Genomic DNA, 57,120 nt, shown 5'->3' on the forward strand with positions numbered 1-57,120 from the left:
CTCTGGGCCTAGCCTCATCATCACAGGCCGGTGGGACCTGAATGCGGATGAGGACGAGTTCACCCGCTTGTTTCTGATCTGCAATGACTGGAATCTAGCGAGCCACAGCGGCACGGCCTACTGCCGCTCCACTGACGACGGCCTTCATGTCCATGTCGATGTGCCGACCCTGACCGGGGCGGGCCTTAGCCAAAGCCAGCTGCTGCGGGTTTTAAGCCACAGCCTCGATGCGGTCCTGCACGCAATCGATGACATCGCGCGGGAATTCTGTGGCAGCTCGCCGGTTAAGTGGGCGTAATTACTTGCTGTTGCGCACTGCTGTTTTGAGCAGACTCTTTGCCAACAGCTTCCCAGTCCGCGTCGGAACTAATAAACGCGGTACACCAGTAGGAAAACATGGCCAAAAATGGGGCTACCGCCCAGGCAACGGCGGGAGAAAAATTCGGCGCAAATTCCACGACGTCCCCTGGGTTCTCCGGCGGGTGCGTTGTGGTGATGCCACCAAAGACGTAGAAGGAAGCAGCACCCGCGAGCGCGCACAGCCCTACCCACAGCAACATCGTGAGACCGCGCCCGCGGCGCTGGGAAAATGCGGCCAGTCCGAGGCACAGCCCCAAGAAACCCGTGACTAGCGCAAAGGTCATAAATGCGACAAATTGCGCGTTACTCACGGCTTCAATGGCATAGCCCCCACCGTCGACAGCATGGCCGGTCATCGTGGGGCGCATAAAACCCCAGAGCGCACCACAGATGCCAAAAACGAACAGGGAACACGCGAGGAGCCCCGCACCGAAACCGAGGGTGCGGGGCAAGCGAGCTTGGCGGGAAGACAATTTAGTTACAGAAGGTCCAGTTGTCGCCCTCGCGGCGGAAACGAACGGTGGAGGTATCGGTGCCTTCAGGGTTCGACACGCTCACGGTAGCGGAGGCATCATCGCCATTGACCACAACGTCATTGATCGATTCCAGCTTGGTGGAGGTAGGGATGGCCTCTAGCTGGTTGGCGAACTCGTTGACCTTGGCATTGCCCTGGCTTTGCTGGCGCATGGAGTTTGCGTATTCCGAAAAGGACTGGCTGGGAAGACTATCGACGTAGTTGAGGTACTGCTGGAAATCCCCGGACTCGCCTTCGCGCACGGCCTTGCAAGCATGGGCAGGCATGTAGCCAAAGTAGTCCTTGACATTGTCAATCTCATGCTGCCCGCGCACCAATTGCTCAATGGCCTGCTTATCGCCGTCGTTTGCTTCTTGACCGCCCTCAATGGGCTTGATGTCCTGTGCGTTGGCGAAGGGATCATCCTCATTCTGCATGGGGTTCGCGTCGGTGCCCTCATCGCCGCCTTCTTCGTCCTTCTCCTTAGTGTCCTCGGCGGCCTTTTTATTGTCCTTTTCTTCCTTTTCCTTCTTTTTGTCCTTATCTGCGTCTTTGTCCTCAGACTTTTTCGCCGATTCCTTCGCAGAGGTCTCAGAAGACGAGGAAGCAGACGAAGACGACGTGGTCTTCGTCGAATCGTCCTCATCATCCGAGCTACATGCAGCCAAAGCAAGCGGGGCAACCATAGCGACCGCGAAAAGGGACTTCTTTGCAGGGGTCAAAAAGGACAAGGGAGAGCTCCTGAATCAATCTTTCGAATGCGAAGCCGCCTCACGACGGGTTCTTTTGTCCCCGCAATCTTAACAATGCAAGTTTGCAAGGGACATTATTGCAGTCTTAAAAGTACCTGTGAGCTATTCCTTGCCGCGCTGAAGCACGTACAATTTCCACTGTGCAACTACATCGCGAGAGCATCATCGAGGCCGCCACGACCCTATTGAATACTTATGGGCTTGCCGATGTCACCATGCGCCGCGTCGCTTCTTCCCTCGGCGTTGCTCCAGGCGCACTGTACTGGCACATCGCCAATAAGCAGGCGCTCATTGCCGCTCTTGCCGAAGATATTATCGCCCCTGTTGCCGGTTCCACGCTGGAAGAAATTAGCCTGCACCTGCGCGAATTGCTCCTGGCCCGGCGCGATGGAGCGGAGGTTGCCATAGCTGGGCTCTCGCAGCCTGATTCCCCGGCTTGGGAGCACCTCGTCGGGCAGTTTAGCTCCGCCACCTGTCCCGATTTCGATGATACCGCCCGCAAGGCCGCCGCCCTTACTGCCGTTCACCTCGTCTTGGGCGCCACGCTGCTCGAACAGTCCCAGCGCCAACTGCTAGAAACCACCGGCGGGACCACCGCGGCCGACTACCGCGCCGATTTGGTGCATGGCGTGCAGATTATCAATGCCGGTTTGCAACACAGCGGGGCGGATTAAAACCCTTCACCCCCGCGGCGGATTTCCGCCGAGCACAAGCGAGTACGATCTCTGTGCAGCAGCCCTCCCTAGATTGTCACCTCAGAAGAAAGGCCATTTTCGTGTCGTATCCCGCGCATGGCGTATTCATCGATGTCACTGCGGAAAAAATAGTGCTTCACCGCAGCCTGCTCTCCCGCAGCTTGGGCGAGCCTGCCACCGCAGAAATTGCGCTTGATGCCATCGATGACCTGCGTGCCCACGAACCCACCGCCACCGGTTTTGGCTCGCTGTCCCTAGGCAGCGCCGGCAGCATTGCCTTCGCGCCGCACCAGGATCCCCACCGCGTGGCGCTCGCCATCGAGGCGGCACAAAAGGGCGACGCACCGACGGAAGCCGCACCCGAACCCGCGGCAGCCACGGCCGCAAGCACATCCGCTAAAGAAGAAAACCCAGGGCTTGATTTCGTCGCGGTAGATGTGGAAACCGCCAATGATAATTGGGGCTCCATCTGCCAGATCGGCGCCGTGCGTTACCGCGATGGTCAGGAAACCGCGTCCCAGTCGTGGCTGTGCACCCCTCCCCCAGGCTTGGAGCACTTTGCCGAGATCAATATCTCCATCCATGGGATTACCGCCGCCGATGTCGAAGGTGCCATACCCTTTGCCACAGCGGCTGCAGAGCTCTTTGACTTCATCGACAGCGATGTCATCGTCGCGCACAATGTTCAGTTCGACTCTTCCGCGCTGCGCTCCGGATTGCTGGCCGCCGGCGCCGATGTCCCCACCGTCCCACTCGCCTGCTCGCTCGCTTTGTCCCGCGATGCTTCCAAGCAAGGTGTTATTTCGGTGGCCAACCACAAGCTTCCTACCGTCGTGAAGCACCTTGGCGGGGCCTCTTTTACCCACCACGATGCCACCGAGGACGCCCGCGCAGCCGGCACCATCATCACGGGGCTGGCCCAGCGCTTCAGGCATACCGGAAGCATCACCGATCTCTTTACCAGCCGCGAGTTTCGCCTCGGGCGGCTCGAATCCTCAGCCATCCTGCCGGTCCTGCGCGCGCATACCGCGCCCACCTCCGGCGACGATTTGGGCGCCGGCACCGATTTCCGCGATTCCACTCGGTCTGCGGGAACCAGCAAGAAGTCGGCGTCCTCCAACCGGGCGCCGTGGCAAGCCGTTGCCACCCCGGATACCATCCCGGATCCCAATCCCGACGCCGATCCCCATGGCGCGCTCTACGGCCAGCACGTCACCCTAACCGGCGATTTCGAGCCGTACGATAAGGGGATGCTGTGGCAGGGCATCGCCAAGCGCGGCGGGCAAGTGGGCAAAAACGTCACCAAGAAGACTACCCTGCTCGTCGTCGGCGAATGGGCAAAGAAGACCTCCAAGGAAAAGCGCGCCGAAGAGCTGCAGGAAAAGGGCCAGGACATCACCATGTGGTCCGGCGCCCAGCTCTTTTCCGAGCTGGAGCTCGACGCCGAGCCGCCTTTTTAACCCCGCAGGGAACCACCTGGCCATTTCTCCAGTCCAATAGGGGCGGATACGCACTACCTTGGAGAAATCGCCATGACCCTTACGCTCGACGCACCCCGCCCCACCACCACTAATCTGCTGCCGGCGCTGTTCGCGCGGTCGTGGATTAAACACCAGCGGCTTTCCGATGACGGCTTTTGCGACTCCCTCGCCACCATCCAGCTCTCGCCCAATCTGTCGATGGCGCTGGTCTTTCCCGGGCAGCGCACTTTTCGCAGGCTTAGTCACCGCGGGCTCGCTGATCTGGATGTCTCTACCCGCCAGGCGTGGAATTGTGCCTCGCTGAATCTGCAGCGCGCCGCGCTCGATTCGCAGGGCCTGCGCTTTTGGACGCGCCCGGCTCGCTGCGCTCTGCCTGCCGCAGCACCCTATGGCGGCTTGCAAGTCCGCTCCCACGGCGCCCCGATTTCCTCCTGGTTGGCCCACCCGGAAACCTTCACTGTGCTGGATAAACACATGCGCCGACTCATGCGTTCGCATTCTTTGACCTACCTGGTGCCGGATTCCGCGACGGTTTTCGTCTTCGCCCACCTACCCGATGAGTATGCCCGCGACCTCGCGCGCGCCGCCGCCGAACAACTTCCCCGCCATCGCACCGTTTTACATTCGCGCCCGCTAGTATGGTCTAACGGATTTCCCCGCGAATTATGAGAGGAGCACCATGGCGGAAAGCAGGATGTCGCGGCTGAGCAATCAGTACCATGCCTGGACCCGCAGCCACCCCACGGCGGCGGAGGATTTTCGCACCGCCATCGAGGATCTGCTCAATGACGCTGGCATCATCTTTGACCGGGTATCGACCCGCGTCAAGACGTGGTCCTCACTCAAGCGCAAGGCCAAGAAGCGGGGCGAGGGCGGCGATTTTATCTACCCCACCCCGTGGGACGATATCCACGATGTCATGGGCGTGCGCGTTACTCTGTACCACTCCACCATTATCCCCAATGCCCTAGACGTGCTGGGCGAGTCCTTCAAGGTCGTGCGTTCCGTGGATAAGGCGGCCGAGACCCGCATTTCCGGCGGCTTTGGCTACGGTTCCCACCACCTGGTGCTCACCGTGACGGACGACAGCGCGGCGGCCATGGAGGAGCTCGCCGATTTCGTGGGCTGGACCTTTGAGGTGCAAATTCGCACCGTGCTGCAGCACGCATGGGCGGAATTCGAACACGATATCCGCTATAAGCAGGGCCCTACCCCGCCCTCGCCCGAGGTCGACCGCCTGTTTACGCTGGCCGCCGGCCTCATCGAATTGGCCGATCAGCAATTCGATGAGATCGCCGCGCTCAAGGCCCCTCGCACGGAGGCGGATACGGACGTGGAGCTTACCCCGGAAACCCTGCCTGGCGTCCTGGCCATCATTTTGGGCAATCGCTTTCCGCTTTCGCGCTCGGAGCACTACCGCTTCCTCGCGGAAATCTTGGAGGAAAACGATATCCGATCCTTGGACCAGCTCGAGCAGCTGCTTGACGATGACGCCATTGCCCACGTCCACGACACCATGCGCTACCGCTTTCGGCCAGGCCAAGTGCGCCTTATCGATGATCTGTTGCTCAATAAGTTTGGCAAGCAGCACATCGAGGCCACCGCTGAATCCGGCGACCGCACCGGCCGGCGGCGCCGCCTGAACGCGCGCCTTAAGGCGCTGCGAGCAAACTCTTAGCGGAATCCGCCGCGGAATTTTTCCATATCGCGGCGCTCCTTCTTCGTCGGCCGGCCCGCGCCGCGGGGGCGCACCGGTACGGCGGGCTGGAATTCCTTGGGCGGTGGCGGAGGCGCGTGATCGGTATAGCAGGTGCGCGCCACCGGCGCGCCCACGCGCTTGGCAACGGTAGCCAGCACCTCCAAGTCGTGCTCGTGGTGGTTGCGCCACACGCGCACCCTATCGCCTGGCACGACTTGTTGGGCGGGTTTTACCGCTTCACCGTTGATTTTCACGTGCCCGGCGCGCACCGCGGTGGCCGCAGCGGATCGGGTTTTGAACATGCGCACCGCCCATACCCAAGCATCAATGCGGACGGGGCGGCCGCTTGGCTGCGGGGTAGGCATTAATAATTATTGTGGTTCTCGTTGACGATCTTGCGGATCTTCAACCAGTTATATCCACCACCCACCACGGCGATGATAAGACCCAAAATCATCCAAGCGGCAAAATTAGCAGAAAGCACACCTAAAACGACTCCTGCACCAACACCACCGGCAACGGAAATAACGGCGTTGCGGGAGTGCTTGCGCACCTGCTGCTTGCGCTGCGCAATGGGGTTATTCGGTCGCTGCTGCATAGTCATGCTCCAGATCCTACCTCAACCCAGGCAGAACCTGCTTCGCGCGCGCTGATTTCGCCTTGGGAAAGCGCCGCGAGCATCGCCTGGAGCTCATCGAGCCCACCCGGGCGCACGGCCACGGTAAAAGTCACGGCGACGCCGTATTCGGTGTCGGTGATGTCGATGCCGCGCCCGCGCAAATCCGCCTCGAGGCGCCCGGCCGTGGCGTGCGGGCATTCCACCGTATAAAGCTCCCGGCGCGCCCGTGTGACCGCCTCGACCTTCTCCATGGCCTCGCTCACCGCCCCGCCGTAGGCATGCACGAGCCCGCCCGCGCCCAGCTTGATGCCGCCGAAATAACGCACGACCACCGCACAAATATCGAGCATTCCAGAGCCCTTCACCACATCCAGCATGGGCTTTCCAGCCGTCCCGGAAGGCTCGCCATCATCGGAGGAGCGCTCCACGGGGTTCGCGTCGTCGACGTGGTAGACATAGGCGGAGCAATAGTGGCGGGCATCGGGAAAGCGCTGGCGGGCGGCATCGATAAACGCCCGTGCTTCTTCCTCATTTGTCACCCGGCCGATCAAGGTAATGAACCGCGAGCGTTTGATCTCAATTTCGTGCTCCACCTGGCCGGTGGGGCGCCGATACGAATCGCGCATTAGGCCACCAAGAAATCGTACTCGGGGGTATTCGGCTGCAGGTGCTGCACCGAAATCTTGGACTCAGCCATTCGCTCCTTCAGCCCTGCCAGGTCTTCGGCACGGCTGAGCTGTATGCCCACCAGCGCGGCACCGGTCTCGCGGTTATTGCGCTTGAGATATTCAAAGAGCGTGATGTCATCGCTAGGCCCCAGGATTTCAGACAGGAAGTGGCGCAGCTGGCCCGGTTCCTGCGGGAAATTGACCAAGAAGTAGTGCTTCAGGCCGCGGTGCACCAGCGAGCGCTCCATGATTTCGGCGTAGCGCAGCACGTCATTATTGCCCCCAGAAATCACGCAGACCACCGTCGAACCCGGCTCCAGCGGCACCCTCTGCAGCCCAGCCACGGACAGCGCACCGGCGGGCTCGGCGATAATGCCCTCATTCTGGTACAGGTTGAGCAGGTCCGTGCACACCGCTCCCTCAGAGACGGTGTCCCAGTGCAGGCGCGATTGGTTGGCCTCCAAAATCTCATACGGCAGCGAACCCAGCCGCTTGACCGCCGCGCCATCGACAAATGGATCCACGCTATCGAGCGCCACCGGGCCACCGTTCCGGAAGGCTGCTCTTAGCGATGCCGCCCCTTCCGGCTCCACTCCTACCACCTTGGCGTGCGGTGCCATATCCGCCATATAGGAGGTGATGCCAGAAATCAGCCCGCCGCCGCCAACGGGAACGACGATGGTATCGACCGAGGCGCCCTTCGCCGAAAGCTGCGCCAAGACCTCCGCCGCGACAGTGCCCTGGCCGATGATCGTATCGCGGGCATCGAAAGGCTCGATGAAGGTGGCGTGGCGCTCGGCGGCATCGGCATGCGCGGCGGCCGCAGCCTCGTCAAAGTTGGCACCCACGACTACGAGTTCCACCTGGTCCCCGCCATGCACATGGATGCGATCGCGCTTTTGCATGGGCGTGGGTTCTGGAACGAAAATCTTGCCCTGAATCCCCATGGTGCGGCACGCATAGGCCACGCCCTGGGCATGGTTGCCTGCCGATGCCGTCACGATGCCCCGCTCCCGCTCCTCCTGCGACAGGCTGGAGATGCTGTTGAGCGCGCCGCGAATCTTATACGAGCGCACGTCCTGGAGATCTTCGCGCTTCAAATAGACCTCACAGCCCGTTTCCGCAGAAAGCCGGGGGCAATACTGCAGCGGCGTCGGCGCGATTTCGGAGCTGATGCGTGCCTGTGCCTGCTGGATATCGGATGCGTGGATGGTCGAATCAGTCATGACTTAACAGTCTACCGATTTACTGGAAATTCACTGTCCTTTAGTTGCACCGTTACCTACATCAGCAATAGTGGACATAACCACAAGAAAGGACAAACTATGCTTAAGCGCATCTTGCTCTGCGTTACCTCCTCGCACGCCCGCATTGTGGATAGCGTGCTGGAGCACTCCGCGCCCAGATCCACACTGCAGCTGCCCCTCATCGGTTCCCTTGAATGCAGAGTATTGGAACCGACGACGAATGCTCTCAAGCAGCTGGGCGTGCGCTTCTAAACCCTCAATAATTTAGCCGCTCCGGAGTTCCGGAGCGGCTTTGTACGTTTTAGAAGAGTTCGCGGGAAGCGATATCAGCGCCCTCCACTAGGGATTGCAGCTTCGCCCATGCAATCTGGGGGTGTAGGCGGCCGCCCAGGCCGCAGTCGGTCGACGCAATGACGTTTTCTGGGCCGACTACCTCCGCAAACTGGATGATGCGATCGGCCACAAGGCGCGGGTGTTCTACCGCGTTGGTCGAGTGCGAGACCACGCCCGGGTAAATCACGGTGCCTTCCGGCAACGCGTGGTCTTGCCAGACGCGCCACTCGTGCCCGTGGCGTGGCGAAGCGGCCTCGAAGGAGAAACCGCCGACCTTGGCGCGCAGGATTTCTTCGATGATATCTGCAAATGGCACGTCGGTGACGTGCGGGCCGTGCCAGGAGCCCCAGCAGATATGCAGGCGCGTTTGGTCCTTGGGCAGGCCGGCGATGGAATCATTCAGGACGTCGATACGCTCGCGGATAAAACCACGGAAGTCCTCAACCGACGGCTCCGGGTTGATTTGGTCCCAGGCCTCGGCCAGGTCGGGGGCGTCGAATTGCACAGTCAGCCCAGCATCGGTGATGGCCTGGTATTCGGTGCGCATGGCTCGGCCGACGTCGGCAAGCAGCTCATGCTCATCGTCATAGTAGCGGTTGGTCAGTCGTGCGGCCGAGCCAGGCGAAAGGGCGGCGATGAACCCGGGGGTGCCGGCTGGGAGGGCGTCGGCAAGCAGGCGAACATCGGCGGCGACCTCGTCCTGGCCGATGTAGGTTACCGGTCCGGTGAACTCTGGGTTCGCCACCTTGGCGCGGCCGGTGAAGATGCCAGAATCCGGATCATTATAGGCCTCCGAGAACAACGCGCGGTCGCGGCGATCAATAAACGACGTCAGCCGCGGCTCACCCGGCTTGGAGCGGACCACCTCGGCCGATTCCCAGCGGTCGGTATCCGTCATCGTCAGCCCGCCCAGGCGGCTAAACGAATAATTCCACCACGCGCCATAATCCACCGCACCGGAGGTAATGTGGCCGTACTCGCCCTCGCTAATGATGTCGAGGCCAAGGTCGAGCTGCCGCTTGACGACGTCCGCTACCGCAGCCTCCAAAATCCCCTGGAACTCCGCGGCTGGCAGCTCCTCGCGCTTCAGGTTGGCTTCCAACAGCTCCGGGGTGCGCGGCAACGAGCCGACATGAGTGGTGCGAATCTTGTTAACCATCAGGTTTCCTCCATCGATATAGACTGTACTGTCTAGATTAGTGGAGGGTGCCTGCCGCCGCTGAGTTTAAATTCAGCCTAATATGCCCGCACCCATGGTGGCCTTCAGGTCTCCCATGAGGTTGCCGGATCGTTCCACGCGGAGGTGCTCACCGAGGACCATGGTGGTGGATTGGTCGCCCTCGACAAGTTCAAGGTACACATCGGACTCACCGTGGTTTTTGACCAAGACCTGCTTGAGTCGGGCGATATTTTCCATCGTGCACTGGTCCGTGCGCATGGTCAGGCGCAGGGGCAGGCTCGCGCCACCGCCCGGGCCCAGCTCGGGAACGCGAATATCGGAACAAAACAGCGACCGGCGCTCATCGCGCACCTTCACGTTGACGCGCGCCAAGATGATGTTGTCTTCCACAATATGCGGCGCTGCCAGCGAGTAGACCTTATTGAATACCAAGATCTCTACCTGCGCGCCGTTGTGGTCTTCTACCGTGACAATCGCCCACGGGGAACCATCGCGCTTAGAAAAGCGGCGGTCCACACCGGAAATGATGCCGCCGATGATGAGTTCCTGCCCATTGTGCACCTCATCATTTAGGATCTTTGTCAACGGCGTATTGGTCTGTGCAGCCAGGGCCTCTTCGAACCCGTCGAGTGGGTGGCCAGAGACGTAGAGCCCCAGCATCTCTCGCTCTAGCGCCAACTCGTGCTTGCGATCCCATGAATCGTCCGGCACATCAATGGCAAAGGCGCCCTCCGAGGAGGCATCGTCGCCACCGCCAAAGCCGGCAAAGAGGTCGAATTGCCCCTTATCGGCCGCCTTCTTGGTGGTTTGCACTGCATCGACGGCGTCCTCGTGAATAAGCATGAGGCCCTTGCGCGGCTGCTGGAAATCATCAAAGGCACCGGCCTTAATCAGCGCCTCGGTCACGCGTTTGGAACACGCTGCCAAATCGATCTTGTCAAGGTAATCACTAAAGGACGTAAACGCCCCCTTTGCCTTGCGCGAAGCAATGATGGATTCGACGACTTCCGAGCCCACATTGCGGATAGCGCCCATGCCGAAGCGAATATCCTCGCCCACAGCCTGGAAGTCCTCTTCGGATTCATTGACCGAGGGCGGCAAAACGTTAATGCCCAAGTGGCGGCAATCCGACAGGTAGATGGCGGACTTATCCTTCTTATCGCCCACAGAGGTCAACAGCGCTGCCATGTATTCCGGTGCGTAGTAGGCCTTGAGGTAGGCCGTCCAGAACGAGACCAACCCGTAGCCCGCGGCGTGGGACTTGTTAAACGCGTACGACGCGAAGGGCTCGATGGTCCCCCACAGCGCATCCATGGCAGATTTAGAGTAGCCATTTTCTTGCATGCCGCCCCAAAATTTATCGTATTGCTGGGCTAGGACCTCGGGCTTTTTCTTACCCATCGCCTTACGGAAGCCGTCTGCCTCGCCGGCGGTGTAGTTCGCCACCTTCTGCGAGATACGCATGATCTGCTCCTGGTAGACGATGAGACCATACGTCTCATCCAGGATTTCCTTCAGCGGCTCTTCGAGCTCAGGGTGAATCGGGGTAATTTCCTTGCGCCCGTTCTTGCGGTCGGCGTAATCCCAGTGGGCATTCACACCCATCGGGCCGGGGCGGTACAGGGCCAAGGAGGCCACGATGTCTTTGAATCCGGTAGGCTTCATGCGCTTGAGCAGCTCCTGCATACCGCCGGAGTCCAGCTGGAACACGCCCAAGGTATCCCCGCGCGAGAGCAGGTCATAGACCTTGGAGACCTTGGGGTCATCGGCATGCAGCTGCTCGAGTTGCACTTCCTCGCCGCGGTTGCGCTTGATGTTTTCGATGGCATCACCAATAACGGTGAGGTTGCGCAGGCCCAAAAAGTCCATCTTCAGCAGGCCAATGGCCTCGCAGGCGGGGTAATCCCAGCCGGTGATATAGGCGCCATCGGCAGGCCGCTTCCACATCGGGATGTGGTCCATCAACCGCACGGAGGCCATAATCACCGCGCAGGCGTGCACGCCGGCCTGGCGAACGACGCCCTCCAAACCGCGCGCGGTGTCATAAATCTTTTTCACATCCGGGTCGGTTTCCACCATCTGGCGGACCTCGGCGGCCTCGGAATAGCGCTCGTGGTCGGGGTCGGTAATGCCCCGCAGCGGGATATCCTTCGCCATAATCGCCGGTGGCAGCGCACCATTGATGCGGTCAGCCATCTGGAAGCCGGGCTGGCCAAAGTGCACCTTGGCGGAGTCCTTAATGGCCTGCTTGGTTTTCACCGTGCCGAAGGTAATGACCTGGGCTACCTTATCCTCTCCCCAGCGCTCGGCGGCGTAGGTAATCATCTCGCCGCGGCGGCGATCGTCGAAGTCGATATCGATATCGGGGGCGGACGGGCGCTCGGGGTTCAAAAAGCGCTCGAAGAGCAGGTCGTGTTCCAGCGGGTCAATATTGGTAATGGTCAGCGCGTAGGCCACGAGCGCGCCCGCCGCAGAACCACGGCCGGGCCCTACACGGATGCCTACAGAACGCGCATACTTAATAAGCTCCGCCACGATGAGGAAGTAGGAGGGGTAGCCCTTCATCTCAATCACGGAGATCTCGTACTTGGCGCGCTCAATGTAGTCCTCCGGCACCTCGCGCCCGGGGAACCGCCGCTGCAGCCCCTCCATCACCTCGTGGGTCAGCCAGGAAGTGGGCGTGTGGCCCTCAGGGACATCGGCAATGGGCATGCGGTCGTGGGTGTGTTCCTCCCACACCTCGCTGTAGTCCTGCACGCGCTCGGCAATCCACAGGGTGTTGTCGCAGCCATCCGGAATCAGGTCGTCCCAGGTCTCGCGCATCTGCGCGGCGGACTTGATGTAGTAGCCGGTACCGCCGAACTTGAAGCGGTCCGGGTCCATGAACGTCTTACCGGTCTGCACGCACAGCATGGCCTCGTGCGCCGGCGCCTGGGACTCCAACACGTAGTGGCAGTCATTGGTCACCAGCGGCGGCAGGTCCAGCTTGCGGCCGATTTCGAGCAGCCCATCGCGCGTGCGCTTTTCGATGTCCAGCCCATGGTCCATCAACTCCAAGAAGAAGTTGTCCTTGCCATAGATGTCTTGCCACATCGCCGCGGCCTCGAGGGCCTCGTTGAATTGACCGAGGCGCAGGCGGGTCTGCACATCGCCAGATGGGCAGCCGGTGGTGGCGATGATGCCATCGGCATGCTCGGCGATGAGCTCTGCATCCATGCGCGGCCACTTACCCAGCTGGCCTTCGTAGGAGGCGAGCGAGGACAAGGTGAACAGGTTGCGCAGCCCGGTGGCGTTTTCTGCGATCATCGTCTGGTGCAAATATGCGCCCGAGGCGGAGACATCGTCGCGCTTTTGATCCGGGGTACCCCACAGCACGCGTTTTTTATTAAAGCGCGATTCCGGGGCCATGTAGGCCTCGATGCCGATGATGGGTTTCACCCCGGCGCTGGTCATGCGCTTGTAAAAGGCATCGGATCCATACATATTGCCGTGGTCTGTCATGCCCACGGCGGGCATGTTTTGCTTGACCACCTCATCAGCCAACATATCGACCTTGGCCATGCCGTCCAGCATGGAGAACTCGGTATGGTTATGTAGGTGGACGAAGGAGGAATTTTTGGCCATGCGGTCATCTTAGCGGGGCGGTCAAGATGACGATATTATGCGGTGATGATCTACACTCTCGCCGCATACATCATGTGGGGGTTCTTCCCCGCGTTCTTCCCGCTCCTGCTGCCGGCCACGCCGCTGGAAATCCTCGCCCATCGCGTGTTGTGGACCGCGGTTATCGTCACGGCGTTTTTAATCTGCAGCGGCGGCTGGCGGGAATTGGTGCGCTTGGACAAGCGCACGTGGGGCTGGCTTGCCGCCGGGGGCGTATTCATCACGGTCAATTGGGGGACCTATGTGCTGGCGATTAATACCGATCACGTAGCCGATGCCGCTTTAGGATATTTCATCAATCCCCTGGTATCGGTGGCACTCGGCATGATCTTCTTAAAGGAGCAGCTCCGCCCATGGCAGGCGACCGCAGTCGCCGTGGCGGCAATCGCGGTGCTGTATCTGACCTTCTTTACCGGACAGGCGCCGTATATCTCGCTGTTGTTGGCGGCATCGTTTGGCATTTACGGCCTCATCAAGAAACAGGTGCGGGTATCGGCGGCGGTCTCGGTCGCGGCAGAGTCTTTGGTGGTCTCCCCCGTTGCCATTGCCTATATCGTGTGGATTGAACAGGCAGGCCACGGCACCTTCGTCACGGAAGGCACGCCACACATGCTGCTCTTAATCAGTGCCGGCCTTATTACCGCACTGCCGCTATTGTGCTTTGCCCAGGGCGCGCAGACGCTGCGCTTGTCGACGATCGGCATGCTCCAATACCTCACCCCTATCATGCAGATGCTGTGGGCACTCTTTGTCACCCAAGAGCACTTCTCCACACACCGGTGGATTGGCTTCGGCATCATCGGCGTAGCAGTCAGCATCTACATTGCAGATCTCATCCGCGTTCGCCACAACGCGCCGCGCAAGAGTGCGCGGCGCAGGTAAACCTGCGCGCAGAAATTCGCAGCGCGAAAGACGGTGCGTGAGCCGCGCGCAGTAGTGCACGGCGCGAGAAAACGGCACGCAAAAGTTAGCGGTGTGGAAGAGGGGTGCGCAAAAAGCGCGCGGCAACGGGGCGTTGCGCACAGGAGTGCGCAGCGCGAAAAACGGCACGCAGAAATGCGCGGTGGATGAGCTCGGCGCTTAGGAATTCGCGGGCGGGAAAGTCGCCGCTGAGGGTTGGGCCCGGCTCAACGTTGTGAGCTAACTGGGCCCGGTATCGACGAGGTCCGGCGGTTGCGGCTGCCAGGGTTTAATCCACCGCACGCCGCCGTGCACGCGTTCGAAGCGGCCATTGCGGGGGCGGGCGGCGCGGTCGTCGTCATTGCGGCCGTTGTGATGCGGGCACGCTACGGTGAGGTTCTTGGCATTGGTCCAGCCGCCGCCGGCCCAGCTGAAGATGTGGTGGACTTGGCACTCATCGGCTGGGCGGTGGCACCCGCGCGCCGGGCAGACGGGGTTTTCGGCGGCGGCCATCATAAATTGCTTCCACGTTGCCCCGCGCCGCATGCGGTACAGGTTCACCGGCCCCTCCACGGGGTGGAGAAGAGTGATAAAACCTTCCTCCGCCATTGCGCGCTGGGCCAGCTCGGTACCACTTATCTGCGCGCCGTTGGTCATGGTGACCGTGACGTCTTTATCGCCCTGCGCGATGGCGCTCAACTTATCCAGCGGGATTACCACGTTGGTGCGCACGGTGGAGGTGGAGGCGCCGGAGTGGAAGAGGGCTGCGACATCGGCAAGCGTGCCTGCTTGGTTATGCAGCTCCGCGACGAGGCTGGAGCTACCTGTAATCGTTAGCGTCCATGGTTTGCCCGCGGCGCGGCGGCGCAGCCTCACCCCTGGTTTAGGCTCGCGCGGCGGGCGCAGCGCGCGCACCTTCTTGCGGGCGAGCTTGTCCATCGCCTGGGTATCGGCGGATACCTGGGCAAGTTCAGCGCGCAGGGCCCAGGCGCGGGCTTGGGTGGGCGCGCGGCGGGCGTGCTTTTCGATGACCTCCAACGTCGGCAGCGAATGCCCATTGCGCCGCGCTCCCTCGACCGCCCGGCGCTGGCGGCGCGTGAAACTGGTCGGCCCGAAATAGATCTGAGAGGGGTGGGCTATCGACTCGGCGGCGGCATCCGGCATGCCGGCGGCGGTCAGCTCGGAGGCGGGCATATCAGCGGCCTCGGCGAGGATATCCATCGCCGAGTTTAAAGCCGCAATATATGCCCGAATGTGTTCCATGCCCCCCGATGCTAAGCCTGCACCCCGCACCCCGCGCGGCGAAGCGTTCAGGATGGCAAATTTAGCTGGGTGGGCGCACGGCGAAACTACCCCAGGCGGCATCGGCAGGCGCGGGCTCGACGGCGGCGACGGCGGGGAGGGAGGCGACATCGGCAAGCTGGGTTGCCGTGCCCCACACCACGACGGCGCTCACCGCGCTGGGGCGCTGGCCGTAGGAGGCGCCGATGCGGTCAAACGTATGGTTAATCACCGCAGCGCGATCCTCGCCGGCAACCGGCTCCGGTACCGCAATGGGCGCGGTCGAGCCCATAAGGATGGCATCCATGCGCGGAACGTCAGTCAACGCGGCAGCGACGGCGACAGGCGGTAACTCGGTATCGAAGGTGACCAGCGCATACGTGGCGGCATCCGGATCGATGTCCATGGACTTGACGCGCTCAATATACTCCGCGCGCGATTCCCCGTCCGGGCCCAGCTGATCGCCTTGCACGCGCGTGGATGCCTGCGTGCCCAGCGTGCCAAAAAGCACCAGAGCCACCACGCCCGCCACCAGCACCAGCACCAGTGCCGCTAGGCGGCGCCGCCAATAAAACTTCCTCATCCCTGCAGTCGCTCCAGGGCATGCTGCAGGTCATCGGGATAGGGCGCGCGGGCCTCGAACCACTTCCCGGTGCCGGGGTGGGTAAAGCCTAGCTGCACCGCATGCAGCCACTGGCGCTCCAAGCCCAGGCGGGCAGAAAGCTGCGGATTCGAGCCGTACATGGGATCGCCGACGCAGGGATGCCCGGTGACGGACATGTGGACGCGGATCTGGTGGGTGCGGCCGGTTTCCAAGTGCACCTCGATGAGGCTGGCCTCGCGAAAGGCCTCGATGAGGCGGTAGTGGGTGACCGCGGCCTTGCCATCGTCAAGCACGGCGAATTTCCAGCCCGACTTCGGGTGCCTGCCGATGGGCGCATCGATGGTGCCCTCGATCGGATCGGGCAGGCCCTGGACCACCGCGTGATAGGTCTTTTTCACGGTCCGGTACTTAAATGCCTGCTTGAGCGCCGAATAGGCGCGCCCTGAGGAGGCCACGACCATGACCCCGGAGGTGCCCACGTCTAGGCGGTGGACAATGCCCTGCCGCTCGGTAGGTCCTAGCGAGGCCACGTTATATCCTGCCGCGCGCAGCCCGCCGATGACCGTCGGCCCATCCCAGCCCACGCTTGGGTGCGCGGCGACGCCCACGGGTTTGTGCACGCAGATGATATCGGCGTCGCTATATAAAACGTCCATGCCCTCTACTAGCTCCTCGCGCGGCAGCAGGGGCTTTTCGGGCTCTGGGAGCAGCACCGAGACCACCTGGCCGGACGCTAGGCGCTCGGATTTCCCCAGCTCCTGCGAATCCACGGTGACCCCGCCCTCTGCGCACAGCTGGGCAGTGGCCGAGCGGGAAAGGCCGAGGAGCTTGGCAAGCGCGGCATCGGCACGCATGCCCTCTAGGCCTTCTGGAATGGGAAAACTGCGCAATTGCCTATTCATTTTCCGCCCTCCGTTCCGCTAAAAGCATGGCGCCGATGAAGATGACTACGCCGCAGGTAATGGCCGCATCTGCGATATTAAAGACCGCGAACGAGCCGACCGAGATGTAGTCCACGACGTGCCCAAACCAGAAGCCGGGGTCGCGGAAGATGCGGTCTGCAAAGTTGCCCAATGCCCCACCGGCAATGAGTGCCAGCCCCAGCGCCTGGCCCGTATTGTGGATACGCGGGGCGGCGATGGCGACACCTAAGACGAACGCCAATTGGATGGTGGTAAACAGCCAAGTCGAGCCCTCGCCACCGATGGAAAACGCCGCGCCCGGATTAAATAGCAGGTTAAACCTGAACCAGTCCCCGATGACATAATGCGGCTCGCCCTCCGTCAGGACGGTCAGCATGAGTTGTTTTACGGCTTGATCCACAACCGCCACGGCGATGACCACCGCGGCGATAAGACCTGTCTGACTCCTTCGTTTTTGGCTCACCCACATCATTCTAATCAGGAGCGTCCGGTATTTTGGTAAGCGTGTTTCGAGTCAAAGTTTTTACAACCCTTTCCGCCGTCGCCGTAGCGCTAAGCGCCTGTTCTTATGAGACCCCCGGCCCCGCCGTGGAACAGCCCGTCGGCCTGACTATCGATGCCCCGCGCCTGACCGTCGAAGAGTCCGGAACCGGGGAGAAGAAATTGCTGGAATATCACGACATCGACTCCTCGCAGGAGGTAACCTACCGCGCCACGGAGGGATTTTCGCAGGACTTGCTGAATAAATCCGCCGCTGCCGATTTCCAGGCCGCCGATGTGGATAAGGAGACCACTACCCTGCCGCTTTCGGCTTCCGTGGATAAAGCCACCGAGGACGTCGAGGATCAATTGCCGGCCTCGCGCAACGCGTTTGTCACCGCAGGCGATCCGGAATACTCCGGCGATACCGATATCTCTTCTGCTTCCGGGTTCCAATTTGGCTGGCGCGGTCAAGATAATGGCCAGATGAATTCCCTGCGCTTGGCCGCCCCGCAGGACGCGAGCGATGAGGCGCGCGGCACCGTCGAACAAGCAATCATGAAGCTGACCGCGCTGCCCATCGTTTTCCCAGAGGAAGAGGTGGGCACCGGCGCGACGTGGACGGTGGATTCGCGCGTAACGGGAGAATCCACGCTCTTGCAAACGACCCGCTATACGGTTAAGTCCATCGATGGTGACCGCGTCACGCTATCCGTCGAGGTGGAACAACGCCCTACCCTGGGCGCTTTATCCTTCGAGGGCCAAGCCGAGGGCACGGAGTTGGAGGATAAGGAACTCGACGTGCTGGATTCTTCCACTAATTCCTCGGGCAACGTCACGGTGGATCTGACTAAGCCGCTCCCCGTGGGCGGTGACGTGTCCTTCGATACGAAGGTAACCTACGGCACCGCCGATTCAGACCTGCGCGTCGTGCAATCAAGCCTGACGGAGTTGGCTTTTTCGGAGTAGAGCTACTCGGCGGGGGCCTCTACGGGGGCCTCGGCGGGCGCCTGCTCTGCGCCGGCCGCGGGGGCATCGCCTTGGGCGGGGGCGCCGTCACCCTCATCATCCGAAAAGACACCCGCACCAGCATCCGCACACATCTCCGGTACCTGCTCAGGCGGCACCGTGTTTTGAATCAGCGTGCAGGCCCAAGTCTTCGATAGTTTCCAAGTGTCGTCCTGGTAAATAAATTCCACCTGGTCCGTCGTCTGCTCCTGGCCATCGGCCGTGGTGAAATTCACCGTGGTCAGCACGGATTGCGGGTCATAGCCGGGCAGGACGGGATCCACGACCGCAAACTCCGCGCCGGATTCTTCCTTGGAGCGCGCCATGGTGTCAAAGATCTCTGGGGCGGATTCGCCGCCTTCCACCGTGGCGGTCTTTTCTTCCTGCGATGCCGCCGGATCCGTAGCCTTTGCCAGGATGGCGTTCAGATCAGCGGCGGACGGCAGCGCGGGAGCCGCGGAGTCGCCGTCGGCGGACGCGGATTCGCTGGATTCACTGTTCTTGGTGGTGTCTTCTTGCTCGTCATCAGAAGAGCAGGCGGACAGGGCGGCCGCCGCGCTCAATGCGAGGCACGCGGCACCAAATTTGCGGAATTTCACTTCTCACTCCTCACGTCTGGGATATAAACTCCCATCAGTTTACATTTGCCCCAGCTTTTCTGGTCCGCGCCTGCCGCCTCGGCGCGTCTTCTTTTATTCTGGGATGCATGACTCATCTTGCCCTCATCGCCACCGGCGGCACAATTGCCTGCACCACGGTGCGGGATGGTTCCCTCGTTCCCACCGTTACCGGCGCGCAGCTCGCGGCCGGTATCGACGCCGAGGTGGTGGAATTTCGCCAGCTCGATTCCTCTTCTATTACGCTCGCTGACCTCGATGAGCTCATTGCTGTGGTCAACGAGCAGACGGCCCGCTCGGATATTGACGGCGTCATCATCACCCATGGCACCGATTCGATGGAAGAGACGGCGATGGCGCTGGAGATTTTTTGCGCCGGTGATACGCCCATCGTGCTCACCGGCGCGCAGCGCTCCTACGATCACCCGCGCCCAGATGGCCCGCGCAATCTCCGCGATGCGCGCGAGCTCGCCCTCAGCGGACAGCCCGGCGTCTTCATCTGTTTTGGCGGCATGACCATCCCGGCGCGCGGGGCCCGCAAGCAACACACCTTCGACCTGCGCGCTTTCGAGTCCCTGCGGATACCGGACGCCACCCCGCGGCTGCGGCCGCGCCCCTTGGCGCCTCACCCAGTAGAAATCATCCCTGCCTACCCCGGCGCGGGGCGCGCGCTTGTCGATGCCGCCCGCGCTTCCGCCGCCGGCCTCGTCGTCGAGGCCATGGGCGCGGGCAATATGAGTGGGGACATGGGCCGCGCGGTTGCCGATGCCCTCCGCGACGGCCTCCCCGTCGTCATTTCCACCCGCACCCCGTACGGGGTAACCGGGTTGTCCTATGGCGGCGACGGCGGCGGGGCGAACCTGCATAGCTTGGGCGCGATCAACGCGCGGGCCTTCCGCCCCAGCCAGGCGCGCATCTTGCTGGCCGCGGCGCTGGCCACCGGCACGGCCCCTGCCAAGGTATTCCGGCAGAACCCTGACCCCAAGCGCTACGTTGCGATCTAGTCTTGGGTTTCCAGCCAGTCCTGCCAGTCTAAGGAATCGAGCGGATCGGCCGGCACCAAATCTGGGTCACTGGCGGCAAAGGATTTCGTGCGGCCGGGTCCGGTGGCGCGGGTTTCAAAACGCACGCTGACCACCCCGTGCCCGGTGCCTTGGATCCAACCGTGGCCGAATTCCGGGTGGTAGACGTCTTGGGTGGCGTGCCATTGATCCTCCACATCGTCTTCGACCACCACGGTGGTCGGCGCCGGTGGCGGGGAGTCATCGCTCACGCCCGTTTCATAGTCACTATCCGGCAGCACGGGCCGCACGATTTCGCGGTCGAGCTCCGGAAATAGCACGTCTTGGCGCGCGGCTTCCAGCCCGGAATAGCTCACCCCCACCAAGCGGATGGGGCCCAATTCATCCGGGTAGCGCGCCAGCTTGAAGGCGGCTGCCGTCAATACCTCCAGGTCATCGGTGGCATAGGCCAGGGTGGTCGAGCGCGATTCGATATGGAAGTCTGCCATCCGCAGCTTTACCGTCACCGTGCGCGCCCCGCGGCCATCTTTAAGCAGGCGGCGGTGCGCGCCCTCGGCCGCGCGGGTAATTGCCGCATCGACATCGGCAACCGTGAGCAGGTCCTTGGGATAGGTGTGCTCCGTGGAAATCTGTTTGGAAATAGCGCGCGGGGCCACCTCCCTATCGTCGATGCCCTGCGCCAGCTGCCACAGCTGCACGCCGACGACGCTGCCGATGGAGATTTCCACCTCCTTTTGGGTCATGGCGGCCAGCGCGCCGATGGTCTCCACCCCGATGCCCTTGAGTTTGGCCTCCGTGACCGGACCCACGCCCCACAGCTTTCCCACCGCGAGCGGATGCAGCATCTCCAGCTGCTTTTCCGCCGGGATGACATAGGTGCCATCTGGCTTGGCTTCACCGGAGCCGATCTTGGCAAATTGCTTGCCGGAGCCCGCGCCAATGGAACACGGCAGGCCTGTTTCCTCACGGATGAGCGCGCGCAGGCCATCCGCCCACTGTTGCACCTCGTCCGCCGTCGCACCCACCAATGCCTCTGGCTCCATAAAGGCCTCATCGATGGATAGCTGCTCGATCACCTCCACGTGCTGGGAGATGATCTCAAATACCCGGCGCGAGGCCGCCGAATACACCGCCCGGCGCGGGCTGACCACCACCGCGCGCAGGCCCACCAACTGCTGGGCGCGATACATCGGCATCGCCGAGTGCGCGCCGTATTCGCGAGCCTCATAGGACGCGCCGGCGACGACCCCGCGGCCGCCGACCCCACCGACGAGCACCGGCCGGCCTTGCAAAGTCGGTCGGGTCAATTGCTCGACGGAGGCAAAAAACGCATCCATATCGATGTGTAAGACCCAACGCTGCATGCCTTCCAGTCTAAGACACTCTAACCCCAGAATTGGGAATAGGTTGACGTTTAAACTAACTTGTATGCAAGATGTATGCATGAGCGATACAAGCATGCAGCCTGCCGCGGAGCGGGTTTATGAATTAGTCAAAGAAAGGATCATCGACGGCACCATCGATTCCTCGCAGATGCTGTCAGAGGCCGCACTCGCGGCCGAGGTAGGAGTCAGCCGCACCCCGGCCCACGAGGCTTTCCTGCGCCTAGAGCTCGAGGGCTTTTTGCAGCTTTACCCCAAGCGCGGCGCGCTGGTAGTACCGATTAGTCCCCAAGAAATCCGCGAGGTCTATGAGGCACGCCTGCTTGTCGATGCCCACAGTGCCGAGAAGATCTGCCAGCTGGGCGAGGAAGAACGCGGGGGCATCGCCAAGCGCCTGCAAGAAAACATCGCGGCCCAAGACGCCGCGCTGGACGCCGAAGACCTTCGCGAATACACGCGCCTAGATGCTCAATTCCACCAAATCATCATGGATAGCGCCGGCAATAGCCTGCTGGCCAATGTTGGCCACCAGCTGCGCGAGCGCCAGCAGCGCTTTACCGCCACCGCCATCGGGCGCAATGTAGCGCGGGCCCGCGCTTTCGTCGACCAGCACCGCACGCTTGCCGATGCCCTCCTCACCGCTAACCTGCCCGACTATCTCTCCGCACTCCGCTCGCACCTGAAAAATTCGAAGGATCAACTATGAGTCAAGACACCGCCAATCGCGATTGGCTACCCGTCGCAGGCAGCATGGTGGCCGTTGCCTGGGGCGGCAATGAATTTACTCCCCTGCTCGTGATGTACCGCGAGCAATCCCACTTCTCACAAGTCACCGTCAATGGCCTCCTAGCGGCCTACGTCATCGGCATCGTGCCCGCACTGCTCATCTCCGGGCCGCTCTCGGACTATATCGGCCGCCGCCCCACGATGCTGCCCGCCGCACCGCTCTCCCTGGCCGGATCCTTCCTGCTGTCCATCGCTCCCGAAGAGCCCCTCATCATTGCCGCCGGCCGCGTACTGTGCGGCCTCGCCCTAGGCATCGTTATGGCGGTCGGATCCACCTGGATTTCCGAGCTCATCACCCGTTCCGGCGGTGACCCGGCCGCAGGCCCCCGAAAGGCATCGATGTGCCTTACCCTGGGCTTCCTCATCGGCGCCGCCCTGGCCTCGGTACTGGCGCAATGGGGCCCGTGGCCTACTCACCTGGCCTATGTCCTGCACATCCTGCTCACCGTCGTCACCGCGGTCTGGCTACTGAAAACCCCCGAAACCCGTCCACCCCGCGGCGAGACCGTCAAAGACACATTCTTGGACTTAAGCATCCGCGATATGCTGCACATGCTGCACATTCCATCCGCTGCACACCGCCGCTTTTCCCGCATCGTCCTTCCCGTCGCCCCCTGGGTATTCGGCTGCGCGGGTGCGGCCTATGCCCTCTTGCCGCAGCTGCTTTCCGATTCCGCCGGCGATGCCCCCATCGCCTTTTCCGGCCTCATGACCGTCATTACGCTGGGCTGCGGGGTTGGCATCCAAATGTTTGGCAAGGTCATTGACACCCACCGCTCCGCCCGGGCCTCCGCCGTTGCCATGGCCGTCATTACCGTCGGCACCATTTTCGGCGCCATCGCCGCGCGCACGCTCTCCCTCCCGCTCGGCATCACCAGCGCCACCGTCATGGGCGCCGGCTACGGCCTAGCACTTGTCGCCGGCCTTTCCGAGGTCCAGCGCATCGCCGGAAAAGATGACCTCGCTGGCCTTACCGCCGTGTTCTATTCCGTGTCCTATACCGGCTTCTTTATCCCCATGGCCTTTAGCGCTCTCGCACCCTACATTGGCTTCACTGCGCTATTCCTCATCGGCTCCCTGCTCGCCATGTGCTGCCTCATCAACGTGATTCACGGCTGGCGCGCCCACCTGCCCGGCCCGGTGCGCTAGGCCAAGTCCCGTAAAATTTCACCAGAAAACACAGAAACCGGAGCACCCCCTCATGGAGGGCTCCGGTTTAATCACTGCCGGTAGCCAAGTCCGAGCCTCAAGCCCGCACTAATCCGCTCATCCGCTAATTGGGGCGAGATTAGAACTTGAACAGCGAGAAGAAGTTACGCAGTGGTTGCAAGATTCGAGCGAGGCCTGAGTTCTTGTTGAAGAACTTAGCAACACCTTCAACCAAAGCAGCCAGACCAGGAATAGCTTCAAAGACCTTGCCGAATTTAGAGCTGCTCTCTCCAGCACCAGGGGTACCTTCAGCGCCCGGAACCGATGGCTGTGCCGGCTTTGTGGAACCGCTGCCGCCCTCCTTACCATTACCGTCACCAGGGGTCTGCTCGGGTTGCGACTCGCTGCTCTTATCAGCAGCCTTCACGATGAGCTTTACGCTGTTGCTTTCACCGGTTTTCGGATCCGTGACGTGAGGAATTGGAGAAACGGATACCTTGTCACCTGCCATTAGCTTGACGTCTGCAGGTACATCGATTTCGAACGGGACAAACTCACCTGCAGGAACTTGGCCCTCCTGTGCAGACTTTTTCTCTAGCTTCACGACAGTTGTCTGAATCCTTCCGCCGGGGAAATAAGCCTCAATTTCCACCTCTTGGCCCGGGTACAAACGAACCTTACCGGTAACCTTTTTGTCTCCTGCCTTGATGTAATTTACTTCCGCAGTAACAGCAAACGGGAATTCGCCTTCAGAATCCCCAGAATCTGAGCCCTCTTCCTCAGGCACATCCGCAGGTTTAACGACTACTGGTATAGATTTGCTCTTACTATCGTCCGTAGCCAAGGAATCATATAGCGAACTAAAAAATAGTGTTTCACCTGCCTTTAGGTCAATCCCTTCAGGAACGTCGAATTTAAAGGCGACAGCTTTACCTTTAGAGGATCCACCCTCCTCAACAGAGTTTTCCTTTAGTTGTACGTCCGTAGTTAAAGCCCTGAAGTTTGGGAAATTAACTTGAACTCTCTTCTTTTGACCTGGGAGCAAAAACACCGGGCCAGTAATTTCCCTGTCCCCTGCCTTGACATCATCCACCATCAGAGGAGCCTCAGACTGCTGTCCGTCTTCAGCAGAACCCTTTCCATCATCGTCAGACGAAACACCATTGATCCGCGCTTCCCTGACAACCTCAGAATGTGACATACGCTTCAACTCTTCTTCAGAATAAAGTGGAGTGTTGTCCTTCCCCAGGAGACCCCTAGCTGTCTGTGTCATATCGTCAACACTTAGCTCAGTAATCTGTTCCACACTCAACTTGCAGTTACGCTGCAGATGCTCCGCAACGTTGGCATTGATACCAGCATCAAAATCGACGCCGGCTCGGAAGTTCTGTGCGCAGTTAAGATGCTCACCAGCAGCCCAAGCAACTGGGGTAACAGCGGTAGCCACGAGAGATGCAGAGATAGCTGCAGAAGCGAGAACACGCTTTTTGAGTTTCATACGAACCTTCCAAGGGGAACTACAAGCTACGGGATCTATATACAAAGTCGCGCTTTCAAGAATTCGAAGGCACAAGCGAACCCCGCAGTCAGTCGGATTGCACGACTTTTATCGTGCCATTTACGTTTTTAAACGCAGGATTAGTAAATCATATTGATTTTTCATTCAATAGTACCTCTACTGAAAAGTGTGCGAGATCACTTAATAGCCGCGCCTGTAGTGCAGCGAAACGATTACCAGTATCGAGCCCCGCTCAATAGGGGCGGTCACCGGGTACATGATGTAGCACGAGACTGAAGCAAAACAACCAAAGTCCACTTCTCTACCCCTATTAGCCAAGAGGAGCCGGAGTACCTCCGAAAAAGAGGGCTCCGGTTTCCGTCTCTACACCGAAAAGCAATCGGAATTTCTGTCCCGCAATTCCGCACTACCGGGCGCGATTAGAACTTGATGTTGAACGATGCCAAAAAGTCACAGAGTGGCTGCAGCAAGTGAGCGACATCGTGGTTCTGGTTCATTCAGTGGGGTAGCACCTACAACCAGAGCAACCAAGCCACCGAGGCCATCAATTACACCAAAACCGTGCCAAATTTAGAGCCAACTTCTACGCCATCAGAGGCACCATCGTTGCTCGTAACCGACGGCTTTGTCAGTTTGTCGCCAGTGCCGTTGCCCGGAGTGTCTCCCGGCTTCGGTTCCAAGGTCGGCTTACCCGCAGACTCGGACTGCTCAACCTCAGACGACTCAACCGAAGGCTCATTGCCCCCAGTTTCGGTCGGCTGCTCTGGGCACTCAGGCTGCGGCAACACCTCAGGCACATTAGAGTCCTTGGCATTGTCAGGATCTTGCTCTTGGCCCCAGCCTCCTCGGTGGCCTTCACAACAACGATTTTGCCGTTTCCTTTCCCAGTCTTGAAGACTGAAAAGTTCGGCACTGCGGTGACCAATCCCTCATCACCGGTCTTTAGTTAACGCCTTCTGAAACGCCAATTTGAAACGGAATGTCCTGAGTCTCATCACCTTGCAACGGTCCAACAAGAGTCTTCACTGGGTCCTTGCCTAGAAAGTTACCGCGCATTCAACTTTCTGCCCTGAATTTAGGCCCACTTTACCGGTGATCATCTTGCCCCGAGCTGGATGCCGTTCACATCACCCGAAACCTCCGCAGGAGACCCTTGCAGCTCCAATAAGGTCCCCATTCTCCTGCGGCACAATACCTGCCCGGTTATCTGACGTGTCCAGATACGCCAAGATTGGGGAGGGAGGCGCGAGATTGGTTTTTGATACCTTAGAAATTCCAACTCAGTGAAAGTCGGATTACCCTCGTCATCATTTGGCCGTTGAACTACTTCCTTCAGCTCTTCGAAGGCTCAACTTTTAGATCTCACCTGGGGTCATGCCGCAGTGCTTTTGCAGGTATTCGACTACTGCAAATCCGCCCGCATTCCTGAGTTTGGATCGATCAACAGTGCCTGTTTCACAGTTTTAAAAGCAAGCTTCACCGTCAGCAGCTCCAGCGACTAGAGTGACGGCCGGAGCAACGAGAGATACAGGCAGAGCTGCAGAAGCGACAATACGTTTACTGAATTTCATACGAACCTTTCAAGGCGTTAGTGAGGACTTCAGGCCATAAGCGCAATAATGCGCCTTCACTGTCAGTGCCAATAGAGAGATAGAACAATCCACAGAAAACGCTAAGAGCACGATACTTCCCGTGCTCTTAGCGTTTTCAACCTGTACATCAGATCATGCGTAAACCATTTGAATGACAAACCCCTTTACGGTGTATGTTCCTCGCACTTTTGGCCATTACGCATGATGAGACTTCGCTCGCCTGGCTCACTACGAGGAAGTGAGGCTTAGCCAGTCATTTTATGATGTAGCTATCACTATCTTTAAAATTTTATTTGCCTTAAATCTTCAAGTCCAAGTGATACGCTTAACATCGTAGGTAACACATCTCGAGACTAAGTTCTTCCCACCCTACAACTGGATAATTCCAGGTACCGGCGTAGCCCAATCTGCGCCGGAGAGGAGCCATACCCCATGACCGATACCATGCGCGCCGTTGTTACCACTGGTCACGGCGATATTGAAATCCAAGACGTCCCTGTTCCCCACGCAAAAGCCAACGAGGTAATCATCGAACCGGTGGGCACCGGTATCTGTGGCACTGACCTGCACTTAGTAAGAGGTGACTATGTCATCGGCAACTACCCACTCATTCTGGGGCACGAAATGGCGGGCTACATCACGGAGGTCGGCGCAGAGGTCACCGATTTTTCCGTCGGTGACTACGTTGGCGCTAACCCCAACGTGACGTGCGGCGAGTGCACCTGGTGCAAGCAAAACGCAACGAATCTGTGCGAGCACATCTCACCCGCCGGCATTATGCAGGATGGTTCCTGTGCGGAATTCATCGCCATGCCGGCCAAATTCGTCTACAAGCTCTCCACAGAAATTCCTCACCATGTTGCACCGCTGACCGAACCGCTATCTTGCGTTTTACACGCATTGGACCTCGCGCCTGATTGGAAAGACCAGGATATGGTCATCTTCGGTGCCGGTTCCATCGGCTTGGTGGCGCTCGTCGTCGCATTGGATGAGGGCGCAGCAAGCGTCTCTGTTGTTGAACCCAACCCGGCCCGGCGCGCGCAAGCTGTGAAACTGGGCGCCGTCCAAGCAGTGGACTCAGCCGCAGATTTGGATCAGGATTCCTATGACCTCACCTTGGATGCATCCGGCAATGCAGGTGCTATTGCTGATGCCATCCGTATCCTCGGCAAGCGCGGCCGCTTAATCCAGATGGGTGTGCCTTCTCCAGATGCCACGATAGATTTCCGCCCGCTCGACCTATTCGAGAAGGAAATCTCGCTCATCGGGGCCCAGTCCCTGGCTAATATGTACCCCGCTGCGGCCAAGCGGATGGCTCACCTTTATGACAAGCTCGATGGCCTAGTCACCGGTACTTTCCCAGTTGACCGCTACGAAGAAGCGCTCGAGGCTATGAAGAGCCCAGAGCACATCAAGATATTCATTACGGATAAATGAATATCAGCCGGAAGCCTTATTGGCCGTATTCATTCTGATAGCGGTCATTGAGGTTATCGATAATGTCCTGTGGGATGGGCTTAGGGCCGCCGAGCTCCTTGGCTAAGTGCACGGTACGCGCAACTTCTTCAACCATCACGGCTGCTTTCACGGCATTTTCAGCATCGTCACCGATGGTGAAGGGACCATGATTTTGCATCAACACGGCAGGTGAACGGGACTCCCGCAAGGTCTCCACGATGCCCCGGCCGATGGAGTCATCGCCGATGATCGCAAGGGGTCCAACGGGCACTGGCCCGCCGAATTCATCGGCCATCATCGTAAGTACGCATGGAATCTCTTCCCCGCGGGCGGCCCACGCTGTGGCGTAGCTCGAGTGGGTGTGGACGATTCCGCCAACCTCCGGCATATGTTTATACACATAGGCATGTGCGGCGGTATCCGAGGAGGGAGCATAAGCGCCATCGACAAGCACGCCTTCTAAGTCGCAGAGCACCATCGATTCTGGGCTTAGCTCCTCGTAGCGCACGCCAGAGGGCTTGATGACGAAAAGATCCTGTGTGCTCGGAGTACCGGAGGCATCGACGACAATGCGTTCAGAGACATTGCCTGCAGTCCACGACACAAGGCCCCACCGCGGCAGTTCGGCGTGAAGGTCGCTGACGCGCTGGCGGGTCTTAGACACCGCTTGTTGGATTTCTGGGCGATACTCAGATAGATGCTGAACCATTGTGGCCTTTCCCTAGTGCCTTAGTCTTCTTCTTGAGATACGGAGGTAGGCAACGCTGAAACTGCGCCTTCTTGCATGGACAATCCCTCTATGAATCGCTCGAGGTAGGTAGCAAAGCCCGCGACATCGCGCGGATCGGGCTGACGGACGCGCCCAGTATTATTGCTGCTGGCAATCTCATCGTTGAGGTAATCCGCAAAGTCTTTATCCGAGCCCATGTAGTTCGCCAGCAACGCGATTCCCCAGGCACCACCTTCGCTAGCGGACTGCGCCACGGCCACTGGTGTTTTCAACGCGGCTGCCAGGAAGCGCTGCGCTACGCCAACCGTGCGGAAAATCCCACCGTGAGCTTGGACGACGTCCACGGAAATACCTTCCTGCTCTAGCAAGCGCATACCCAGCGCCAGCGATGCAAAGACGCTATACAGGTTGGCGCGCATGAGGTTAGCAAGGGAGAAATTCGCATCGGGTGTCCGCGCCACCATGGGACGCCCTTCAATCAAACCCGCAATCGGTTCACCGGCCCGGTAGGGATAGACCACTACCCCGCCGGCATCCGGTTCACCGCGTAATGCCTCGGTCAAAATGGCCGTATATACATCGTCGATGTGGTCAATGTTCTTGGTGCCGAACGCCACTGCTACATCGCTAAACAGCGAGATCCAATCCGAAATTTCCTGCGCGCCGTTATTACAGTGCACCATCGACACTGGCAGACCCGTCGGTGTGGTCACCGGGTCAATTTCGGGATAGGACTTACTCAAGGGCTTTTGGTGAACAAGCATTGCAAAAATCGAGGTACCCACGCTCACGTTGCCCGTATTGATGCTGACGGTATTCGTGGCCACCATGCCCGTTCCAGCATCGCCTTCAGGCGGGCATGCCACCGCGCCGGCCTGCAGCGCTCCGCTGGGATCCAGGAGTTCTGGGTGCTCAAGGGCACCCGCGTCCGCGCCCGCAGACAAGGACTCGGGCAATAACTCTGCGAAGTCTCGCCCAATTTCTCCGCGGATTTTCGCGAGCGCCGCCTCATCGTAGGACGCCGTTTGAGGGTCAATAGGAAACATGCCAGAGGCATCCCCCACGCCGAGAACTTTCTTACCCGTTAACTGCCAGTGGATATAGCCGGACAAGGTTGTCAGAAAATCGACGTCGCCAACGTGTGGCTCGCCGTCCAGCAAAGCCTGATAGAAATGGGCGACGGACCAGCGCATTGGAATATTAACGTCGAAGAGTTCCGATAGTTTCTTCGCGGCTTCGCCCGTATAGGTATCGCGCCAAGTGCGAAAGGGCACGAGCTGTTCAGCGGACTTATTGAAAGCCAAGTAGCCATGCATCATCCCAGATATGCCAATAGCTGCTAGCCGGGTGAGCCTTTCCCCCGTGAGCTCACGTATCTCTGCGTTCAAATCAGCGTAGGCGGCACGCAGACCATCCCACACATCATCTAGTGCGTAGCTCCAGTGGCCATCTACATAGTCGCTTTCCCAGCGATGAGAACCGGTTGCGATGACCCGTCCGGAGCTGTCGATGAGGCACGCTTTAATACGCGTCGAGCCGACTTCAATGCCGAGTACTCCTCGGCCGCTGCGGACAATTTCTGCGGGCATTAAAGAATCGCTCTCTGTCACGGCTACCTTCCTCACGTCGGGGAATTCGGCCGCCAGTCTACTCCCCTATTCCTTCTATCCTTCCGGAGCTTAGAGGAAAATGCAGCGCAACCCTGATAAAAGCAGCGGCCCGGCCGAACGCTGTAGATAGCATCCGGCCGGGCCGCTTCAGGTTGGCGCTATACGCTCTTAGTTCTTGGCTACGGTGGCGGTGACTCCGATGAGGATATCGTGGGCATCGGCAAGCGGCTCGGTGACCACGGAGAACTCCGTTGCCAGCACCTCGCCCGCGATGGTCTCAGCGTGGCGCTGCGCCCACTCCTTCTTATCTTCGGGCACGGAAAGGACCACGGAGATGCGGTCAGATACGTCGAAGCCGGAGTTCTTGCGGGCATCCTGCAGGCCGCGGATAACATCGGCGGCCCAGCCTTCGGCCTCGAGCTCTTCGGTGACCTCGGTATCCAGGACGACGAGGCCATCCAAGCCCTCGATGCGGGCGGTGGAGTCTGGGTTCGCAGCTTGCAAACGCTCGGTGTATTCCTCAGGACTCAAAACGATGTCACCGTCTACCACGACCTCATCGCCGCGGCGCTCGTAGTTGCCCGCCTTGAGGTTCTTGATGGCGCGCTGGACATCCTTGCCCAAGCGCGGGCCGGCAACCTTGGCGTTGCAGACCACCTGGAAGGTGCCGACGGAATCGACATCATCAGTAAGCTCAACCTCTTTGACGTTGACCTCGTCGCGGATAATATCGGCGAAGTCCGCCAGGCTCTGCGAGCCCGCGAAGGCCACGGTGAGCTTTGGCAGCGGCAGGCGGTTGCGCAGCTTATTGGCCTTGCGCACCGAGGACGCAGCCGATGCCACCGCGCGGGTGGCGTCCATGGCAGACACCAGGTCCGCATCCGCGGGGTAGTCCTCGGCCTTCGGGAAGTCCGCCAAGTGCACAGAGCGCTCACCGGTCAGGCCGCGGTAGATGACCTCGGCGACGTGCGGCAACAGCGGGGCAACCACGCGCGTAGTGGTCTCCAAAACGGTGTAGAGGGTGTTGAAGGCCTCTGGGTTGGAGTCCTCGCCACCCCAGAAGCGATCGCGGGAGCGACGGACGTACCAGTTGGTCAGCACATCGGCGAAAAGGCGAACCTCTTCGGTAGCGGTGGCGATATCGGTCCCCGCCAGAGCGGCATCGACATTCGCCACAAGGTCGTGGGTCTTAGCCAGGATGTAGCGGTCGAGCACGTGCGTGGAACTCGTATCGAACTTGGCGTCCTGCTCGGCGTAGAGCTGCAGGAAGGTGTACGCATTCCAGATGGGGAGCAGCGCCTGGCGCACGCCTTCGCGGATGCCCTGCTCGGTGACGATGAGGTTGCCGCCGCGCAGAATGGGCGAGGACATCAGGAACCAGCGCATGGCATCGGAACCGTCGCGGTCAAAGACCTCGTTGACGTCCGGGTAGTTACCCTTGGACTTGGACATCTTAAGCCCGTCGTTGCCCAAGACGATACCGTGGGCCACGACCTTCTTGAACGCTGGGCGGTCAAAGAGCGCGGTGGACAGCACGTGCAGCAGGTAGAACCAGCCGCGGGTTTGCCCGGAGTACTCCACGATGAAGTCCGCCGGCGAGTGAGTTTCAAACCACTCCTTGTTTTCAAACGGGTAGTGCTTTTGCGCAAACGGCATGGAACCGGATTCGAACCAGCAGTCCAGCACGTCCGGCACGCGGCGCATGGTGGACTTACCGGTGGGATCGTCCGGGTTGGGGCGGGTCAGCTCATCGATGTGCGGGCGGTGCAGCGACTCCGGGCGCTTGCCGAAGTCCCTCTCCAGCTCATCCAAAGAGCCGTAGACGTCCATGCGCGGGTACTCGTCATTATCGGACATCCACACCGGGATGGGCGCGCCCCAGTAGCGGGTGCGCGAGATATTCCAGTCGCGGGCACCTTCCAGCCACTTGCCAAATTGGCCATCGCGGATGTGCCCTGGCAACCACTCGATCTCGTTGTGGTTGAGCTCCACCATGCGATCACGGAATTCGGTGACCTTCACAAACCAAGCGGGCAGCGCCATGTAGATAAGCGGCTCGCCCGAGCGCCAAGAGTGTGGGTAGGAGTGCTCGATGGTCACGTGGCGCACCACTCGCCCAGCGGCCTTGAGATCCTTGATGATGGATTTATTCGCATCGAAGACCAGCTGGCCCTCGTACGGCGGGACCTGGGAGGTGAACTTACCGTCCTCATCCACCGGGACCACCAACTCGATGTCATACTCGTTGGTGGTATTCATATCGTCTTCACCAAAGGCAGGTGACTGGTGGACAACACCCGTACCGTCTTCGGTGGTGACGTAGTCTGCCAATAGCACCTGGTAGGCATTACGCAAGTCTGGGAAGAAGCCGAAGATCGGCTCATACTTAAAGCCCTCGAGCTGCGCGCCAGTGAAGGTGTCTAGCACCTCGGCCTCACCTAGTTCCTTTTCCAGGGTGCCCAGCAGGTTTTCGGCCATGATGAACGTGCGGCCGGCGAACTCGCCGTCGGTGGCCTTAAACAGTGCGTAAGAGACCTCCGGGTGAACCGCCAGCGCCTCGTTGGACGGCAAGGTCCAGGGGGTGGTGGTCCAGGCGAGGAAGGAGGCATCGGCAAGCGCGGGGTAATCCGCCAACGTCTTTTCCGCCGCGGTGCCCTCGCGAGCGCCTGCGACCGGGAAGGTCACCGTCAAAGTGGGATCCTGGCGCATCTTATAGGAATCATCCAAGCGCGTTTCCTGGTTGGACAGGGAGGTATGCTCCGCCCAGGAGTAAGGCAGCACGCGGAAACCCTTGTAGATCAGGCCCTTGTCATAGAGCTCCTTGAACGCCCACATGACCGATTCCATGAAGTTGATATCCATGGTCTTGTAGCCATTGTCAAAGTCCACCCAGCGGGCCTGGCGGTTGACGTAATCTTCCCACTCATCGGTGTATTCCAGCACCGACTTTGCGCAGTACTCGTTGAACTTGTCCAGGCCCATGTCCTCGATCTGGGCTTTATCGGTGATCCCGAGCTGCTTTTCCGCCTCCAGCTCCGCTGGCAGGCCGTGGGTATCCCAGCCAAAGACGCGGGGGACGTAATTTCCGGCCATCGTGCGGTAGCGCGGCACGATGTCCTTAACGTAACCGGTCAGCAGGTGGCCATAGTGAGGCAGGCCATTGGCAAAGGGAGGGCCATCATAAAAGATGTATTCGGGGCAGTCCTTGGTCTTTTCCAAAGAAGCCTGGAACGTATCGTCCTGCTTCCAATACTTCTGGACTTCTTCTTCCATGTCCGGGAACCGGCTCGAGCCGCCGGTCATATCGACCTTGGGGTAAATCTTTTTCACCACTATCTTCCTTCAAGCTATAACTTGGTGCAGGGACGGGCCAATGGCTCGCGGTACCACCCTGCTTGAGCTAAAAAGCTCCGCTTCGTTTCGGTGAAGGAGATAACGGTCCCACCCGTTCAGTTCTACTGAGCCTTCTGGCCGTTCTTCTGAATTGCTCCCCCGGTGATGGCCGGATCATCGCATGTGCCCGCCAGTATAGCGCCACAAGAACGCTGTGCACAAAAGTTATCCACAGGTAGAAAATTTACTGTTGTACGCGGTTGCGTGCAGCCATAGATTATGAAGCATGAACGCGCTCGAGAATTACTTAGCAGCTATGGCCCCGGGGATGGATATCGTCGCCGGGTGCGCTGGCATGTCTGAGGACGATCTTCGGGCGCACGGCGCAACAGAACACACGGCACGGGAACTTATCCTGCTCAAAGAGGCTTATTGCGGGAATACAAAATTCACCGGTCGGCGCCGGCGCGCCATGGAAGGTGCCCGCCGCAACGGTCATTCCATTGTGGCGTTGTCCATCATAGAAAAGTACGCCCGCAAGATGCCCACGCTTTTCGATGCCTGGCTTCTCCGCGAGCAGCTCTGCACCACCAATGCCAGCACTGGGGACTTAGAAAAGCTGGCAAAATCCAAGCTACCTGCGAAAAAGAAAAGAGTTAAGCCTGGGGTGCGCATCATTCGCCGCAAGAATGCGCCGTGGACGCTGGCCATCGATGCGCGGTCCTCGCTCATTGCAGACCTTCATGCCGCGCTAAAGGAGAGCGGAAAAGAGCCGCTGGAGGCGGTGGAACAGACATTCTTCGGCGGCGGCACCGCCGTTAGAACCACGGTCATGACCAATGTCCTGGTCAACCTGGATGACTACGTACGCATCATCAATGGCGATGGCGAAGAAATCCAGCTGCAGATGACCAACGGCGCAACTCTTACTGGCACCGAGTACCTAGAGCGCGCCCTCAAGGAAAGAGGGCTCATTAACCTCATTAGCCCCTTTGAGGGAGCGGTCAATCTGTACCGCACGGAGCGCTTTGCCAATGCGAAACAACGCCTTATGGCCGCAGCAGAGAATCCCATTTGCCCGTGGCCGCGGTGCAGTAAGCCCGCAGACGAATGCCAAATCCATCATTTGGAACCGTGGTTGCACGGTGGATTGACCAACATAGGTAACTTATCCACAGCCTGCGCCTACCACAACGGGGTCAACGACGATGACCCCAATGCCCCACCACTGCGCGGACACCTGGTCCGCAGGAATGGGACCATCCGGTGGGAACCTCCGGATTAGGCAGGAGCATCTGAGAGCTCGTCACGAACTCCCGGCTGGGGTCCGCCTGGGAGTCCGCCTGAGGATCCGTTTGGGGGTCCATTTGGGGATTCGACGACCGATCCGAGAAAACCGCAATCCCATAAACCGCAGAGGTTGCTGGTGACGCAATTGCTACTGAGGCTCGGACCCCAGTCAGTTGAGGCGCAGGCGTGCGCCTACTTTGGCATGCCGTAATTGCGTGGAGATTCTTTCTGGCCGCTCACTTTGACCGCATCAACCAAACCACACCGAAACTGAGCGGGCAGAGACGGATGTGAGCGACGAAGGGGCCCTAGTTCTGCTTCCATCCATGGGACAGGTCTTCGTCAAGGGCGCTATTATCCGCGCGGTGCTTGCGCGCCCAGTCGATGATAAACAAAACGATGCCGGAACCCGCTGCGATAAAGACGAGGTACAACGCCCAGTCGGCGGTATTTAAGACATACGTCACCAAAGCCACGAAGGCCACAAGGGCAAGGACGAGGGCGGCAACGAGCATGGCAGTTCCTCTCAGGGATTAAAAAGAAGCGATGGGAACAATCATAGCGGGGATAAAACCATAATAGCGCCCACTCCCCTAGAGGCGTGGGCGCTACGGGTAACTAATTTGGCTTAGTTACTGCCAACCAGCTTTCTTAGTTCTTGCCGGCATCGCCATTTGGTGCGGCGGTTCCGCGGGTCTCGAGCTCTTCCAGCTGGGACTCGAGGAGGGTCTTCAAGCGGGTGCGGTACTCGCGCTCGAAGGTGCGCAGCTCGGAAATGCGTGCCTCCAAAGCGGTCTGCTGCTGCTTGACCGTGTTCATCACTTCAGTGTGCTTCTTCTCGGCATCGGCCTGCAGCGATGCGGCCTTCTCCTCTGCCTGGCGAATCTGGGCCTCGGCACGGGAGGAAGCATCGGACTCGGTCTGCTGAGCCTTGGACTCTGCCTCCGAAACCAGCTTCTTGGAGCGGGTTTCTGCGTCCTGCACCTGAGTGTCGTACTTCTTCTGCGCCTCGGCAAGCTGTGCCTTGGAACGAGAGTCAGCATCGGAAAGCTGCTTTTCTGCAGCCGTGCGGGCCTCAGACAGCATGGACTCAGACTCGGCGCGAGCCTCAGAGGTCAGGCGGTCCGCCATCTCCTGGGCCAAGCCCAGCACGCGGGCTGCCTGCATGTGCGTATCAGGGGTAGCCAGGCCGTCTGCGCCCTGTGCTACACCAGCACCTGCAGCGGCCGCTGCGGCGTTGGAGGCAGCCGAGTTCGAGGAGCCAGCGGCGGAAGCGGACTTCTTCAGGCTCTCGTTCTCGCGCTGGGAAGACTCCAGCTCCTTCTTGGCCTGCTTGGCCTCGGTGCGAGCCTCCTCGGCTTCCTTCTTAGCCTTCGCAGCCTCATCGCGAGCCGCCTTGAGCTCGGCGGTATTAGCGGCGGCGGTGGCGCCAGCTGCCGGGGCATCGGCACCGCTCTCCTTGGCCTTTGCGGCCTCGGCCTGGGCGGCCTTGACCTGCTCCTGGGCTTTCTTGGTTTCTTCCTTGGCGCGAGAGACCTCGGACTTGGAATCTGCCAACTTGGTTTCATACTCAGCGCGCAGCTTGGCCTCAATCTCCTTACGCAGAGCTTCTTCATCTGCGCCAGAGGTTGCGGCGGCTGCGGCACCAGCCCCTGCTCCGCCGGCCTTGGCCCCGGAGCTAAGATCGCTCACCTGCGCCTGCAGGTCTTCATTTTCATCCTGCAATTGGGCAAGGGCATCCTCAACGAGGTCGAGGAACTGATCTACCTCATCCTCGTTGTAGCCACGCTTGCCAATCGGCGGCTTGCTGAACGCGACGTTGTGTACATCAGCTGGTGACAGTGGCATGACTTGTCTTCCCCTTCGAGTTGATACAACCCCGGAGGTTCCAGGGCCTTAGGAGCTGCGGTTCCAGTTTATCTAAACCTTCCCCACAAAGTTATATGTGGTTCATAATACGGGTTATCGCATTTTATTGTAACCGAAAGTCCACAATAATGGACGTAACGCTGACTCTCAATGTCTACCACAGGTTACGGGGTGATGCGGGGTTGTCCTACAAGAAAATGGCCTGCAGGAAAATTGTCAGGAACGAGAGGATAAAAAATAGCACCAAGACGGAAACGTCCAGCGCGATTCCACCCATCTGCAGCGGAGGAATAACCCGGCGCAGCGCTTTGACCGGTGGGTCCGTGATGGCGAAAAGGGGTTCAGCGATGATCATGAACCAGCGCGGGGGATTGAATTGCCGCGAGAAGGATTGGATCATCTCGATAATAATCCGGGCGATCAGTACCCATGTATAAACCCTCACCAGAAAGATGAGGATAATTCCAATGTCAGTCACGATTACTCAGCCTATCGAATAGTCCCCCGCACATGCGCATTGCGCGCCGTACGGGGGTTAATGGGATGTGCGTCGTCGTGCCTAGCCCGCGCTCCTAGCGCAGACCGGCGGCGCGCTCCAGTTCAGGTTTAGCGATATCGGCGGATTTCGGCACGACGGCGAATACCTTGCGCTGGGTGTCCATGCCCTTCGACAGGTTGAGCATGCGGCCTTCCAAGCCGAAGCAGAGGCCGGCTGCGAAGTCGATGAAGCGCTTAGCGGTGCCGCGCTCGGCATCGGTAAGTTCAAAGACCACTGCATCGCCATCGCGGAAGGGCTCGCCCACCTTGGCGGCATCGTTGAACGAGGTCAGGGAAATTGCCACGATAGTCGGGACGAACTTTTCCTCGACGGGCGCCGGCGCCGGATTCGACTCATAGGCCTGCGGGGCGCGGCGCGGGGCGTAGGCCGCAGAAGTGGCCGCTCCGTTGCCCGCGTAACGCGGCTCGTCGTTGTAGTAGGCGTCGTCTTCTTCGAAATCCATCGGACCAAGCCCGAAGAAATTCTTCGTCCTATCAATGAATGACATTTTTGGGTCTCCCTCTGACCTAAATTTGTTCAAGTTCAAGCGCGTAAATGTGAATGATGTGACTCATGTGATTTACGCTGTGAAATGCGCTTTTGCGATATTTTTAACCTACTGGGCGCTTTCCCATGATGCTGGTTCCGACACGCACAATATCGGTGCCCGCAGCAATCGCCGCATCCATATCCGCGCTCATCCCGGCCGAGAGTTTGAGCTGCCGGCCAAGGCGTTCGGAGAGGCGATCCACGTCTGCGCGCACTGTAGTAAATACCTCCAGCGCATCGGCATCAAGGGGAGGAACCACCATGAGCCCGGCGAATTCTAGGTGATCCGCCCCCTCGACCGCCTCGATCACCTCATCCAGTTCCTCGCGGATTACTCCCCCGCGCGAGGTATCGCCATCGGCGGAGACCTGAATAAATACCGGAAGGTTAGTGTCTCGCTCACCGCGCTCGTGCGCGAGGCCCACGCCGCGGTCCAGTGCCTTGGCCAGCTTCACCGAATCCACAGAATGCACGCTGGCGGCCCACCGCGCGACGTGGTTGGCCTTCTTGGTTTGAATCTGGCCAATCATGTGAAAACGCAGCTGGTCTAGCTCCTGCGCCTTTGCCCGGGCTTCTTGCTCGCGGTTTTCCGCCACGTCCTCTACCCCGAGCTCCGCTAGAAGGGCAATATCCTCTGCGGGATGGAACTTGGTCACGACCAATAGCTGCGGTGCCGGTCGGTCATGCTCAGCTGCAATGGCGCTGATGTGTTCCCTCGTTGCGGCGAGATTATCTGCCAGTTCTTGTTTCCGGTTACTCATGATTAGCCTCCAACCAAATCACACCGGCCTGGCGGCCAGTGGTTCCTTCGCGGCGATAAGAAAAGAAATCCGTGTCCTCAATGGTGCAGCGCGGATCCGAATCGATATTAGTAATACCCAGGCCCATCAATTGACGGATAAGCCCCGCGCGCACGTCGATGCCCCACGTCCCCTTTTTGGTCCTACATTTCGAACCGGGAAGGCGCCGTTCGACATCGTTGGCCATATCTTCTGGCACCTCGTAGTTTTTCCCGGATGCGGCAGGGCCCATGACCACTTGGATTCGCTCCGGTTGGGCACCAAGTTTCTGCATCTCGCGCACGGTATTGACCACGATGCCGTTGCGGGCGCCGAGCCGGCCGGCGTGGACGGCGGCGATGACGCCGGCGGGGACATCGACAAGCAGCACGGGCGTGCAATCCGCAACAAGGACGCCAAGGCCGAGCCGGCGCTGCGTGGTGACAATCGCATCCGTTGCTGGCACCGGGGACTCTTGCGGGCCATCGATGACGGTGACCGTATTGGTGTGCAGCTGTTCCATCCACACGATGTTCTCGAGCCCGGTAACGCGCAAGAGGCGCTCGCGGTTGGCCGCCACGTTGGCGGGATCGTCGCCGACGTGGCCGCCAAGATTAAAAGACTCATAGGGATATGCAGACGCCCCGCCTGCACGGCTGGTAAAAACCATGCGGACGGGGCGGCTGGTGCGATGTTCCTCGTTTACTGGCATGCACACCAGCGTAGCGGTTTGCGCTTAGCGCATGAAGGACGGCACATCGAGATCGTCGTCGCCATCATCATCGCGGCGCTGGCTTGGCCGGGACAGGCGGTAGTCTTCGCGACGCTCCTCGCGGAAGCGATCGGAGTTGGTGAACAGGCCGCCAGACTCACTGCGGCGCTCCTCGGGGCGGCGTTCTTCCACGCGACGGTCGTCGTAGCGGCGATCGTCCACGCGGCGCTCATCAGCGCGGCGTTCTTCTACGCCACGGTCCTGGCCGGCGCGCGGCTCATAGGAGTGGCGCGGTGCGTAGTCATCGGCGGCGGGTTGGGCAGGCGCCGGGGTGGCGGAGTTGCCGGACTCGCGGTCGCGGTTATCAAAGAGCGAGCCGGGCTTGCGCTGCTCGGAGGCGCGCTTACCCGATGCTGCCTGGGCGGCATTGGCCTCGGCATCGAAACCGGTGGCGATTATGGTGATGCGGATTTCATCGCCCAAGGTGTCATCGATGATGGTGCCGAAGATGAGGTTGACGTCTTCATCGGCACGCTCTTCGACCATGGAGGCCGCGGAGTTAACCTCGTGCAGGCCCAGGTCAGAGCCGCCGGCGATGGACAGCAGTACGCCCTTGGCGCCTTCCATCGTGGATTCCAATAGCGGCGAATTGATGGCCTGCTCGGCGGCGGTCATGGCGCGGTTATCGCCCCGTGCGGAGCCGATGCCCATCAGGGCGGAGCCGGCATCAGACATGACGGAGCGAACGTCAGCAAAGTCGACGTTGATCATGCCCGGGATGGTGATCAGGTTGGTAATACCCTGGACACCATTGTGCAGAACCTCATCGGCCGCGCGGAAGGCTTCCACGATGGAAAGCTCTTCCCCACCGAGCTGCATCAGGCGGTCATTTGGAATAACGATGAGGGTATCGCAAACCTCGCGCAGCTCCTCGATGCCGGCCATGGCCTGGCGGGTACGGCGCGCGCCCTCGAACTTGAAGGGGCGGGTGACAACGCCCACTGTCAGCGCGCCCATCTTCTTCGCGATGGAAGCGACTACGGGTGCGGCACCTGTACCGGTGCCGCCGCCCTCGCCGGCAGTAACGAAGACCATATCGGAGCCCTGCAGGGCGTCCTCGATTTCGGACTTGTGGTCTTCCGCGGAGGTCTTGCCCACCTCAGGGTTAGCACCTGCGCCCAATCCGCGGGTGGCCTCGCGGCCGATGTCGAGCTTGGTATCGGCATCGGAGAAAATCAGCGCCTGGGAGTCGGTGTTTATGGCGACGAATTGGACGCCCTTCAGGCCTTCTTCGATCATGCGGTTCACGGCGTTGACGCCGCCACCGCCGACGCCGACGACCTTGATATCCGCGAGATTGTTGTTGGAAGAGATCATGTGAGCAGGTCTCACCTTTCGCTACTTTAAGTCTGCACGTGCATTAAACGAGGATTGTATGCGCTTCACGAGCGTGAATCGCGTTCCCCTCCATCTTTAACGACACACCTGTAATTTTCATGCTCATTTTACGCGTGTCGGGACTCTCAAGTACCACTTTAGGGTTGCTGGCCTGCGGTTTTGTCCGCCACTTCCGCACCATTGACACCACCTAAAAGAGAAAATAAACGACCCTGCAGCGCATACGCTTGGGGCGCGGCGCGCAGGGAATTTTTCGGGTCTATCGAGGCCTCCACCGAGGTATCTACCCTATCCGCGGGTAGTGACCAGTTCGGGGTTAGAAATATTCCATTCTTGCCCCTCCATCTTCAGCACGGTGGCGAAGGCGCGGGCCTTATCATCGTTATTTTTATCGCTGGCTCCCCAGAAGATGCGGCGATCATCCTTGGTGGTGAACTGCAAGGAATAAGAATCGGTGACTTCGAGGGTGGCAACTTGGTGGCGCACGTCATCGGAAAGCGCGGCAATGGCAGATACCGCGTCTTGGGCCTCGGTAGAGCCACTGTCGATGTCCCCGGTAAGCTCCACCGCGCCTTCGGGCGGCTCGGCGGAGGTAAATTCCTCGCCCTTGTCATCGATGAGGTAGGTGGTGTCATCTCGCTTCACGAAGGCGACGGGCTTGTGCTCCGTGACGGAAATGGTCAAGGTCGATGGCAGGTCGCGCGAAACCGTCACCGAATCCGCCCAGTCCAGGCTCGCAACGCCGCTAGCGGCCTCGTGCGCGTCCACCCGCAAGAGGTTTTCGCCCTCGGGCACGCCTGCGGCCTCCTGTACCTGGGCGGCATCAAGCTGGTGCACGCCTTCCACCTCAAAGTTTTTTACCTTAAAAATGGGCACCGCCCACACAACAATGCCCACCAGCAGCACGAGGGCGAGCAGGCCGCCAATGATGCTGAAAATGAGCTTCTTCGACACCCGCACTAGTGGGCCCGCAATTCATCGAGGATTTCCGCGGCCACTAGGGTGATGGAACCGGCGCCAATGGTCAAGATGATATCGCCCGGCTGTGCGATGGAGACCACGTCCTTGGCCGCTGCGGAAAAGTCTGGCTCAAAGATAACCTCCATCTCTTCCGGCATCTTATTGGTGATGATGCGGGAGGTAATACCTTCCACGGGTTGCTCGCGGGCGCCGTAGATGTCGAGTACAACGGCGGCATCGGCAAGCGCAAGCGCCCGCGCGAACTCGGCGTCGAATTCCATGGTGCGCGAGTACAGGTGCGGCTGGAAGCAGGCGATGACGCGCCCGCCATTGCCTTCGGCAGCGACCTTGGCGCGCGCGGCCCGCAGCACCGCGGCAACCTCGGTGGGATGGTGGGCATAATCGTCGAAGACGCGGACGCTACCGCCCTGCCAGTCCACGCTGCCCCGGTACTCAAAGCGACGGCGCACGCCACTGAAATCCGCGAGCCCCTCCGCAATGGTGCTGGGGTCGCCGCCCGATAACACGCCGGCGATAAGCGCAGCCATGGAGTTGAGGACCATGTGGTGGCCGGGGATCTGCAGCTGGTAGCTCACGGATTCCTCCACGCCGGGCAGGGAAAGCTGCACGGTACACGCCATGCCGGCGGCAGTGGTCTCTTCTGCGGTCAGCGTTGCGGCAAGCGGCACGGAGGTGGTACGCGCTTTCTCCGCGCCGCCATAGCCGATGACGTTGATGCCGCGGCTAAGTGCCTGCTCACCGATCTCGGCGGCATGCTCGTCCTCCGCGCACACGACGAGGTAACCGGTATCCGGGGTGACCAAGTCCGCGAAGTCCGCAAAGACCTTGAAATAGGCGTCCGCGGAATGGAAATAGTCAAGGTGGTCCGGCTCCGCGTTTGTGATAACGGCGATATCGGGGCTATAGCGCAAGAGCGAGGCATCGGATTCATCGGCCTCGGCAACAAAGGCCTCGCCGGTGCCACCGTGTGCATTGGTACCAGCGCGGTTGAGCTGGCCACCGATGGCAAAGGAGGGATCCAGCCCCGCGTGCTGCATGGCGCTCACGGCCATTGAGGTCGTCGAGGTCTTGCCGTGCGTGCCCGCCAGCAGCACCTGAGTATGTCCCTCCATCAGCGCGGCGAGCAGATCCGAGCGCCGTATGAGCGGAATATTATTCTCCCGCGCGGCGACGAGCTCCGGGTTATCCTGCGGAATCGCCGCAAAGGAGGTCACGACGGTGGTGGGCAGCTCGCCGGAAAGCTTGAGGTTTTCCGCAGCGTGGCCGATGGCTACCTTGGCGCCCATGGAGCGCAATACCTCCACCGGGGTGGAGTCCTTCACGTCGGAGCCAGTAACGACGGCGCCGCGAGCGGCCAAGATGCGGGCAAGCCCCGACATTCCGGAGCCGCCGATGCCGATGAGGTGGACGCGGCTAAGATCGTACTGTGCGGGATCGGTCATTTACTTGTCCTTCTTTCCTACCTGCAGTTCTGCGTCCTGCACGCGGGTGGCGATGCGGTCAGCGATGATATGCGCCGCATCCCCCGCCGTGGACTGGTCTGCGGCCCGCGACATGGATTCCAGGCGCTCTGGGGTATCGAGGATGGCGCGGACCTCTTCGATAAGGCGCTCGGACCCCAACTCGGCATCGGGAATCTGCACCGCAGCGCCGGCCTCTACCATTTCGCGCGAATTCAAGGCTTGCTCTCCATTGCCGTGCGGCAGCGGGATGTAGATGGCGGGAAGGCCCGCGGCGGTAACCTCAGCCACCGTCATCGCACCCGAACGGCACACCACAAGGTCCGCTGCGGCCAGCGCGCCGGCCATGTCATCGATATACGGCAGCGCAGCATAGTTCGGGTACGGTTTAGGCGGATCGTTTTTCTTTCCATAGGCGTGCAGGAGCTGGAAGTCCTTGGTGAGGTCCTCCGCTGCGCCCGCCACAGCGCCGTTGATGCTGGCTGCGCCCTGAGAGCCGCCGGTAATGAGGATGGTGGGCAGCTGCGCCAAATCCCACTTCGTGCGGGCATCCGCGGCGGTATTGCCGTCCTTATCCGCGGCAGCCGCGGCCAGGCTTGGGCGCACTGGGATGCCGATGACCTCGCCCTCCATGCCGGAATTGGCGTGGGCGTTGAGCCCAATGCCGCCGAGCTTGACGCCCAGCTTATTGGCCATGCCCGCCAGGGCATTGGTCTCAAGGACGTAAAAGGGAATGCCTAAGGTCTTCGCCGCGATATAGGCGGGCCCAGAGACGTAACCGCCAGTACCGAATACGACATCGGCCTCCGCATCCTTTAAGACCTTCCGCGCCTGGCGGACAGAGCGTGCGAGCTTGACGGGCAGCTTGGCCAGGTTGGTGCTCACCTTGCGGGGAATCGGCACGGGGGTAATCAGGCGCAGGTCCACGCCGCGGGCGGGAATAATATCGCTTTCCAGCCCCTTTTCGGTCCCTAATGCGGTAATCCGAGCGCCGTAGCGCTCGCGTAAAGCTTCACCGACGGCAAGTGCGGGCTCAATATGTCCTGCAGTGCCGCCACCTGCAAGGACGACGGAAAATGGCGTGGAATTCATAGCCTAAAGGCTACCAGCGCCTACCGCCTCGGGCGGTGCTCGGCGCGCGGATACCTCCGCCCACTTCCGGTCACCGGCCGGCCGTAGCGCTCGTCGCGCACCCGCGGACGGGTCTCCTGCGGTTGGGCGTGCCGGCCCCGCTTTTTCTGCTTCCTCGCCGTCGGCGGCTGCGGCTCACCGATGAAAAAGAGGCGATCAAACAGCGGGCGCCCAAAGTTTTGCATGGCAGAAATCTGCATCGGCTCGTGGCGCGCGACGTTGCACAAAATGCCCATCGAGCCAATCGTAATAATCGCGGCCGTACCACCCGCGGAAATCATCGGCAGCTGGATACCGGTCACCGGCAGCAGGCCCACGACATAGGCGATATTGATAAACGCCTGGGTCACCACGCCGATAGTCAGCGTCGCAGCCAGCAGGGATTGATACTGATTCTGCGCGCGGGTCGCCGTGCGCAGCCCCACATAACCCAAGGCAGCGAAGAGGAAGATCACCAGCGCGCCGCCCCACAGGCCGAGCTCCTCGCCCACGATGGCGAAGATGAAGTCGTTCTTGGCTTCTGGCAGGTAGAACCACTTGGCGCGCGATTGGCCGAGGCCGACGCCCCAGAAGCCGCCATCGGCAAGCGAAAGAAAGCCCTGGTAAGACTGAAAGCCCGTACCCTGGGTATCGGAAATATTGCCAAAGAGGGCATCGAAATAGGTGTGGAAACGGTGGGAGCGGAAGCCGCCGATGAGGAAGACGGCGACCAAGCCCAGCGCACACAGGATGCCGATGATGATGGGCACGCGCCGGTTCACGCCGGCGAAAAAGAGCGTGAAGACCACAACCAGGGCAAAGGACAAGGCCATGCCCAAGTCGCCCTGCCCCACGATGAGCAGGAACATTAAACCAGCGATGAGCGAGTACATCATGAACGGGTCCGAGAGCTTGAGGGAATGATGTTCCTTATCCGCCAAGACCGAGGCACCGAACATGCCCACCGTGATGCGCGCGAGCTCGGACGGCTGCAGGGAAATCGGACCGACGTAGATCCACGACTGGGAACCCACCTCCTCGCGGCCGGTACCAACGCCCGGGATGAGCACCGCGATCAGCAACAAGATGGAAAGGGCCAAAAGCCACGGGATGAATTTGCGCAGCGTCTGCGGGGACACCTTCAGGCCGAGCCAGAACGCGCCCAAGCCGATGATGACCATGGCAGTTTGCCGCAGCGCTTGGTTCCACACGCCGCCATCTTCTGTCAGCGACGTGGCCATGGACGAGGAAAAGACCATGACCACGCCAATGCCGATGAGCGAGAAGATAATCAGGCGCAGCAGCTGATAATCCAGCCCGGCCTGCTGGCGGGCTTGTTCGCGCACGTCATTAATGCGTTCGCGCATGCTCTTTGCGCGGGGGCGCTGCGGGGAGGTGGCCGTCATGAAGTCTCCTAATTTTTAAAAAGGTCTAATCAGCGCGGGCGATATTCCGCGCCGCTGCGGCAAAAACGTCGCCGCGTTGGGCCATTCCGGTGTACATATCCAACGATGCCGCAGCCGGCGCCAAGAGGACGGTATCGCCGGCCTCGGCGTGTTGCGCGGCGGTCCGCACGGCCGCGTTCATCGCCGCCTGTGGGTCGGTGTCCTCGATGAGCTCAACCGGGGTTTGCGGGGCGCGGCGCGCCAGTGCTTCCGCGATGATGCTCTTATCGATGCCCACCAGTACCGCCGCCTTCAACCGTGCGGCGTGGGTGGCGATGAGCTCATCCACGTCCGCGCCCTTGAGCTGCCCGCCGGCGACCCAGACAACGGAGTCGAATCCCTCTAGGGCGGCATCGGCCGCGTGTGGGTTGGTGGCCTTGGAATTATCGATATAAGAAATCCCGTCGTGCTCGTGCACCACGGCGCCGCGGTGGCCGGCCACCGCATAGGCGGCCAGGCCTTCCTGTATGGCGGCGGAGCTGGCGCCCGCCAACCGCGCCACGCTCGCGGCCGCCGCCGCGTCGAGGACTCCCGCAAGGCCGGCCGGCTCGATTCCCTCGGCGGAGGCGAGATCAATGGCGTCCTCGCCGTCCAGCCTGGAGACCAAGCGCCCGGCGCTCACCCCTACCTCGCCTGCGGCCGGTTCGCCGGCGGTAAAGCCGTATACGCCGTCGATTCCTTTGGCGTAGCGGCCCGCCGCGGCATCGTCCTTGCCCACCACGGCGCGGGTGCCGTGCAGGGCCTTGGCCTTGGCACAGGCATAAGCCTCGAAGGAACCGTGCCAATCCAGGTGGTCTTCGGCCACGTTGAGTAAGACACCAACATCGGGGCGTAGCTCGCTGGACCAGTGCAATTGGAAGGACGAAAGCTCGGCGCACAGCACGTCAACCCGCGGGGTGGCGGTCAGGGCATCAAAAAGGGAGACCCCAATATTGCCCACGGCTTGGGCGCGCAGCCCGCTGCGGGCGGTATCGGCCTGCATAATCTTGGTCAGCATCCCCGTGGTGGTGGTCTTTCCATTCGTGCCAGTGACGACAAGCCAGGTGCGCTTCGGGCCGAAAACCTCGGCGCGGTCGAGGCGGTAGGCCAACTCGACATCGCCAATGACCTCCACGCCGGCGGCCTGGAAGGAGTCTAAGAGGGCGGAATCGGGCCGCCACCCCGGCGAGGTCACCACCAGGTCATACTCACCCGGTGCTGGAGCGTCGGTTGATACCGTCGCTACGCCGAACTCTTCCTCCAAGGTCGATAGGGCCGCTGCGTTGGAATCGGCGACGGTGGTGTCTACGCCGAGGCGCGCGAGCATCGCCACGCACCCGCGGCCAGAAACGCCGGCTCCTGCTACAAGGACGCGCCCGCGCAGAAAAGGTGGTAGCTCAGCCATGATGAGTGCCTCAATCCTTAAATATCTAGTGGCAAAGATTTATTGCAGGTTTCCAAAGCTCACTGCAGAGAGCCAATCGCCGTAGAAGATGCAGATGCCCGCCATTGCGGCCATCGCGCTAAGCAGCCAGAAACGGGTGACAACCGCGGTTTCGGCCCAGCCGCCGTTTTCAAAGTGGTGGTGAATGGGAGCCATGCGGAAAAAGCGCTTGCCCGTCGTGCGGAAGACCACGATCTGGATGACTACGGAGACCGTCTCGATAACAAAGATGGCGCCGATGACGATCATCAGCAGCTCGGTGCGGGTGGTCACAGACAGGCCGGCGACGAGGCCACCGAGCGCGAGCGAACCGGTATCGCCCATGAAGATCTTCGCCGGTGCGGCATTCCACCACAGGAAGCCGAGGCAGCCGCCCAGGCCCGCGGCGGCGAGAACCGCAAGATCCAAGGGATCGCGGACCTCGTAGCAGCCGGCGGCCGGGGCAATCGAGCACGAGTTGCGGAACTGCCAGAAGCTAATAAGCGTATAGGCGCCCATCACCATGGCCGTGGTACCTGCCGCCAGACCGTCGAGGCCATCGGTCAGGTTGACCGCATTCGACCACGCGGCGATGAGCAGGTACAAAAAGACCAAGAAGATGATCGTGCCAATAACGGCGCCGCCGACGGCGATATCGAAGGTGTCGAAATCGCGGACGAAGGACAGGTTAGTCGAGGCGGGGGTCAGCCCATTGGCATCCGGGAATTGTAGGGCGAGGATGCCGAAGATGAGCGCGATGGCCAGTTGGCCTACCAGCTTGGCTGTTTTATTAAGACCGAGGTTGCGCTTTTTAAACAGCTTGATGAAGTCATCGGCAAAACCTAGTCCGCCGAGTCCCATGGTCAAGAAGTAGACCAATAGCCCAGAGGGGCTAAATCCACCGTTGCCTGTCGCGCGGGCATAGATTCCCACGATGAGGTAGGCCACGGTGATGGCCAGCAGGATCGCCAGTCCGCCCATCGTCGGGGTGCCCCGCTTGCGCAGGTGGAGCTGCGGGCCGTCTTCGCGGATTTCTTGGCCTTTTCCGACGCCAGAAAAATACCGAACCAAAACTGGGGTGGTAAAAATCGCGACGAGGAAACTAACGACGCCCGCGATAATGATCTGAGTCATTGCTAGAGATCTTTCTCCTTGAGATAGGGACTAACGGCGATTGAGCTGTTCTGCCACGCGCCACAGGCGCTGGGCATTCGAGGATTTCACGAGGACGACGTCCTTGGCCGCGCGCGCGGACCAGTCCTCCACCCCAGCAGGGGCTACCCGCAAGATATTTTCCACGGCCGCGGTCGCGGCCTCGATATCGGGGCAAAGTTCAGTCTGGATGCCGTGCGCGTGCGCGGCATCCACCATGGCGACGGTATGGGCACCTTCTCCTACCGCGACGAGATGATCCACGTGGTACTTCGAGAGCACTGATCCTAGGATGCGGTGGGCTTCGACGGCCTCGCCGCCAAGCTCGCCCATCTCACCGAGCACCGCGATGGAGCGGGCATCGGGCCGGGCCGCGGAGGTATAGGCCAAGGCGGCAATCGCCGCGTGCATCGAATCCGGGTTGGCATTATAGGAGTCATCGATGACGGTGACGCCATCGCGGCGGGTGCGCACGTCCATACGGTGCGCCGAACTCGTCTGGTGTCCGCTGAGCGCACGCGCGACAACCGTGGGTTCCACGCCCGATTCGATGGCCGCTGCGGCCGCAGCCAGGGCGTTGGAGACCTGGTGCTTTCCAAAGACCTGCAGCTTAATCTCCATCGGCGCGACGCCAGGGGCATGGAAGGTAAAGGACGGACGGGCGACATCGTCAAGCTCAATGTCTGTGGCATAATACTGCGCATCCGCGGCTTGCGGTCGATTGGCGGAATAAAGTACCACCTTGGCCTGCGTGCGCGGTGCCATAGAAGCCACGAAGGGATCGTCCGCATTCAGCACCGCTACCCCGCCATCTGCTGCGGCGGGCAGGGCCTCAATGAGCTCGCCCTTGGCCTGAGCGATATTTTCGCGCGAACCAAACTCCCCCAGGTGGGCAGTGCCCACGTTGAGCACCACGCCCACCGTCGGGGCCGTGATCTCGGTCAAGTGGCGAATATGGCCGATCCCGCGCGCAGACATTTCCGCCACGAGGAAACGCGTATGCTCATCGCAGCGCAGGGCGGTATAGGGAAGGCCCACCTCGTTATTGAAAGAGCCGGGCGGGGCGACGGTTTCGCCCTCGGCGCGGAAGATGGTGGCCAGCAAATCCTTGGTAGAGGTCTTGCCCGCGGAGCCGGTAACGCCGACGATATCCAAGCCCTGCTCCGCGGCGAGGCGGGAGGTCACCTCGCGCGCGAGATCGGATAATGCCCCAATCACAGCGGCGGCGGAGCCATCCTCATCGTTGGCATAAATATCGGCATTGGCGGCGTTACCGGTCACGCGGCCTTGGGGCTTGACGATGATCGCCGGTACCCCCACCGGCCGAGCGGCCAGCACGGCCACGGCGCCTTGCTCTATGGCTTTTTCTGCAAAATCATGGCCATCGACGCGGGCACCGGGCAGGGCTACAAACAAGCTGCCGGTGGTGACCTTGCGCGAATCAAACTCCACGAAGCCGGTCACGCGTTCATCGGGATCATCAACGCCATCCAGGCTACCGCCGGTTATCGCGGCGATATCTCCAATAGAAAGTGGAATCATTACTACTCCTTCGTATCCCTAAGAGTATCGCGATGCGCCGTTCCCGCCAGCTTTTCCTCAATGGCGCGCACCATTTCCTCTCGGTCATCAAAGTGCAGCGTGCGCTCGCCGACGAGCTGGCCTACCTCATGGCCCTTGCCGACGACGATGATGGCATCGCCCGGCTCCGCCCAATCCACCACTTCATCGATGGCGCGTGCGCGCGAGCCCTGCTCCCGAATATCGGCGTCCGGTGCGGCCTGGCGAGCGCCTTCAATGACCGCCGCGCGGATTGCGGCTGGGTCCTCGGTGCGCGGGTTATCATCGGTCACCACCGTAAGATCCGCCCGGGTGGCCGCAGCCTCTCCCATAATCGGGCGCTTGGTGCTATCGCGGTCACCGCCGGCGCCCACGACGACGCCGACGCGACCGGTAGTGCCCTCCAATTGCAGGCGCAGGGTATCGAGCACCGCCGCGATGGCTGCGGGCTTGTGGGCATAATCCACCACGGCCACGAAGTCCTGACCGCGGTCGATCCTTTCCATGCGCCCCGGAACGGCGACGTTTTCCACGCCGGTCAAAAAGACCTGTGGGTCTTCGCCCACCGCAGTAGCCATCCCTAGGGCGAGCGCAGCATTGGCGATATTGAATTCGCCGGGCAGCGGCAGCCGGAAGGAATAGTCGGTGCCGTCTAGGTTGAGGTCAACCTCCTGTGCACCGGTCGCCTCGGTAGCCGTCTGCCGGGCGGAGATCGTGGCATCGCCTGTACGCGTTGCCACCGTCGTAACCGGAGAACCGACGTCTTCTATCTTTCCCCGCAGGCGCTCGCCCCACTCATCATCAACACAGATGACCGCGCGCTGGGCGGCCTGCTCCCCTAGGAATAGCCGGGACTTGGCCGAAAAGTACTCCTCCATCGTGGGATGGAAATCCAAGTGGTCTTGGCTGAGGTTGCTAAACCCAGCCACAGCAAAGTTGGTTCCACGCACGCGGCCGAGCTCCAAAGCATGGGAGGAGACCTCCATGACCACGTGGGTCACGCCCTCGTCCTTCATGCGGGCGAAAAGCTCTTGCAGCCGTGGGGCTTCCGGCGTGGTCAAAGAGGTGGGCACCGGCGTGCGATTGATGCGGGTGCCGGTGGTTCCGATAAGGCCGACGGAGTGCCCGGCCTGCAAGAGGCCGGCCTCCAGCAAGTAACTAGTCGTGGTCTTGCCGGAGGTGCCGGTAATACCCAAGACCGTGAGATCGCGGGTGGGGTGTCCGTAGATTTCTGCCGCGATGGGACCTAGGACGGCGCGGATATCGTCCACGACGATAATCGGGCGGGCCTCGTTAGCCTGACGGAGGTGGTCGAGCCCGGCGGCATCGGTAAGCACCGCGCCTGCCTTGGTATCCCCGACGAACTGCGCACCGTGCACGCGCGTGCCGGGAAGGGCCGCAAATAACGCGCCCTCGGGAAGGCTAGCGGAATCCAAGCCGCACGCGCTGACCTCAACGGTGCCATCACCGATGACGCGTCCGTGCGAAAGCTGCGCAAGTTTTTCTAAGGAAACAGACATTTCAAGCTCCTATTGTTCCCGCAGGGTCATCCGCGGCGCTGGTGTCGAGGTGGGAATATTGTCGCGATTGAGCAGCCAGGAAGAAATATCCCGGAAGATGGGGGCTGCGGACTGGCCGCCGCCATTGTCTTCCACGCCGGACTTGGGCTCATCGAGCATGACTGCGACGACGAAACGTGGGTCATCGGCAGGCGCAATGCCCGCGAAGGTAATCCAGTACGCGGAATTAGAATACGCCCCTGAATTCGGGTCCACCTTCTGCGCGGTACCGGTCTTGCCGGAGAGCTGGTAGCCATCCAATTGCGCATTCGCGGCCGTGCCGTTTTGCACGCCGGCATCGTCGTCTTGGAAGACGGCGCGGAACATATCCACCGCGGTCTTAGCGGTTTCCTTGTCCACTACCTGGGTCTTCTTCGGCTCGGGCAGCTTTTCCGTCTCGCCATCGGGATCTTTGATCTCGTCGATGATGCGCGGTTCGATGCGCTCGCCGCCGTTGGCCAATGCTTGGTACACGCTCGCCATCTGCAACGTCGTCCACGCCTGGCCCTGGCCAATAGGCAGATTGGCAAAGGTGCCGCCCGACCACTGCTCTTGATCTGGCACTGTGCCGGCGGATTCATTCGGCAGCTCAATGCCCGTGTTAGCGCCCAAGCCAAACTTCTTCAGGTACTCCGCATATTTCTCCGGTCCGAGTTTATCCGCGATCATCAAGGTACCCACGTTGGAGGACTTACCAAAGATGCCGGTGGTGGTATACGGCTCGGTGCCGTGATTCCAGGCATCATTGACGGTCACGCCAGCCATATCGATGGAGCCCGGCACTTGGTGCACTTCATCCGGAGTGGTGATGCCCTCCTGCAACGCCGCTGCCGCCGTCACTATCTTGGCAACGGAACCGGGCTCATAGGGGTGGGAAATGCTGCGGTTCTCGAAGTCCTTGCCCTCTTTGAGCTGGTCTTCGATATTCTTATTCGGATCCACCGTATCGGTATTGGCCATGGCGAGCACCTGGCCCGTCGCGGCATCAAGCACTACTGCCTCGGCACCTTCCGCCTGCGAATTGGCCTTGGCCTTTTCCAGCTTTTGCTGGACGTAAGTCTGCAGATCCAAATCCAGGGTGAGGGTGACATCGCGGCCATCAACGGCATCCACGACGTCGCGCAGCGTGCCGGGGATGACCTGCCCATCGGCGGAGACATCCTCCGTTGACTGCCCATCGATACCGGTCAGCTCGGTATCGCGGGCGGCCTCAAAGCCAAATTGGCCGTGGCCATCCATCGAGACCTTGCCCACGACATTTTCTGCAATCGCCCCATTCGGGTACTGGCGGATATCTTGCCGGTCAGCCGCGACGCCGTGGTACTTATTGGAAATCTCTACGGCGACATCCGGGTCCACATTGCGGACTAGGACCTCGTACTGCGTATCGGCCTTGAGCTTGTTTTTAATATCGCCCGCATCCACCTTGGAGGCAGAGGCACCCGAATCCTCAATCATCTTCGGGATGCCCTCAGCCATCTCCTTGAGCTTGTCCTCCATTTGGTTGGTGAGGTACTCATCTTTTTTGCTGTCATCCATGTCCTCGAGTTTTCCCTCGGACGTGGCTTCCATTTTCGCCTGCTCTTTGAGCTCATCGCGCAGGCGCGTGGGAGAGACAGTCAAGGAACGAGACTTCATTGTATAGGCCAATCGCTGGCCATCCCGGTCTAGGACCTCTCCCCTGCGGGCCGGATCGATGTAGACGCGTTCGCGCTGGGTAACAGCCTTCGCCGCAAGGTCTGGGCCCCAGACCAATTGCACCCACGCAAGGCGGCCGCCCAAAGCGACGGTGGCGACGACAACGCAGGTCAAAATGATGCGCAGGCGCTGGCGCATGATCGCTTTTTGGGGCACAACAGAGCTAGCAGCGCGGCGCGGCCGCGGACGGTATACACGGTTGCCACCATTATTCGGTGCAGTCACGGTGCTCAGTCACCTTCCCTTCGCCGCCACAGGTTGTTGCGTGTATCGATTGTGCCCTACAAGATGGGCAGTGCCCGCGCTACCACGCGCGAGCACAGAGAATTTCACCACTTATTCTGTCCGTTTAATCGTCCTGGCTGGTGTACGGCGCGCGGGCGGGAAGGTTGGGGCGAGTATCGCTAGCGTTATCGTTGTTATCGTCGTCATCGCTGCCGCGGTGCTCATCCCGCTCCTCGTCCGTGTCGTTGCCGCGGGCATTTTGCTGCTGCCCGCGCGGCACGGCGTTGAGGGAATCAGACATTCCCTCCGTATCCTTCGGGTCACTTGAGGCTTGGCCCGGGCGGATGGGTTCACCGTTGACATCGATAAGCTTTTCCGTATCCGGAGTGCCTTCGCGCTTGGCGACGATCTCGCCATCCCCGCCTACCTCAGTCACGCCGGGTTGCTTGGGCACGGCCATGCCCAATTCATCCGCGCGGCGGGCAATATCCGCAGAGGAGCTCAAGTTTTCTGCATCACGGTTCAGCGATTCAATCTGGTTATCCAACTGCGATTCCTGCACCGTCAGCTGCTGGATTTTAAACGTCTGTGAGGTGGACAAACCAGAAAGCCACATGGCCAGCACGACCCCGCCAATGAGCAAGGTAACGGCCAAGACGGCAACGCGGGCAAAAGCATTATTCTGCTTCGTCTGCTGTTGCAGCCGCCGTCCGCGGAAACTGACGACCTGCTTCGAACCAAGCCGGTTTGCTCCACGGTGTGGAACCCGGGTACGGCTAGGGGCCGTGCGGCGCGCCGTTTTGCCGGCGGCCCTAGTGGAGGTGCGCTCGCGCACTGCGGTCGGCGCTCCCGTGTCGATTCCGGTGGTGAAGTCTCGGCTGGCGCCCATGCTGCGAGTGGCCTCTCTGTCGCGGCTATCCGTTAAGTGCTGGTTTCGGCGTGGGATGGTGCTCATTTCTTGCCTCCCGGGGGTAAAAATTCTGGCGTGCCTTCGAGCCGTTCTAGGGCGCGCACGCGCACCGACGCGGCGCGGGAATTTTCTTCTACTTCCGCCTGCGATGCCTTTTCGGCCCCGCGGGTGACCGTGGCGAATTCCGGTGCGGTGCCCGGCAAATCCATCGGTAGACCGGCAGGCGTGGTGGACGTAGATAGCTCCTTGAATGCTGCCTTTACGAGGCGGTCTTCTAAAGACTGGTAGCTCATAAAAACCGCGCGCGCCCCAATGGAAAGCGCACTGGTGATTACGGGAAGCACATTTTCAATGGCCTCCAACTCGCGGTTGACCTCTACCCGCAGCGCCTGGAACGTGCGCTTTGCCGGGTGTCCACCCGTGCGGCGCGTTGCCGCCGGAATGGTCGCGTAAAGCAGCTCGACCAGCCGGCCCGAGGTGCTAAACGGTTCCTTCTCGCGCTCCTTGAGCACGGCGGAGGCAATCTTTCCCGCGAAACGCTCGTCACCATAGGTCTTGAGAATCCGCGCCAAGTCCCCGTGCGAATACGTATTGAGCACATCAGCGGCGGTAAGTCCGTGGCTCGGATCCATACGCATATCCAGCGGTGCATCCGTCTTATAGGCAAAGCCGCGCTCTGCCTGATCCAGCTGCATGGAAGAAACGCCCAAATCGAAGAGGGCCCCCGCGATTCCGTGGGCGCGGGCAGCATCAAAGATTTCGCCCTCGCCCTGGGCGATGGCGGTGCCGAGCTCATCGAAGCGAGCATTGACCGCACAAAAACGCGGGCCGTAAGGCTCTAGCCTGGCCGAAGCATTGCGCAACGCCTGCTCATCGCGGTCCACACCGATAACGCGCGCCTGCGGAAAGGTCTGGAGGAAGTACTCGCTGTGGCCGCCGGCACCCAAGGTGGCATCGACAAGCACAGCCTGCGAACCCGCAGCCTCTACCCCGGGGCGCAGGAGCTCTGCCATGCGCTCGCGCATGACCGGCACATGGCCGTGGTTATCCGCCACATCGTAATTAAGGTCAGTTATAGCCATGTCTCCCCGCGTCCCCCTTTCTTATTTCCGCTGTGCAGGACTTCCTATCGTGGAAAGCACGACGAGTGCATATAGGGCCCTGTCCGAGGCAGGTTTCTGATATCGGGGAAGTACACCAGAATCATCCGCCTCGGACAGAGTCCTTACACGCACTCGAGATGCGGGCTTTTACAGCAAGCCCGCAAGTACGTCATCGGCATCTGCTGCCGAATAAGCATCTTCAGTTTGCGATTGATACTCAGCCCACGCGGCTGCATCCCAAATTTCGAGGAAATCTACCGAGCCAACCACCACGCACTCTTTGGACAAACCCGCGTACTCACGGTGGCCTGCGGACAAGGTGATACGACCATGCCCGTCGGGCCGCTGTTCGTCCGCGCTTGCCGCCAAGTTACGAATGAAAGCGCGTGCTTCCGGATTGGTTCGAGAAACCGCCGCAGCCTTCCGTGCGCGTTCGGCGAACTCCTCGCGTGGGTACACGGCCAAAGAATGGTCTTGCCCCTTGGTGACCATCAGGCCACCTGCGAGTTCATCGCGAAATTTTGCAGGAAGCGTTAAGCGCCCTTTGTCATCAAGTTTCGGAGTGTAGGTTCCGAGAAACATCCCGGCGTCCACCTTCCTCACTCGACAACTCCGGATTCCCTCACGGCAGAAGTGAGTTTTTCAACCCCATTCCTCCGCTGCGCCCCACTCTACCCCACTTTCCCCCACATGCCCCACTTAAAACGCCATATTCTTAACAACTCAAAAAGTATATGCAGTTAAAGGGGTGTTTTTACGGTGGGCAGAATTCCCGCGGACCGCCTTGACAGCCCCGGAGATCCACCCCTTTAATCCCACCTACAACATCAAAGTTACTTCACCCCATAGGCCACTTACAGCGCATTACCTGCTTATTGCACAGGTATTCACCCTCCAGTACCCACAATCCCCCACCGCACCGCAGTTTTGGTGAAAAGGTGGGACGAAGTGGGAAATTTTGGTGAGCCATAAAAAATCCCCAGCCACCCTTCCTGGTGACTGGGGAAATGAAGAGTCCGCGGTTAGCTCTCCTCAAAGCGCCGACGGAAGTTTTCTTCCAGCTTGCTGCCTACTCCATTGCTGCGAGACGACGCTGCCTTCTTTGACCGTCCATTGGAAGACTTTTTCTTTCCCGCGCTAGCGGGTTGGTCACCACGAAGCATCCATACGCCAGCGGCGAACATAACAAGGAATCCTGCAATGGACAGCGCAATAAACCACAAACTTTGCTGCGCCAAAGCCACGCCGCCGACGAGCATGCACAGACCAACCACGATGAGCGCAATTCCACGCAGGGTAACTGCGCCGCCGGAACCGCCGATCGAGGTAGATTCAGACACAGAAGCGCCAAATTTAGGATCGTCCGCCAATAACGATTCCTCTATTTCACGGAGCGTGCGTTGCTCCTGTTCAGAAAGAGACACTATTCCTCCAACTAGGGACTGGGCTTCGGCCGATATATCTTCTACCAATACTAACGTCCAGAGTAACCAGTATGTTCCCCAAAAGGTAGTTATTCCCCTCAACAGTGATTATGCCGCAGTTATGCCGCAAAAGAACCCAGGATCGTCTCTGTTTCGCTCTCATCTAAAAATTGCGCTGCCTGCTGCATTAATCCGTAGACATACTCCTCGTCCGGAGTTGCATCCAAGCCAGATGCCACCCGGGCGCGAGTGCGAGAATAGGACTTAAAAGCCTCCGCCCACTGCTTTTCTTCGGCCCCAACTAGAGCCAAACGGTCCCACGCACTCGTTGGCAGGCGCCGGCGGCGAGAG

53 protein-coding genes (2 of these 53 only partly in view) are annotated in these 57,120 nt (G+C 60.4%); 13 read left to right on the plus strand and 40 right to left on the minus strand.

The window, feature by feature from the left end:
- Window positions 1–298, plus strand: the final stretch of a protein-coding gene (locus ACLI1T_RS07655; protein WP_411702334.1) for a YbjN domain-containing protein. The gene continues 602 nt to the left of window position 1, outside the view; 298 of the gene's 900 nt are visible here — the last part of the coding sequence; its start codon lies beyond the left edge, outside the window; the stop codon is at window positions 296–298.
- On the opposite strand, the gene ACLI1T_RS07660 is transcribed toward ACLI1T_RS07655, so the two are convergent.
- Both ACLI1T_RS07660 and ACLI1T_RS07665 read right to left on the minus strand, forming a co-directional pair.
- Window positions 285–833 (minus strand): hypothetical protein, encoded by a 549-nt coding sequence (locus tag ACLI1T_RS07660; protein ID WP_411702335.1) that lies wholly within the window; start codon window positions 831–833, stop codon window positions 285–287. The genes ACLI1T_RS07655 and ACLI1T_RS07660 overlap by 14 nt on opposite strands.
- A gap of 1 nt (window position 834) precedes the next feature.
- Window positions 835–1,605, minus strand: coding sequence for a hypothetical protein (locus tag ACLI1T_RS07665; RefSeq protein ID WP_411702336.1), 771 nt, complete (start codon window positions 1,603–1,605; stop codon window positions 835–837).
- A 161-nt stretch (window positions 1,606–1,766) separates the two neighbouring features.
- Between ACLI1T_RS07665 and ACLI1T_RS07670 the strand changes: the two genes are divergently transcribed.
- The 4 genes from ACLI1T_RS07670 to ACLI1T_RS07685 all read left to right on the plus strand — a co-directional run bounded on the left by ACLI1T_RS07670 (window position 1,767) and on the right by ACLI1T_RS07685 (window position 5,480).
- Window positions 1,767–2,300, plus strand: coding sequence for a TetR family transcriptional regulator (locus ACLI1T_RS07670; RefSeq protein ID WP_411702337.1), 534 nt, complete (start codon window positions 1,767–1,769; stop codon window positions 2,298–2,300).
- A 101-nt stretch (window positions 2,301–2,401) separates the two neighbouring features.
- A complete protein-coding gene (locus ACLI1T_RS07675; protein WP_411702338.1) occupies window positions 2,402–3,781 on the plus strand; it encodes an exonuclease domain-containing protein in 1,380 nt (459 codons plus the stop codon).
- A gap of 72 nt (window positions 3,782–3,853) precedes the next feature.
- Window positions 3,854–4,471 (plus strand): hypothetical protein, encoded by a 618-nt coding sequence (locus ACLI1T_RS07680; protein ID WP_284771403.1) that lies wholly within the window; start codon window positions 3,854–3,856, stop codon window positions 4,469–4,471.
- Window positions 4,472–4,481: 10 nt separating this feature from the next.
- Window positions 4,482–5,480 carry a GTP pyrophosphokinase family protein gene (locus tag ACLI1T_RS07685; protein ID WP_411702339.1) on the plus strand — a complete coding sequence of 333 codons (999 nt, stop codon included), beginning with the start codon at window positions 4,482–4,484 and terminating at the stop codon, window positions 5,478–5,480.
- Here ACLI1T_RS07685 and ACLI1T_RS07690 read toward each other — a convergent pair.
- The 4 genes from ACLI1T_RS07690 to ilvA are packed head-to-tail and all read right to left on the minus strand — an operon-like array spanning window position 5,477 to window position 8,014.
- A complete protein-coding gene (locus ACLI1T_RS07690) occupies window positions 5,477–5,866 on the minus strand; it encodes an RNA-binding S4 domain-containing protein (protein ID WP_284769542.1) in 390 nt (129 codons plus the stop codon). The two genes, ACLI1T_RS07685 and ACLI1T_RS07690, sit on opposite strands and share 4 nt — an antisense overlap.
- Entirely contained in the window at window positions 5,866–6,105 is a 240-nt protein-coding gene (locus tag ACLI1T_RS07695) for a hypothetical protein (RefSeq protein WP_284769541.1), read from the minus strand. The genes ACLI1T_RS07690 and ACLI1T_RS07695 overlap by 1 nt, the downstream gene beginning before the upstream one ends.
- Entirely contained in the window at window positions 6,102–6,746 is a 645-nt protein-coding gene (locus ACLI1T_RS07700) for a YigZ family protein (protein ID WP_411702340.1), read from the minus strand. The genes ACLI1T_RS07695 and ACLI1T_RS07700 overlap by 4 nt, the downstream gene beginning before the upstream one ends.
- Complete coding sequence (gene ilvA, locus ACLI1T_RS07705; RefSeq protein WP_411702341.1) at window positions 6,746–8,014, minus strand: threonine ammonia-lyase IlvA; 1,269 nt, start codon at window positions 8,012–8,014, stop codon at window positions 6,746–6,748. Before ilvA ends, ACLI1T_RS07700 begins: the two co-directional genes overlap by 1 nt.
- A 99-nt stretch (window positions 8,015–8,113) precedes the next feature.
- Between ilvA and ACLI1T_RS07710 the strand changes: the two genes are divergently transcribed.
- The gene (locus ACLI1T_RS07710; protein ID WP_284771399.1) at window positions 8,114–8,287 is read left to right on the plus strand and encodes a hypothetical protein; all 174 of its coding nucleotides are present in this window, start codon (window positions 8,114–8,116) and stop codon (window positions 8,285–8,287) included.
- A gap of 49 nt (window positions 8,288–8,336) precedes the next feature.
- Here the strand turns inward: ACLI1T_RS07710 and ACLI1T_RS07715 are convergent, their stop codons facing one another.
- Together ACLI1T_RS07715 and dnaE are read right to left on the minus strand one after the other, a co-directional pair.
- Complete coding sequence (locus ACLI1T_RS07715) at window positions 8,337–9,527, minus strand: cobalamin-independent methionine synthase II family protein (protein ID WP_411702342.1); 1,191 nt, start codon at window positions 9,525–9,527, stop codon at window positions 8,337–8,339.
- Between the two features lie 72 nt (window positions 9,528–9,599).
- Window positions 9,600–13,172, minus strand: coding sequence for a DNA polymerase III subunit alpha (dnaE, locus tag ACLI1T_RS07720; protein WP_411702343.1), 3,573 nt, complete (start codon window positions 13,170–13,172; stop codon window positions 9,600–9,602).
- 45 nt (window positions 13,173–13,217) lie between these two features.
- Between dnaE and rarD the strand changes: the two genes are divergently transcribed.
- A complete protein-coding gene (rarD, locus tag ACLI1T_RS07725) occupies window positions 13,218–14,093 on the plus strand; it encodes an EamA family transporter RarD (RefSeq protein WP_411703306.1) in 876 nt (291 codons plus the stop codon).
- Window positions 14,094–14,351: 258 nt separating this feature from the next.
- On the opposite strand, the gene ACLI1T_RS07730 is transcribed toward rarD, so the two are convergent.
- The 4 genes from ACLI1T_RS07730 to lspA form a co-directional block, all read right to left on the minus strand.
- Window positions 14,352–15,374: an HNH endonuclease signature motif containing protein gene (locus ACLI1T_RS07730; protein ID WP_411702344.1), complete on the minus strand. Its 1,023-nt coding sequence runs from the start codon at window positions 15,372–15,374 to the stop codon at window positions 14,352–14,354.
- A gap of 61 nt (window positions 15,375–15,435) precedes the next feature.
- Entirely contained in the window at window positions 15,436–15,975 is a 540-nt protein-coding gene (locus ACLI1T_RS07735; RefSeq protein WP_349852691.1) for a hypothetical protein, read from the minus strand.
- Window positions 15,972–16,898, minus strand: a complete 927-nt coding sequence (locus ACLI1T_RS07740) for an RluA family pseudouridine synthase (protein ID WP_411702345.1) — start codon at window positions 16,896–16,898, stop codon at window positions 15,972–15,974. The genes ACLI1T_RS07735 and ACLI1T_RS07740 overlap by 4 nt, the downstream gene beginning before the upstream one ends.
- Window positions 16,891–17,391: a signal peptidase II gene (gene lspA, locus ACLI1T_RS07745; protein ID WP_349852690.1), complete on the minus strand. Its 501-nt coding sequence runs from the start codon at window positions 17,389–17,391 to the stop codon at window positions 16,891–16,893. The genes ACLI1T_RS07740 and lspA overlap by 8 nt, the downstream gene beginning before the upstream one ends.
- Before the next feature lie 32 nt (window positions 17,392–17,423).
- On the opposite strand from lspA, the gene ACLI1T_RS07750 reads away from it, so the two are divergent.
- On the plus strand, window positions 17,424–18,368 hold the full coding sequence (locus ACLI1T_RS07750; RefSeq protein ID WP_023023025.1) for a hypothetical protein: 945 nt from the start codon (window positions 17,424–17,426) through the stop codon (window positions 18,366–18,368).
- Between the two features lie 2 nt (window positions 18,369–18,370).
- Here ACLI1T_RS07750 and ACLI1T_RS07755 read toward each other — a convergent pair whose 3' ends face one another.
- Complete coding sequence (locus ACLI1T_RS07755) at window positions 18,371–19,006, minus strand: hypothetical protein (protein WP_284771391.1); 636 nt, start codon at window positions 19,004–19,006, stop codon at window positions 18,371–18,373.
- A 107-nt stretch (window positions 19,007–19,113) separates the two neighbouring features.
- On the opposite strand from ACLI1T_RS07755, the gene ACLI1T_RS07760 reads away from it, so the two are divergent.
- Entirely contained in the window at window positions 19,114–20,028 is a 915-nt protein-coding gene (locus tag ACLI1T_RS07760; RefSeq protein WP_349852689.1) for an asparaginase, read from the plus strand.
- On the opposite strand, the gene ACLI1T_RS07765 is transcribed toward ACLI1T_RS07760, so the two are convergent.
- Window positions 20,025–21,410: a DNA polymerase IV gene (locus ACLI1T_RS07765; RefSeq protein ID WP_349852688.1), complete on the minus strand. Its 1,386-nt coding sequence runs from the start codon at window positions 21,408–21,410 to the stop codon at window positions 20,025–20,027. The genes ACLI1T_RS07760 and ACLI1T_RS07765 overlap by 4 nt on opposite strands.
- A gap of 79 nt (window positions 21,411–21,489) precedes the next feature.
- Between ACLI1T_RS07765 and ACLI1T_RS07770 the strand changes: the two genes are divergently transcribed.
- Both ACLI1T_RS07770 and ACLI1T_RS07775 read left to right on the plus strand, forming a co-directional pair.
- Window positions 21,490–22,134: a GntR family transcriptional regulator gene (locus tag ACLI1T_RS07770; RefSeq protein ID WP_034659114.1), complete on the plus strand. Its 645-nt coding sequence runs from the start codon at window positions 21,490–21,492 to the stop codon at window positions 22,132–22,134.
- Window positions 22,131–23,363 carry an MFS transporter gene (locus ACLI1T_RS07775; protein WP_349852687.1) on the plus strand — a complete coding sequence of 411 codons (1,233 nt, stop codon included), beginning with the start codon at window positions 22,131–22,133 and terminating at the stop codon, window positions 23,361–23,363. Before ACLI1T_RS07770 ends, ACLI1T_RS07775 begins: the two co-directional genes overlap by 4 nt.
- A 139-nt stretch (window positions 23,364–23,502) precedes the next feature.
- On the opposite strand, the gene ACLI1T_RS07780 is transcribed toward ACLI1T_RS07775, so the two are convergent.
- Together ACLI1T_RS07780 and ACLI1T_RS07785 are read right to left on the minus strand one after the other, a co-directional pair.
- A complete protein-coding gene (locus tag ACLI1T_RS07780; protein ID WP_411702346.1) occupies window positions 23,503–24,861 on the minus strand; it encodes a hypothetical protein in 1,359 nt (452 codons plus the stop codon).
- A gap of 569 nt (window positions 24,862–25,430) precedes the next feature.
- Complete coding sequence (locus ACLI1T_RS07785; protein WP_023023041.1) at window positions 25,431–25,679, minus strand: hypothetical protein; 249 nt, start codon at window positions 25,677–25,679, stop codon at window positions 25,431–25,433.
- 1,227 nt (window positions 25,680–26,906) lie between these two features.
- Here ACLI1T_RS07785 and ACLI1T_RS07790 point away from each other — a divergent pair.
- Complete coding sequence (locus ACLI1T_RS07790; protein ID WP_023023043.1) at window positions 26,907–27,911, plus strand: zinc-dependent alcohol dehydrogenase; 1,005 nt, start codon at window positions 26,907–26,909, stop codon at window positions 27,909–27,911.
- A 16-nt stretch (window positions 27,912–27,927) separates the two neighbouring features.
- On the opposite strand, the gene ACLI1T_RS07795 is transcribed toward ACLI1T_RS07790, so the two are convergent.
- The 3 genes from ACLI1T_RS07795 to ileS form a co-directional block, all read right to left on the minus strand.
- A complete protein-coding gene (locus tag ACLI1T_RS07795; protein WP_023023045.1) occupies window positions 27,928–28,641 on the minus strand; it encodes an L-ribulose-5-phosphate 4-epimerase in 714 nt (237 codons plus the stop codon).
- 20 nt (window positions 28,642–28,661) lie between these two features.
- Entirely contained in the window at window positions 28,662–30,272 is a 1,611-nt protein-coding gene (locus ACLI1T_RS07800) for a xylulokinase (RefSeq protein WP_411702347.1), read from the minus strand.
- Window positions 30,273–30,440: 168 nt separating this feature from the next.
- Window positions 30,441–33,605 carry an isoleucine--tRNA ligase gene (gene ileS / locus ACLI1T_RS07805; protein WP_349887308.1) on the minus strand — a complete coding sequence of 1,055 codons (3,165 nt, stop codon included), beginning with the start codon at window positions 33,603–33,605 and terminating at the stop codon, window positions 30,441–30,443.
- Window positions 33,606–33,891: 286 nt separating this feature from the next.
- On the opposite strand from ileS, the gene ACLI1T_RS07810 reads away from it, so the two are divergent.
- Complete coding sequence (locus ACLI1T_RS07810) at window positions 33,892–34,890, plus strand: HNH endonuclease signature motif containing protein (RefSeq protein WP_411702348.1); 999 nt, start codon at window positions 33,892–33,894, stop codon at window positions 34,888–34,890.
- Between the two features lie 313 nt (window positions 34,891–35,203).
- Here ACLI1T_RS07810 and ACLI1T_RS07815 read toward each other — a convergent pair whose 3' ends face one another.
- The 21 genes from ACLI1T_RS07815 to ACLI1T_RS07915 all read right to left on the minus strand — a co-directional run.
- Window positions 35,204–35,410, minus strand: a complete 207-nt coding sequence (locus ACLI1T_RS07815; protein ID WP_023023054.1) for a hypothetical protein — start codon at window positions 35,408–35,410, stop codon at window positions 35,204–35,206.
- A 136-nt stretch (window positions 35,411–35,546) separates the two neighbouring features.
- On the minus strand, window positions 35,547–36,743 hold the full coding sequence (locus tag ACLI1T_RS07820) for a DivIVA domain-containing protein (RefSeq protein WP_411702349.1): 1,197 nt from the start codon (window positions 36,741–36,743) through the stop codon (window positions 35,547–35,549).
- 208 nt (window positions 36,744–36,951) lie between these two features.
- Window positions 36,952–37,242, minus strand: coding sequence for a YggT family protein (locus ACLI1T_RS07825; protein WP_349852680.1), 291 nt, complete (start codon window positions 37,240–37,242; stop codon window positions 36,952–36,954).
- 94 nt (window positions 37,243–37,336) lie between these two features.
- Complete coding sequence (locus ACLI1T_RS07830) at window positions 37,337–37,810, minus strand: cell division protein SepF (protein ID WP_349852679.1); 474 nt, start codon at window positions 37,808–37,810, stop codon at window positions 37,337–37,339.
- Between the two features lie 103 nt (window positions 37,811–37,913).
- Window positions 37,914–38,612 carry a YggS family pyridoxal phosphate-dependent enzyme gene (locus ACLI1T_RS07835; RefSeq protein ID WP_411702350.1) on the minus strand — a complete coding sequence of 233 codons (699 nt, stop codon included), beginning with the start codon at window positions 38,610–38,612 and terminating at the stop codon, window positions 37,914–37,916.
- A complete protein-coding gene (gene pgeF, locus ACLI1T_RS07840; RefSeq protein ID WP_411702351.1) occupies window positions 38,605–39,342 on the minus strand; it encodes a peptidoglycan editing factor PgeF in 738 nt (245 codons plus the stop codon). The genes ACLI1T_RS07835 and pgeF overlap by 8 nt, the downstream gene beginning before the upstream one ends.
- 24 nt (window positions 39,343–39,366) lie before the next feature.
- Window positions 39,367–40,719, minus strand: coding sequence for a cell division protein FtsZ (gene ftsZ / locus ACLI1T_RS07845; RefSeq protein ID WP_411702352.1), 1,353 nt, complete (start codon window positions 40,717–40,719; stop codon window positions 39,367–39,369).
- 309 nt (window positions 40,720–41,028) lie between these two features.
- Entirely contained in the window at window positions 41,029–41,700 is a 672-nt protein-coding gene (locus tag ACLI1T_RS07850; protein ID WP_411702353.1) for a cell division protein FtsQ/DivIB, read from the minus strand.
- The gene (gene murC / locus ACLI1T_RS07855) at window positions 41,700–43,163 is read right to left on the minus strand and encodes a UDP-N-acetylmuramate--L-alanine ligase (RefSeq protein WP_411702354.1); all 1,464 of its coding nucleotides are present in this window, start codon (window positions 43,161–43,163) and stop codon (window positions 41,700–41,702) included. Before murC ends, ACLI1T_RS07850 begins: the two co-directional genes overlap by 1 nt.
- Window positions 43,164–44,273: an undecaprenyldiphospho-muramoylpentapeptide beta-N-acetylglucosaminyltransferase gene (murG, locus tag ACLI1T_RS07860; RefSeq protein WP_411702355.1), complete on the minus strand. Its 1,110-nt coding sequence runs from the start codon at window positions 44,271–44,273 to the stop codon at window positions 43,164–43,166.
- Window positions 44,274–44,293: 20 nt separating this feature from the next.
- Window positions 44,294–45,697 carry an FtsW/RodA/SpoVE family cell cycle protein gene (locus tag ACLI1T_RS07865; protein WP_411702356.1) on the minus strand — a complete coding sequence of 468 codons (1,404 nt, stop codon included), beginning with the start codon at window positions 45,695–45,697 and terminating at the stop codon, window positions 44,294–44,296.
- Window positions 45,698–45,722: 25 nt separating this feature from the next.
- Entirely contained in the window at window positions 45,723–47,120 is a 1,398-nt protein-coding gene (gene murD / locus ACLI1T_RS07870; protein WP_411702357.1) for a UDP-N-acetylmuramoyl-L-alanine--D-glutamate ligase, read from the minus strand.
- Between the two features lie 39 nt (window positions 47,121–47,159).
- Window positions 47,160–48,272, minus strand: coding sequence for a phospho-N-acetylmuramoyl-pentapeptide-transferase (gene mraY, locus ACLI1T_RS07875; protein ID WP_349852676.1), 1,113 nt, complete (start codon window positions 48,270–48,272; stop codon window positions 47,160–47,162).
- A 30-nt stretch (window positions 48,273–48,302) separates the two neighbouring features.
- Complete coding sequence (locus ACLI1T_RS07880; protein ID WP_411702358.1) at window positions 48,303–49,832, minus strand: UDP-N-acetylmuramoyl-tripeptide--D-alanyl-D-alanine ligase; 1,530 nt, start codon at window positions 49,830–49,832, stop codon at window positions 48,303–48,305.
- Between the two features lie 2 nt (window positions 49,833–49,834).
- Window positions 49,835–51,370, minus strand: a complete 1,536-nt coding sequence (locus tag ACLI1T_RS07885; RefSeq protein WP_411702359.1) for a UDP-N-acetylmuramoyl-L-alanyl-D-glutamate--2,6-diaminopimelate ligase — start codon at window positions 51,368–51,370, stop codon at window positions 49,835–49,837.
- A gap of 9 nt (window positions 51,371–51,379) precedes the next feature.
- Complete coding sequence (locus tag ACLI1T_RS07890) at window positions 51,380–53,245, minus strand: peptidoglycan D,D-transpeptidase FtsI family protein (protein ID WP_411703307.1); 1,866 nt, start codon at window positions 53,243–53,245, stop codon at window positions 51,380–51,382.
- Between the two features lie 211 nt (window positions 53,246–53,456).
- Window positions 53,457–54,287, minus strand: coding sequence for a hypothetical protein (locus ACLI1T_RS07895; protein ID WP_023023083.1), 831 nt, complete (start codon window positions 54,285–54,287; stop codon window positions 53,457–53,459).
- Window positions 54,284–55,324 (minus strand): 16S rRNA (cytosine(1402)-N(4))-methyltransferase RsmH, encoded by a 1,041-nt coding sequence (rsmH, locus tag ACLI1T_RS07900; RefSeq protein ID WP_411702360.1) that lies wholly within the window; start codon window positions 55,322–55,324, stop codon window positions 54,284–54,286. Before rsmH ends, ACLI1T_RS07895 begins: the two co-directional genes overlap by 4 nt.
- Before the next feature lie 168 nt (window positions 55,325–55,492).
- The gene (mraZ, locus tag ACLI1T_RS07905; RefSeq protein ID WP_034654127.1) at window positions 55,493–55,927 is read right to left on the minus strand and encodes a division/cell wall cluster transcriptional repressor MraZ; all 435 of its coding nucleotides are present in this window, start codon (window positions 55,925–55,927) and stop codon (window positions 55,493–55,495) included.
- Window positions 55,928–56,367: 440 nt separating this feature from the next.
- Window positions 56,368–56,769 carry a DUF3040 domain-containing protein gene (locus ACLI1T_RS07910; RefSeq protein WP_023023090.1) on the minus strand — a complete coding sequence of 134 codons (402 nt, stop codon included), beginning with the start codon at window positions 56,767–56,769 and terminating at the stop codon, window positions 56,368–56,370.
- A gap of 119 nt (window positions 56,770–56,888) precedes the next feature.
- On the minus strand, window positions 56,889–57,120 hold the 3' portion of the coding sequence (locus ACLI1T_RS07915) for an SAV_6107 family HEPN domain-containing protein (RefSeq protein ID WP_023023092.1). It continues 212 nt past the right edge of the window; only the last 232 of its 444 coding nucleotides appear in the window; its start codon lies beyond the right edge, outside the window — the gene reads right to left on this strand; its stop codon occupies window positions 56,889–56,891.

This window comes from Corynebacterium tuingiense (assembly GCF_046718165.1).
In the GTDB taxonomy this organism is placed as follows: Bacteria; Actinomycetota; Actinomycetes; order Mycobacteriales; family Mycobacteriaceae; genus Corynebacterium.

Excerpts from the sequence above, each read along its gene's own strand:
- ftsZ (WP_411702352.1), bottom strand. The coding sequence starts at position 40,719 with ATGATCTCTTCCAACAACAATCTCGCGGATATCAAGGTCGTCGGCGTC.
- ACLI1T_RS07685 (WP_411702339.1), top strand. The coding sequence starts at position 4,482 with ATGGCGGAAAGCAGGATGTCGCGGCTGAGCAATCAGTACCATGCCTGG.
- ACLI1T_RS07810 (WP_411702348.1), top strand. The coding sequence starts at position 33,892 with ATGAACGCGCTCGAGAATTACTTAGCAGCTATGGCCCCGGGGATGGAT.
- dnaE (WP_411702343.1), bottom strand. The coding sequence starts at position 13,172 with ATGGCCAAAAATTCCTCCTTCGTCCACCTACATAACCATACCGAGTTC.
- ACLI1T_RS07765 (WP_349852688.1), bottom strand. The coding sequence starts at position 21,410 with ATGCAGCGTTGGGTCTTACACATCGATATGGATGCGTTTTTTGCCTCC.
- ilvA (WP_411702341.1), bottom strand. The coding sequence starts at position 8,014 with ATGACTGATTCGACCATCCACGCATCCGATATCCAGCAGGCACAGGCA.
- ACLI1T_RS07690 (WP_284769542.1), bottom strand. The coding sequence starts at position 5,866 with ATGCCTACCCCGCAGCCAAGCGGCCGCCCCGTCCGCATTGATGCTTGG.
- ACLI1T_RS07770 (WP_034659114.1), top strand. The coding sequence starts at position 21,490 with ATGAGCGATACAAGCATGCAGCCTGCCGCGGAGCGGGTTTATGAATTA.
- ACLI1T_RS07815 (WP_023023054.1), bottom strand. The coding sequence starts at position 35,410 with ATGCTCGTTGCCGCCCTCGTCCTTGCCCTTGTGGCCTTCGTGGCTTTG.
- ACLI1T_RS07790 (WP_023023043.1), top strand. The coding sequence starts at position 26,907 with ATGACCGATACCATGCGCGCCGTTGTTACCACTGGTCACGGCGATATT.
- ACLI1T_RS07895 (WP_023023083.1), bottom strand. The coding sequence starts at position 54,287 with ATGAGCACCATCCCACGCCGAAACCAGCACTTAACGGATAGCCGCGAC.
- ACLI1T_RS07735 (WP_349852691.1), bottom strand. The coding sequence starts at position 15,975 with ATGAGGAAGTTTTATTGGCGGCGCCGCCTAGCGGCACTGGTGCTGGTG.
- ACLI1T_RS07775 (WP_349852687.1), top strand. The coding sequence starts at position 22,131 with ATGAGTCAAGACACCGCCAATCGCGATTGGCTACCCGTCGCAGGCAGC.
- ACLI1T_RS07740 (WP_411702345.1), bottom strand. The coding sequence starts at position 16,898 with ATGAATAGGCAATTGCGCAGTTTTCCCATTCCAGAAGGCCTAGAGGGC.
- ACLI1T_RS07885 (WP_411702359.1), bottom strand. The coding sequence starts at position 51,370 with ATGTCTGTTTCCTTAGAAAAACTTGCGCAGCTTTCGCACGGACGCGTC.
- mraZ (WP_034654127.1), bottom strand. The coding sequence starts at position 55,927 with ATGTTTCTCGGAACCTACACTCCGAAACTTGATGACAAAGGGCGCTTA.
- rsmH (WP_411702360.1), bottom strand. The coding sequence starts at position 55,324 with ATGGCTATAACTGACCTTAATTACGATGTGGCGGATAACCACGGCCAT.
- ACLI1T_RS07880 (WP_411702358.1), bottom strand. The coding sequence starts at position 49,832 with ATGATTCCACTTTCTATTGGAGATATCGCCGCGATAACCGGCGGTAGC.
- pgeF (WP_411702351.1), bottom strand. The coding sequence starts at position 39,342 with ATGCCAGTAAACGAGGAACATCGCACCAGCCGCCCCGTCCGCATGGTT.
- ACLI1T_RS07865 (WP_411702356.1), bottom strand. The coding sequence starts at position 45,697 with ATGACGGCCACCTCCCCGCAGCGCCCCCGCGCAAAGAGCATGCGCGAA.
- ACLI1T_RS07795 (WP_023023045.1), bottom strand. The coding sequence starts at position 28,641 with ATGGTTCAGCATCTATCTGAGTATCGCCCAGAAATCCAACAAGCGGTG.
- murG (WP_411702355.1), bottom strand. The coding sequence starts at position 44,273 with ATGAATTCCACGCCATTTTCCGTCGTCCTTGCAGGTGGCGGCACTGCA.
- ACLI1T_RS07700 (WP_411702340.1), bottom strand. The coding sequence starts at position 6,746 with ATGCGCGATTCGTATCGGCGCCCCACCGGCCAGGTGGAGCACGAAATT.
- rarD (WP_411703306.1), top strand. The coding sequence starts at position 13,218 with ATGATCTACACTCTCGCCGCATACATCATGTGGGGGTTCTTCCCCGCG.
- ACLI1T_RS07710 (WP_284771399.1), top strand. The coding sequence starts at position 8,114 with ATGCTTAAGCGCATCTTGCTCTGCGTTACCTCCTCGCACGCCCGCATT.
- ACLI1T_RS07680 (WP_284771403.1), top strand. The coding sequence starts at position 3,854 with ATGACCCTTACGCTCGACGCACCCCGCCCCACCACCACTAATCTGCTG.
- ACLI1T_RS07835 (WP_411702350.1), bottom strand. The coding sequence starts at position 38,612 with ATGAGTAACCGGAAACAAGAACTGGCAGATAATCTCGCCGCAACGAGG.
- ACLI1T_RS07730 (WP_411702344.1), bottom strand. The coding sequence starts at position 15,374 with ATGGAACACATTCGGGCATATATTGCGGCTTTAAACTCGGCGATGGAT.
- ACLI1T_RS07715 (WP_411702342.1), bottom strand. The coding sequence starts at position 9,527 with ATGGTTAACAAGATTCGCACCACTCATGTCGGCTCGTTGCCGCGCACC.
- lspA (WP_349852690.1), bottom strand. The coding sequence starts at position 17,391 with ATGATGTGGGTGAGCCAAAAACGAAGGAGTCAGACAGGTCTTATCGCC.
- murC (WP_411702354.1), bottom strand. The coding sequence starts at position 43,163 with ATGACCGATCCCGCACAGTACGATCTTAGCCGCGTCCACCTCATCGGC.
- ACLI1T_RS07780 (WP_411702346.1), bottom strand. The coding sequence starts at position 24,861 with ATGAAACTCAAAAAGCGTGTTCTCGCTTCTGCAGCTATCTCTGCATCT.
- murD (WP_411702357.1), bottom strand. The coding sequence starts at position 47,120 with ATGGCTGAGCTACCACCTTTTCTGCGCGGGCGCGTCCTTGTAGCAGGA.
- ACLI1T_RS07695 (WP_284769541.1), bottom strand. The coding sequence starts at position 6,105 with ATGACTATGCAGCAGCGACCGAATAACCCCATTGCGCAGCGCAAGCAG.
- ACLI1T_RS07890 (WP_411703307.1), bottom strand. The coding sequence starts at position 53,245 with ATGCGCCAGCGCCTGCGCATCATTTTGACCTGCGTTGTCGTCGCCACC.
- ACLI1T_RS07760 (WP_349852689.1), top strand. The coding sequence starts at position 19,114 with ATGACTCATCTTGCCCTCATCGCCACCGGCGGCACAATTGCCTGCACC.
- mraY (WP_349852676.1), bottom strand. The coding sequence starts at position 48,272 with ATGACTCAGATCATTATCGCGGGCGTCGTTAGTTTCCTCGTCGCGATT.
- ACLI1T_RS07820 (WP_411702349.1), bottom strand. The coding sequence starts at position 36,743 with ATGCCACTGTCACCAGCTGATGTACACAACGTCGCGTTCAGCAAGCCG.
- ACLI1T_RS07830 (WP_349852679.1), bottom strand. The coding sequence starts at position 37,810 with ATGTCATTCATTGATAGGACGAAGAATTTCTTCGGGCTTGGTCCGATG.